Source organism: Photobacterium sp. J15, from assembly GCF_963870815.1.
Classification (GTDB): domain Bacteria; phylum Pseudomonadota; class Gammaproteobacteria; order Enterobacterales; family Vibrionaceae; genus Photobacterium; species Photobacterium marinum.
Genome location: NZ_CAWMUI010000001.1, coordinates 519,042 through 574,831, shown reverse-complemented (window position 1 = coordinate 574,831; position 55,790 = coordinate 519,042). Strand labels below are relative to the sequence as shown.

Here is a 55,790-nt window from a genome sequence, read left to right as displayed (position 1 = left end):
AATAAAAGGAAAAAACGATTCCGGATTTTAACCTGCTTAATATGCCACTTTTGCATCTGCCAGCGAATTTCACCGCCACGACTAATCACCAACCGGCCCTGCTGAGCATAACAATAAGTCAGCAAAGCCAAACTCTCATGCAGCAACAGGTCGAAGCAGAACAGTACAATGACAAAAGGAATGTCGGCACGAAACCAAAGAAAGAGGAGTAACAGTGCCGCACCGGAATAAAGAACCACCAGCGCGGCAACAGAAAATCGGGAAGGTATCAGCTCAGAATCAACGAAGCTTGCTGTTGTTGTGGGCAACGATCTTATCCACCATCGCGGCAATAGCCGGATCTTCACTGCGACCATGCTGCATTACCCAGGTAAACAGGTCCGGATCATCACAGCCCAGCATAGCGATAAAATCCTGCTGCTCCTGCTCAGACAGCTCATCAAAGCACTCTTCAAAGAACGGCATGATGATGACATCCAATTCCAGCATACCGCGGCGGCATGCCCACTTTACTCGTGCTTTTTCGTCGGCACTCAACATATACAACCTCAACGTTCAACATGGTCGTTTATCCAATTTGTCCAATACTAGCAGTCAGATATCTGACCGACCATGCGCAAGAACAAGCAAAGCGCTAAGATGAGACCTAAGATCAAAAATAACCAGTCTCACTTATCAGGTATTTGGGCTGACAAATGCCAGCCAGCGTTTTAACATAGCAAGCACAATAACTTTAACCCTAATCCGTAGCTTGCCGCGCCCCGTTTTTCAGTTCCTGATTCAGGATACTCCGGCAAGTTACCAGCAAATCATGGAATCCCTATGAGCACCTGGTCAAACGCCCTGAACTTCAAAAAAATTACCCTGAACGCGCAAGATGACCTGCCGGCGCTGGCACTGGTTGATCTTGCTGACTGGGCTCTGGTGACCCTGGTCGGTGAAGACAAAAAATCCTACCTGCACGGACAGGTAACCTGTGATGTGGTCAGCCTGAGCGCAGATGCATCCACCTTGGGTAGCCATTGTGACGCCAAAGGTAAAATGCGCACTGTTTTCCGTCTGTTCCACCACAATGACGGCTATGGCCTACTGCAACGTCAGAGCGTAATGGCAACTCAACTACCTGAACTGAAAAAGTACGCCGTTTTCTCCAAAGTAGATATTGAACAAGGTAATGACATCCTGCTTGGCCTGACTGGTGATCAAGCAAATGATGTTATCAACCGTGAACTAGGCGGTGAAGGTCATGTCCGTCCGTTCGATGGTGGCACAGCGGTAAAAATTGACGAACAGCGTTGGCTAATCGCCGTTAACCCGACACAGGCGGAAGTCCTGGCCAGCCGTCTGGCAGAAGGCGCAGAACTCTCCGACAACACACTGTGGGATCTGTACGATATCCGTAACGCAATCCCACGTGTTGATGCAGCCACCGAGCTGGAATTCATTCCTCAGGCTCTGAATCTACAGGCAGTAGACGGCATCAGCTTTACCAAAGGTTGTTATACCGGCCAGGAAACCGTTGCCCGTGCCAAATACCGCGGTATCAACAAGCGAGCTATGTACATTGTCAGCGGGATGGCCACAGCATGCCCTCAGGCGGGTGATGCCCTTGAGCGCAGTGTCGGTGAAAACTGGCGTAAAGGCGGCACAGTCATTGCGGGTTATCAGTTTGCAGATGGTCAGGCAACAGCTCTGGTCTGCCTGCCGAATGATCTGGAAGATAACACTCAGTTCCGCCTGGCTGACCAGGAAGCCCTGTGGCAAAAGCAACCTCTGCCTTACTCTCTTGAAGACAATGCTTAAGCCATGCAAACATCGGTAATTATTCATCTGGAAAAAGAAGGCGTCGACTTCCGGCTCCTTCCCCACACAAAACCGGCCAAAACGATAGAAGAAGCGGCGCAGGAACGTGGTGTCGATCCGCAGCAAATGGTGAAATCTATCCTGTTGCGTGACATGGGCGGCTTCCATGTTCTAGCTTGTGTTCCGGGCCCGTCTCAGGTTGATCCGAAAAAAGTCCGGGCCATGTTCGGCTGTCGCCGGATGACCTGTGCTGATGCCCGTGACGTGGAGAAAGTTACCGGGCTGGTGATTGGAACTGTCGCTCCGATTGGTCTGAAACACCCGCTGCCGGTCATTTTCGATCACAGCATTACCCGGCATACCCGGGTCAATATCAGCAGTGGTGATCGTATGGCCGGTATCGAACTGGATACCGACGATCTGCTATTGCTTTGTGATCCGATGTTCGCTGATATTTGCCGCTAGGACGAAGCCCGATAATGAAAGATATCAACTGGCGAGGCGTCGATCTTAACCTGCTGATCGCCTTCTCCGCCCTGATGGAAACCCGCAGTGTGACTAAAGCGGCAGCTAAGCTCTCAATTGGCCAGTCAGCCATGAGCCACAACCTATCGCGGCTGCGTACCCTGCTCAATGATCCGTTATTCGAGCGCCAAGGCCACCAGATGATAGCAACAGATCGGGCTGTTGAACTGACACCGGTTATCGAACATATACTCGGGCTGGTGACCAGCGAGATCCTGCGCCCCGGCGACTTTATTCCGGCGGATTACCGGGGAAATTTCAAGATAGGGCTGACCGACTACGCCGAACTGCTGTTTGCTCCAGCCTTGTTTGATGCAGTATCAGAACAGGCTCCGCACTGTCAGCTCAGCTTCTGCAATGTGGATCGCAACAACTATCAGGCAGCATTCGAAAACCAGAATATCGATCTGGTGATCGGCTCGATGAAAGGACTGCCAAAAGAGATCGACAGCCAACATCTTTATACCGAAGATCATGTCTGCCTGTTTGATCAAAAAGCCACCGGGCTAAGTATCCCTGTCGATATGGCCAGTTATGTTGCCACACCGCAGGCACTGGTCACCCCGGACGGCAAACTGGCCTCACAAATCGATGACCAACTAAAACAACAAGGATTTTCCCGCCATGTAGCTGTCGGCTCAGGTAACTTCCTGACCGTGCGCCACCTGTTGACCGGGCGGAATCTGCTGTGCATGGTTTCAACCCTAATGGCAAAAGTCGATATCTTTCAGGACAACCTGACCCGGTGCCCGCCTCCGGTCGAGATCCCCGACTTTGATATCAATATGCTGTGGCTGAAACGAAATGCCTCTCACCCACGAATAGAGTGGTTGAAGCAAACTGTCTGCGACACGATTACTCAACGAGTCGCCGCCCTTCGCCAAGCTCCCGATAGTTGATACCAATAAGTGCCGGACTATCAACCGATTCAGGTAAACAAGTTCTAATCACTACAGAATAAAAAGAAAAAGCAGGGAAAATCCCTGCTTCTATCTTTTTTGCCTTTCAGCTATCAGCTTTTTTGCTGTGGCTCCTGGATTTGGTAAAGCCGGTGGGTGTCACAGACCTCCTCACAGTCGCACTCTTTCTCAATGCCAACGTTCGCCAGACCGCCACAACTGCCCGAAATAGTTTTCTTCTTGATAATCCAACCAATAGCCATTGCGGTAATCACCAGCAGGAAAATCATTAGCGTGAGCAACAATGTCATAGTTTGAGCCCTCCTAGCTTAGAAAGACCTGACATCGACATTTTTCCGTTCATTCTCATCCCGATTTTTGTCGGGCGCTCTTTTTTCTTACTGCCACACCCGCAGCCACAATCACCCTTTTCTCGTTTACAAGGACGGCCCTGCTCAGGTGAAGTCAGGGCTTCACGGGGAATTTCACCACTCATGACCATGGCAACCGGGCTGCGAGACGGCACACGACTAACCGTAAAACCACTGTTCAACAGTCGCGCCAATGAACGCTGGCCGACATTACACAGAATGATCTCTGTCACCCCCAGTTCTGTTAGCTGGCGTTGAAGCACTTTTTTGTGCTTGCAGCCAATTTCACGGCGACCACTGTTTTCGAACTGATGGATCAACTGTCCATCCTGATTAAACACCAAAAAGCCCGCCGCTTTACCAAAGTGACCGGCAACCTCGTTACGAGGTGTAATTGCAATTGCTAGAGACATCATTAATTGTCCTGTTCACAGGCCGGTGTACATTCAGTTCCGGCACCGGCCGTCATTGATTGTTGCGATACAGGCTTTAACTCAAGGGCCATTCCCTTAACTAACGCCTGAGCAACCTTATGTCTTGCACTGGCAACAATATTGCCGAGTGTCTGTCGGGAAACTCCCAACTCCTGGGCCGCAGCCTGTTGGTTCAGGCCGTTCAAGTCCACCAGCCGGATTGCTTCAAGCTCATCAGGAGCCAGCGCAATACTGTCAAGCTGTGACATTGGGATACCGTTCGGCTTAAAGCAGCTATGGGCCGGACGACAACCGATCCGGCGCTCTTTCTTCGGTCTGGGCATCACATCCTCTTTTCTGGCATATGCCAATAACAGGCTTATTATTGGCATATGCCAGAAACATTTTTTTGATCCAACGCAGAAAAATTGAAATAGGCCGATAAAAAAGAGAAAAAGTCTCAGAGCTCAGACCAGAAAGGAAATTCAGCACAAAATTCTGAAATGACTACAAAGCAAAAAAATTCAATTCATAACAGGCCGACAAAAAAGAGAACTTCGTCCCAACAACAAACCGCGCCATTACAGGAAAGATGCAGATAACGTCATAATTATCCAATAATAATTCGAGGCAAAGACATTGATGCGAATAATTTCTAATTCTTATTTTTTATTTCTAATCATGAAATAAAAGAATTTTATACTCCGCCAAATAATGCTCACAAATAAATAAACCACTCAGTTAAATTTGGCGTTGAGATTGTGCTGTTACAGTCACAAAACTTTCATAGTGGCTAGCTTATAATCCCCCCTGTTCGAAAATCAGACGAGGCTGACAAAATATGCGCATGTTCAAACGCTACGTGCCCACGTTAATCGCAAAGCACGTAAGCCGTTTATTCAGTGGAAGGATCTACATCGATGGCCGAGGAGGCTATGAATTCGACAAAGGAATGTTGCTTGTGCCAGTCAAAGCCCAGCAACGGCATTTTCAGACCGTGAACGAAATCAACCGGGAAATAAAACGCCTCAGAGAATTTTAAAAATAGCGGTCAAAATAATCCGTTTATGCAAAAGCCCACATAGTGGGCTTTGCTGTATTTAAACACAACAAACCGATTAGGGTTTGCAGGACAATAGACCGAGCCTTCTCAGCTATTCTTCTGATTCATCAACCAAGTCGAGATAATTATCAGAGTCCAGCAAATCGGCAAACTCGCTTTCATCTTCTACTTTGATCTGAAACAGCCAACCGTCACCATAGGGATCACTGTTTACCAGCTCCGGTGAATTTTCCAAATCTTCATTAACAGCAACTACAAAACCGGTCAGAGGCGCATAAACATCCGATGCGGCTTTTACTGACTCAGCAACCGCGCAATCTTCGCCGGCCTCCGTTGCCGCATCCAACTCAGGCAACTCAACAAAAACCATATCTCCCAGTAACGACTGGGCATGATCGGTAATACCAACGGTAAAAACCCCATCACCTTCCGGACGTACCCACTCATGGGTATTGGTATATTTCAATTCAGTGGGAATATAGCTCATGGTGAAACTTCCTTATGAAAGCCTGCCTATCGCCTCAACACAGTGCGATGAAAGCAGAGAAAAAACACAGTGACAGCTCCTCAAACTCACATGGCTGCGATCAAGCTTTAGTCCAACGGACTAAATTTCCTGTTATTTACTGTAGGAGAAAAAATTCAAAGTGTGATCAAATAATCCCTATAAAAATCATGCGCACAAAAAAACCGCCTCCGAAGAGACGGTTTCTACCGCAAAAGTTGTAACTTTCCTAAGAGCTTATGGCTTAGCCAGATCAGGCAAGTCACCGGTCAGGCCCAGAGCTCGACGCATAAATTCATCTTTCACGCCCGGCGCTTTGTCCGCAATAAACAAACCAATATCACGCACCAGTTTCTTCGCGGGATTGCTACCGTCAAACAGATCACGGAAAGCCTGCATCGCGGTGATCATCTTCGCCGCCTCGGCCTTACGCCAGCGTTCATACTGACGCAGGTTAGCCTTCTTGCCGATATCCTGCTCTTGCTGCCACAGAATCTTCAGCTCCTGAGCCAAGCTGGCAGCGTCCAGCAAACCAAGGTTTACGCCCTGCCCGGCCAGCGGATGAATGGTATGGGCCGCGTCCCCAACCAGAACCACTCGATCCCGGACAAAGTCGCGGGCATAACGCATTCTCAACGGAAAAGCCTGACGCTCACCTTCAACCTGACAAAGACCCAGACGGTTATCAAAAGCCGCTGTCAGTTCTTTGTTGAATTCCTCGTCACTCATATCGCACAGGAGCTCAGCCTTCAGTGGCGGTACCGACCAGACAATTGAGCACAAATCCTTATCCGCCAATGGCAGGAATGCCAGCGGCCCCTGTGGGCGGAAAACCTGACGAGCTGTCTGCTGATGAGCCTCACTGCAGCGGATATTGGCAACAATGGCACTGTGGCCGTAATCCCAGTGGGTCAGCGGGATATCCAACTGGTTACGTACCCAGGAATTTGCCCCGTCAGCACCGACAACCAACTTGGCTGTCAGGCTCTTGCCGGAAGCCAGATTCAGCCAGGCTTCACTCTCGCCGAAAGCGATATTCTGGCAGTGTTCCGGTGCCAGCAAAGTCACATTCGGCAATTGCTTTATCCGCTCCAGTAACGCCAGTTGAATCACCCGGTTCTCGACAATATGACCGAGATTCGGCTGCGCCAGTCGGGCTGCATCAAATTCAATACTGGCAAAACTGTCCTGCTCCCAAACCTGCATTTTTCCGTACGGGCTCAGACGTCGCGATTCAATACCCGACCAGGCACCAACCCGACGTAGAATTCGCTCACTGGCGCGGCTGAGTGCCGACACTCGCAAATCCGGTAACGGAGCCAGTTCTTGCTCAGGCAGTTTGCCTTCAATTACAGCAACACGCAACTCGGTATCGGCAAGCGCAGCAGCCAGGGTCAGCCCCACCATACCGCCGCCGATAATGGCAACATCAACACTTTGCATCATTATTATCTTTCTACCTGTCCCATTGCCCGCCGTACCAGCGGTGCTTTTATCGTATCAAATAGGCTCATCGCCAACAGTCCGGTATTGCGGCCAGCCACCAGTGGCAGGCTGTTATTGGCAAACACTCCGACCAAACCAGAGGTCATCCCTACAGTAGCCTCACGATCCGGCATCCGACGCTGACGATAACGGCTCAGGATCTGTGCTGATCCCGGATCACCAGCTTCATCAAAACCACGAACCACTTCTTCAGCCAGCGACATGACATCACGCAGACCAAGGTTAAAGCCCTGACCGGCAATCGGATGAAGTGTCTGCGCGGCATTGCCGACCACGGCAACCCGGTGGGAAGTGATGCGCTGAGCCTGACGCAAAAACAGCGGATAAGCGCAGCGGGAACCAGCTTTCACCAGTTGCCCCAGGCGCCAGCCAAATGCCTGCTGCAACTCGGTCAGAAACTGCTCATCACTCCAGTTCAGCACTTTTTGCTGATCTTCCGGTTTAATACACCACACCAGTGAACTTCGTCCTTCTGACATCGGCAACAAGGCAACCGGCCCGTAAGGCGTAAAGCGCTCAAACGCCCGCCCCTGATGGGCTTCGGCTGTCGTCACGTTAGCTATTACCGCCACCTGGTCAAAGTCATACTCACTGCGACCGATTCCCAGCATGTCACAGCAAGACGACAAGGCACCGTCAGCCGTCACCAGCAATCTGGCACTGATCGTCTCACCCTGCTCAAGGGCCAGTGTCACCGCTTCCTGGCTACGCTGAATATCCGTGATCACTGCCGGGCAAAGCAGCTCGACAGCCTCTAGTTCATTGAGCTGTTTGTGAAGCAAGGTACCGACATCAGCCAGCTCTACCACATACCCCAAGGCATCGACACCCTGCTCGCAGGCATCAATGTGAACAATGCCTGCATGCCCCTGATCCGAAACATGAATATGGGAAATCGGGGTGGCAATATCGTCCATCTTCGACCAAATGCCTATTTGTTGCAGCAAGTTGGCAGATCCCAAAGACAAGGCAATACTCCGGGCATCATACCCCGGGTGTTGATCCAGCTTCGGTGCTACCGCCTCTACCACGGCGATCTTTAATCGGCCGCCGCTGAGATTATTGAGGGCAATAGCCAGTGTCGCACCCGCCATTGCACCACCGGCAATGACAACATCATACTGCTTCACATTCACTCCCTTACCATTGTTATTAGTGCACGTAGTTATTAGTGCAAAGTCGGCTTTTTAACCGAATCAAGCCCCGGTACAACCGGCTCTTCCACTGCGCCCGGACGCTGGCTCAGTTCTACCAGACAAGTCAGCACACACTCAGGTACATAAGCCAGCACATTTTCAAACAGTTCAGCCTGTTCATCCATATCGTCATCTTCATCGATACCCAGCTGCGAGATCTCCTCCAGTGCAGCGACAGCTTCGCTCAAATCCGGCGACATCTTGTTCTTTTCTAGTCCCATCAGGCCCAGGCCGGAGATAAAGTTTGTCGTCCACTCACTCAGTGCTTCAGCCCGCAACATCAGATCTGCGTCTTCTGTTGGCAGCAGCAGGGAAACGTTGAATTCAGCATCTGCCAATTCTGCAGCCGTTGAATTGAACAGGGTATTCGTCAGCAGGCCCAGCTCACCGGCAACAGCATCAAAAACAGAACGCACCATGGCTTTGGCACCATCCGTTAAAGGCTCACCTTCATTGGCGTAATCACATACAGGGCCGACCCAGTTATCACCATCAACAGCCAGTCCACCACAAACCATGCCGTTCAGCAGGCCGTGAAGCTCTGACGGAGAAACCGCAAGACCGTGCTCTTTCAGTGCTGCATCAACAGCGTCATACGCAGGTAATTTTACTTCGCTCATGGGCTTTTAACCTTAATTTCGTTGGTGCTCAGATTAACTATGTTATGCTATCACTTAGGTTGAAAACAGGCTAATAGCCTGAGAATCCGTAACAGAAATATCTGTTACCCAAAGAGTGCGACAGCTATGGCAACCTCGCTGAAATCCAGGGTCGATGTTTGGTGCAAAACGGTCAATATCTGATTAGTCAGCAGGCATTCACCGCAAACCGTGATTAGCGAGCTTGCATGTTGAAAAGGCTTTTTCTATATTTAGCCACCTGTCGCAAATAGCAAGCGGAATGCCAAACTAACAATCTGGCACGGAACAAGATTATAAGTTTATGAGTACTCAGGCTGTTGAAATTGAAGTATTGGGCCGCACCCTAAAGGTAAATTGTCCAACGGGTCAGGAAGACGCACTGCGTGAAGCAGCAAAAGATTTCGACCAGCGTCTAAAAGACTTGTCTGAACGCACAAAAATCAACAACGCTGAACAGCTGCTGATGTTCACCGGTCTGAATATTTGTAACGAGTTGCATCAGCAACGCCATAAACAACAAGGCAGTGATTCAAATTTATCCAACCGAATCAATGCATTAGCAGAAAGCTTGGATAAGGCATTGCAAAATCAACCAAAGCGTTGATAATGAATTGACCCTGGGGTGTACGTCAGTGAATTAACGTCCCCGAGCCGATAAGCAAATACAAAGGGTTGGCTTTTATTAGCTATTGAGCATGCTCAGCTCGTACTGAGAAGCCTACGGTTAATGTTGCCGATCCACCTTGAACGTCTGGTTCAAGGGCCACAATTCGCAACGGCACCTTGGGGCATACCTCCTATCTCTGATAAGCTAGATTGGTAACAAGAATCGAGTTACCCGGATTCAGCAACTTATCTGTCAGAAACTCGCTTCTTTATATATCTTTTATATTCCCGAACAACCTCTGTCACTGGATGACTTATGAGATCAGCTGTTCACCCGTTAGCTTCACGCCAACATATTCGTCAGGAAATCCGCCAGCGCCGTCGTGCCCTGAGCCAGGAGCAACAAAAGCATGATGCAGAAGAGCTCCTGATCCGCTTTCAGCAACTACCCTGCGTGATTAACGCCAATCACATTGCCCTTTACCTGTCTAATGACGGGGAAATTGATACCCAACCACTGATTGACTGGTTGTGGCAACAAGGTAAATCTGTCTACCTGCCGGTACTTCACCCGTTCAGCAAGGGCCATCTGCTGTTTTTGCACTACACCCCAAATACCCGAATGAAGTTGAACAAATACCAGATTCGAGAGCCGATACTAGATATCAGGCTGGTTAAACCGGTGAATGAACTCGATCTGGTCTGCACCCCGCTGGTCGCTTTTGACAATACTGGCCAACGATTGGGAATGGGCGGCGGCTACTACGACCGGACCCTGAACCGCTGGCACAATGAGCGCCTTGGTCCGCAACCTCTCGGGCTGGCCCATGACTGTCAGCAGGTTGATAGCCTGCCCTTTGAAGCCTGGGATGTTCCCCTGCCGGAAATCATTACCCCGTCATACCACTTCACCTGGCCGGTATAAGGCCAGGTTCAACACTTGCCAAACTCCCCCGACCTCAGCCGCCTCTGCCCGGTTTTCAACATTTACTTACCCGACAACCACTACCAAACTGAAAACAGAGATCTCGATCAAATAATTGACCTGACGGGCAAGGAGCCAGTTAGCTATAATCAGCGCTCCGCGCAACGTTTGTCATCACTAGGAGAAAGGCATGACACAAGATGAAATGAAGAAAGCTGCCGGCTGGGCTGCATTGGAATACGTGAAGAAAGGCAGCATCGTGGGTGTGGGCACAGGCTCAACCGTTAATCACTTCATCGACGCTCTGGAAACTCGTAAATCAGAAATCAAAGGAGCGGTATCAAGCTCAATTGCCTCGACTGAACGTCTGGAAAAAATCGGTATCCCTGTATTTGATGCCAACGAAGTTTCCAGCCTGGACATTTACGTTGATGGTGCTGACGAAATCAACGCTGAATATGACATGATCAAAGGCGGCGGTGCAGCCCTGACTCGTGAAAAGATTGTTGCCGCCATTGCCAAGCAATTTATCTGTATCGTTGATGACACCAAACAGGTGGATGTACTGGGCCAGTTCCCGCTGCCAGTTGAAGTAATCCCAATGGCTCGCTCATACATCGGCCGCGAGCTGGTAAAACTGGGTGGTGACCCTGTTTACCGTGAAGGTGTGGTAACCGATAACGGCAATGTGATCCTGGACGTTCACAGCATGGAAATCACTGACCCGAAAGCGATGGAAGACAAAATCAATGCCCTTCCGGGTGTGGTAACCGTGGGTCTGTTCGCTCACCGTGGTGCTGACGTTCTGCTTGTCGGCTCTTCTGAAGGCGTTAAAAAGTTCGAAAAATAAGTAGCTTAGCTCTATAAGCTTACTTAATTCTGTTATTTGATTACAAAACGGCATATTTTATGCCGTTTTTTCTTGCCCGTTTCGTAATTTTCTTACCCAACCTCATTTTTTTTTGTTACTTTAATATTCAGCATGTAGCAATCATTTGAGTCAGCGCCGTCGGGCGGCATCCAGGAATCCTTTCATGCACCTCCCTTCCTGCCTGCCACACCAGCTGTTCCGATGGTTCGCCGTCTCAAGTTTTTAAGGATGAGAACCAATGGCTAAAGTTTCACTGGATAAAGAAAAGATCAAAATCCTCTTATTAGAAGGCCTCCACCCTTCTTCAATTGAGGTTCTTCAACAAGCCGGTTACACCAATATCGAATACCACAAAGGCTCCCTGTCAGGCGACGAACTGCTTGAAGCCGCTAAAGATGCACATTTCATCGGTATCCGATCCCGTACCCAGCTGACAGAAGAGGTCTTTGAGTCCGCCAAGAAACTAATTGCTGTTGGTTGTTTCTGTATCGGCACCAACCAAGTTGATCTCTCTGCAGCCGCCAAACGCGGTATCCCGGTATTCAACGCTCCGTTCTCTAATACCCGAAGTGTTGCCGAACTGGTTCTGGGTGAAATCCTGTTGCTGTTGCGCGGCATTCCAGAAAAGAACGCCAAAGCTCATCGCGGTGAATGGCAGAAGTCGGCAGAACACTCTTTCGAAGCCCGTGGCAAACGCCTCGGTATTATCGGCTACGGCCACATCGGCACCCAGCTGGGTATCCTGGCTGAAAACCTCGGTATGAAAGTCTACTTCTACGATATCGAGAACAAACTGTCGCTGGGTAATGCCACTCAAGTCCGTTCGATGACAGAGCTGTTAAATAAGTGTGATGTGATCAGCCTGCACGTACCGGAAACCCCGGAAACCCAGAATATGATCGGGGCCGAAGAGTTCGCCCGTATGAAGCCCGGCGCCATCTTCATTAACGCCGCGCGTGGTACCGTTGTCGATATTGATTCACTGTGCAGCGCGCTGGAAAGCAAACATATCGCCGGAGCGGCAATTGACGTATTCCCGGTTGAACCAAAAACCAACAAAGACCCATTCGAATCACCGCTGGCTAAATTTGATAATGTCCTGCTGACACCGCACATCGGTGGCTCTACTCAGGAAGCACAGGAAAACATCGGTGTCGAAGTTGCCGGCAAGCTGGTGAAATACTCTGACAATGGTTCAACCCTGTCCGCCGTCGGCTTCCCGGAAGTATCACTGCCTGAACTGCGTGAATGTTCTCGTCTGCTTCATATCCACGAAAATCGCCCGGGTATCCTAAACCAGGTAACATCGATTTTTGCAGAAGAAGGCATCAACATCGCCGCCCAATTCCTGCAAACCGGACCAGAGATCGGTTATGTGGTCATTGACGTTGAAACTGAGCGTGCCGAAGAGGCACTGACCAAACTCAAAGCCATTGACGGCACTATTCGTGCCCGCCTGCTGCACTGATCTTCCTGCAGACCATAACTTGAGTATTAATGTGAAAAAGGAGAGCATTCGCTCTCCTTTTTACTGGTTACAGAGTATTACGGAACCTTTAGTCCTGTAATTTAAATACCACTTCTACCCGGTCTCGAATGGTAATTTCAGTATCCTGATAAGTTGCAGACACCTCAGGAGCCGCATCCATTGCCATCCGCATCATCACCGGACGTGGGCTGGCAACTTGGTAAGTAATGCGCCATACCCCATCAAGCTTTTCACCGAAACCTTTCGCCAGTGATTCCGCCTTGGCTATCGCATCTTTAATCGCCGCCTGACGAGCTTTTTCAATATACTCATCTTCATTGCTGACTTTCAGGTTGATATTGTTTATGCGGTTGATCCCGTCACCCAAAGCGTTATCCAGGTAACTATTTAGCTTATCCAAATCCCTCACGGTAACTGTCACATAACGGCTGGCACGGTAGCCAACCAATTCCGGCTTCTTATCTTTAGGGTAGTGATACTGTGGCTGCAGGCTGATATTGGCACTCTGGATATCAGAACGTTCTACACCCTGTGCCAGCAGGCGCTCAACAAATGCCGTTACGGCCTTATCGACAGCTTGCTTGGCCTCTTTGGCCGTTGCCCGATTTTCTTCAACAGCAACCGAAAATTCTGCCATATCCGGCTGAGCCGAAACCTCACCACTACCGACAGTTTCCAAATGAGGTACTGTCATCTGTGCCGATGCTGCCCCGGCAAATCCCAATGTACTAAATCCTAATAACACGGCTAACAGCTGTTTTTTCATAAGATTATCCTGTTTGGTTATAGTGGCGAAAAAGCCTGATGTCCCATTCGACAACAACAAACGTCAAAATATCCCGGTTGAGAAAAAATATATCGCACATTGTTTTATTTTATCTTCTATCAACAGCCCTCTCCTCCCTTGAGATAAAGGCTGGATCTACTAAAGACAAAGTTTACTGTGGCAATACATCCTGAGCATGACTGATCAACAGTTGTGACAATTCACTTAGCACCCCGCTTTCCAGCGCCCAGTGGTGCCAGTACATCCGTCGGGTCAGGAAAACTTCAGGGATCAGGTTAACTAATTGTCCGCTGGCAAGCTCCTCCTGGATCTGTACCCTTGGGATCAGACAATAGGCAATCCCCTCCACCGCCACCCTGACAAAAGCTTCTGATGATCTCACCGTATGTTTCATTACACTGCCGGGCGGCAAATTAAAGTGCTGATGAACAAAACGCTCATGCATATCATCATGCTGATCGAACGCAACCCCCGGCGCAGCAAGCAGGCTCTCGCGCTTCACCCCATCAGCAAAATACTTCCGGGCAAATTCAGGGCTGGCAACACACAAATAATCAACCCGGCCCAGATAGTCAGCGACACATCCCGGCAACGGTTCCGACTCCATACTGATCGCACCAACAGCTTCCCCGCTACGCAGCTTATCCAGCGTTCGAATCTCATCTTCAACCAACAAATTGAGTTCTATACGTCGTGATTTAAGCAGCGGACTGATCGCTGGCAATAACCAGGTCGCAAGGCTGTCAGCGTTGATCGCCAGGGATACAGACAGTGGCTGACTACAGTCATCCGGGATCACTTCCGGCAACAATTCCTGCTCCAGCAAACGGACCCGGCGATATAGCCCCAAGACTTTCTGGCCGGCAGGTGTTGGCCTTGGCGGCTGATCCCTAACCAGCATAGGTTGCGCCATCAGCTTTTCCAGCTGTTTAATCCGCTGGGAAACCGCTGATTGGGTAATACACAAATACTCAGCCGCCCGTTCAAACCCCCGCTGGCTGATCACAGCATCTAACGCCTCAACCCAACGATAATCCAGCCCTCGCATTCCTCCTCCCTGCTTTATTAGACAAACTTATGATAGATAAAAATTATTAGTTTTACTTAATCCTACCGTCAAAACTAAGCTTATGCCATCAGACACTTTTTAAAGTAAAAACAAGAATAAGGAACACAGCAACAATGAGTCTTTGGCCTCTATTACAAGGGTTTGGTCTTGGAGCTAGCATGATCATTCCGATCGGTGCACAAAATGCCTATGTACTGAATCAAGGGATTAAACGTCACCATCACCTAACGACAGCCACCGTCTGCAGTATCTGCGATGTTATCTTTATCAGCCTTGGTATCTTTGGCGGTGGTGCTCTGCTGTCCAGCAACGAAACCTTATTGCTATGCGTCACCCTTGGTGGCATTGCCTTCCTCACCATTTACGGGTCCATGTCACTGAAAAGCGCCCTAGCCTCAGCAAGCCACCAGGAAGAACAGAAAGAAGTCATGGCCCGGGGCCGACGAGCGGTCATTTTAGGCGCACTTGCAGTAACAGTACTTAACCCACATTTGTACTTAGATACTGTGGTTATACTGGGTTCTATCGGCGGCCAGTTCGAGGGGCACGAGCGTATCGCATTTGCCGTCGGCACTATCATGGCATCATTTGTCTGGTTTTACAGCCTATCGATTGGTGCAGCCAAGCTGGGGCCAACACTATCAAAACCTCGGGTAAAAAGGACGATTGATTGTCTTGTTGCCGCTATGATGTTCTTTATTGCAGCCCACCTGGCGCACGGTTTATGGGAGACTCACCTTGGTTAAAGCATCCACCGCTTCCTTAGAAGCTATCTATCAGCAAAATTTAACGCTGTTCAGCCAAACCGGCGTTGACTACCAGTCCTGGCAACATGAACCTATTCTCGACTTCGAGACCGATGCCCGCATCGCTAAAGAGCTGGGCTGGACAGCAGCGCCGACCAAAAGCCTGTTTATGAAAATCAAAGGAGGCGGACACAGCCTGCTGCTGACCCATCGTGACAGCCGCCTCGACAGCAAGCTGGTCAAACAGCTGCTAGGCAAACGAGTTTCAGTGTGCAGTAATGAAGAAATGATAAAGGCAATTGGCTGCGAGCCTGGTGCGGTATGTCCATTCGCCCTGCCGGAAGAAGTCAAAATCCTGGTTGATCCTATTGTTTTCAGCTACCCAGAACTGATGTTCACGCCGGGTAAACCAAATTTCACTTTTGCTTTCGCGTCTTCATCCCTGATGATGCTGCTGGAAGCCATGCCAAACACCGTTATCATGCTGCCGGAAAAAGAAGCCGAACAGGTATAAACCTCAGCATTCCTGATAAACCAGATAAAAAATGGAGCCGCATGGCTCCATTTCTTTTATGTTCAGTCAGCTTGGTTAGCCGTCGATTTTGTTGAGATGCACATCCATCTGCGGATAAGGAATGCCGATGTTTTCTTTATCCAGCTCTTCTTTAATCGCCTGCATCAAATCAAAATAAACACCCCAGTAGTCAGACGTTTTTACCCAAGGACGCACAGCAAAGTTCACAGAAGAATCAGCCAAGGCTAGTACGCCAACTGTCGGGGCCGGATCTTTCAGAATACGGTCATCCGCTTCAATCACTCGAGTCAACACTTCCTTGGTATGCTTCAGGTCGGCATCATAAGAAACCCCGATCACCAAATCGATACGACGGGTTTTATGACGAGAGTAGTTAGTAATAGGCCCGCCAATCACAGCAGCATTAGGCACCACGACCATTTTGTTATCTGGGGTATTCAGGATAGTTGAGAATACCTGAATTGACTCCACCGAACCGGACACCCCGCCAATTTCGACATAATCACCGGATTTAAACGGACGAAAGCCCACAATCAAAACACCGGCTGCAAAGTTTGACAGTGAGCCCTGTAAAGCCAGGCCGACAGCCAAACCGGCGGCACCAATCACGGCAACCACAGAAGCCGTCTGCACACCGACACGCCCTAATGCTGCAATCAATACGATAACAAACAGCAGGTAACGCACCAGCGAATGCAGGAATTCGACAACGGCATCATCTATTTGCTTTTTACGCAGCACTTTCGCGACGCCATTGGCAATGGCTTTAACCACTAAGTTACCGATAAACAGGATCAGCAAGGCTGAAATGATATTCACCCCATACTGGATCAACAACTCCTGATTGTCAGCAACCCATGCTCCGGCATTAAGAACACCAGAGGTCAACTCATTATCCTTAATGGTTTCAACCACGGTCTCCGCAACACTCTCAGTCATACTTTATTTTCTCTCTTTCCATTGTTGTTATGTTTGGCCAAGCGATGCTCGCCTTCAGCCGCAATTTATATCTGTAAAATAATACCTCTGGCTAATACAGATACCAATTAATTAGCAAACTGATGCTTTCATCCGTGAACTACAGGCAAAAAAAAAGCCCGCAAAGGCGGGCTTTTTCAAACTGTTTTCGCTTACGCGGTTAACGAACTAATTACAGTACGTCGATTGCGTTAAGGTCAGCGAATGCTTTCTCAAGACGAGCAACCATAGAAGCCTGACCAGCACGTAGCCATACGCGTGGATCGTAGTACTTCTTGTTAGGTGCGTCTTCACCAGTTGGGTTACCGATTTGACCCTGTAGGTAATCGTGGTTGTCAGCTTCGAACTGACGGATACCGTCCCAAGTAGCCCACTGAGTATCAGTATCGATGTTCATTTTGATAACACCGTAACCGATAGACTCTTGGATTTCTGCTTCAGTTGAACCAGAACCACCGTGGAATACGAAGTTCAGAGCGTTTGGTGCAATACCGAACTTCTCTGCACAGTATGCCTGAGAGTCTCGTAGGATTGTTGGAGTCAGTACAACGTTACCTGGCTTGTATACACCGTGTACGTTACCGAAAGAAGCAGCGATAGTGAAACGTGGGCTAACAGCGTTTAGTTTCTCATATGCGTAAGCAACGTCTTCTGGAGAAGTGTACAGCTCAGACTGATCCATATCAGAGTTGTCTACGCCGTCTTCTTCACCACCAGTACAACCCAGTTCGATTTCCAGAGTCATACCCATCTTAGCCATACGCTCAAGGTACTTAGCTGAGATTTCGATGTTTTCTTCCAGAGACTCTTCAGACAGATCGATCATGTGAGAAGAGAACAGAGGCTTACCAGTTTCAGCGAAGAACTTCTCGCCAGCATCCAGCAGACCGTCGATCCATGGAAGTAGTTTCTTCGCAGCGTGGTCAGTGTGAAGGATAACAGGTACACCGTAAGATTCAGCTACAGCGTGAACGTATTTAGCGCCTGCAACAGCACCTAGGATTTGAGCTTCCTGACCTTCAAGTTTTAGACCTTTACCAGCGAAGAAAGCAGCACCACCGTTAGAGAACTGAACGATAACTGGCGCTTTAACTTTAGCAGCAGCTTCTAGTACACCGTTTACAGAGTCAGTACCTACACAGTTAACTGCAGGAAGTGCGAAGTTGTTTTCTTTTGCAACTTCAAATACTTTCTGTACGTCGTCACCAGAGATAACGCCTGGTTTTACGAAATCGAAGATCTTAGACATAACAATAGTCCTATTTGCCTTGTAGTCTGTATGTAAAATGAAATCTTTTGCAATCGTTTGCTTTCGGCCAAGCATTCTATAAAAACTTGATCTGTTTAACAAACAATTAATGCACGGGAGCCTAAGCTCCCGCACTGTCAATCAATTAAGCTTTTGCACGCTCTTCAAGCATAGCAACGGCAGGAAGAACCTTGCCTTCAACGAACTCAAGGAACGCACCGCCACCTGTAGAGATGTAAGAAACGTCAGCCTTGATACCGAACTTGTCGATTGCAGCCAGAGTGTCACCACCACCAGCAACAGAGAAACCTTCAGATTCTGCGATAGCTTTAGAGATACCTGCTGTACCCGCTTCGAAGTTCTTGAATTCGAATACGCCCACAGGACCATTCCAAAGGATAGTTTTCGCATCTTTCAGGATTTTAGCCAGAGCTTCAGTTGACTCAGGACCCAGGTCGAAGATCATGTCGTCGTCCTGAACTTCAGAAACGTGCTTGATTTCTGCTTCTGCGTTTTCGTCGAATGCTTTTGCACACGCTACGTCAGTTGCAACAGGGATTGCACACTCGTCCATCAGCTTCTTAGCAGTATCTACCAGATCAGCTTCGTACAGAGATTTACCAACATTGTGGCCTGCAGCTGCGATGAATGTGTTTGCAATACCACCGCCAACTACTAGTTGGTCAGCAACTTTAGACAGAGACTCAAGAACAGTCAGCTTAGTAGAAACTTTAGAACCACCAACGATTGCAACCATTGGACGAGCAGGCTTGTCCATTGCTTTACCTAGTGCGTCCAGCTCGTTAGCCAGCAGAGGACCAGCACAAGCTACAGGTGCGTTCATACCAACACCGTGAGTAGATGCCTGAGCACGGTGAGCAGTACCGAATGCATCCATTACGAAGATGTCACACAGTGCAGCATACTTCTTAGACAGCTCTTCTTCGTTCTTCTTCTCGCCTTTGTTGAAGCGAACGTTTTCAAGAACAACCAGCTCACCAGCGTTCAGTTCGATACCGTCAAGGTAGTCTTTAGCTAGTTTAACTTCGCAATCTAGTGCATCGTTCAGGTAGTTAACAACAGGCTGTAGAGAGAACTCTTCTGCGTACTCGCCTTCAGTCGGACGACCCAGGTGAGAAGTAACCATTACTTTTGCACCAGCTTCCAGGCAGTGCTTGATAGTTGGAAGAGATGCAAGGATACGTGCATCAGAAGTTACTTTACCGTCTTTTACTGGCACGTTTAGGTCAGCACGGATAAATACGCGTTTACCTGCAAGGTCCAGATCAGTCATCTTGATTACAGACATGGTTTGTCCTCTCAACATTGATTAATTTAAAGTCAAAGTTCTTTTGTCGGCCCGGCTTCACTGCCCAGCCCCATAATTCTTACTACTGTTCTTCTGCACTGGTTTTGTGCATTGCCAACGCCGTATCTAACATTCGGTTGGCAAATCCCCATTCATTATCACACCACACCAGCATCTTGATCAGGTGCTGGTTACTAACCCGAGTCTGGGTGCCGTCAACAATCGCGCTATGGGGATCGTGATTGAAGTCGATTGAAACAAGTGGTGCATCGGTGTAATCAACTATGCCAGCTAATGTACAACGAGACGCCTCTGCCAGTGATTGATTTATGTCATTAACTTTCACATTTGTTTTAACTGTGACACTTAAATCCATTGCTGTGACATTTATTGTCGGAACACGCACAGAAATAGCTTCAAATTTGTCAGAAAATTTCGGAAAAATACGACCGATACCAAGATGAAGTTTAGTATCAACCGGAATAATTGACTGGCTAGCTGCGCGGGTGCGACGTAAATCAGTGTGGTAGGCATCAATGACCTGCTGGTCATTCATTGCTGAGTGAATTGTAGTGATAGTGCCGGATTCGATACCGAAGGTCTCATCCAAAACCTTAATAACAGGAACAATACAGTTGGTGGTACACGAACCATTCGAGACAATGCGGTGCTCAGACTTGAGCGACTCGTGGTTCACACCATAGATAATGGTGTTGTCGATATCATTGGCACCCGGATGGGAAAACAAAACCTTTCCGGCACCAGCGCTGATATGCGCTTCGCCGTCGGCCCTTGAACCGTAAATACCGGTACAGTCGAGAACAATGTCGACATCCAGGTCTTTCCACGGCAGAAGGCTAAGGTCTGGTTGATGCAGAATTCGGATAGAGTCTTTGTCACCATTTCCATGAGCGATAAAAAGGTGCTCCTGGTCATGGCTGACAGGCTTTTGGAAACGCCCGTGGCTGGTATCGTACTGCAACAGGTGAGCCATTGCTTCAGGCTCAGCCAGTTCGTTGACTGCCACGACGTTGATTTGATGATTTTTGCCGCTTTCATACAGCGCGCGAAGCACACTGCGTCCGATACGGCCGAATCCATTAATTGCGACTTTTAGTGTCATATCCGTGCTACATATTTACTAAGCCGCGTTAGTGTATACCAAGCCAAGCAGAGAATCACCTTAATTGTGACCCCTATCACCTGATTGTTAAAAATAATTACAAATCAATATGATAAATACAAAAACCGGTACTCACTTCAGCGGAGGGTTAGAGGAAAGAAGGTGATGTATATCGCATTTTCAGCAAAAAAAGGCCTCTTGCTGAGGCCTTTTTTTCATACATCGAAATAAATCGTAATAGTTATAACGGGTCAGATTCCCGATTAAGCCAGCAGCTCTTTTGCAGTTTCCACTACGTTTTCAGTTGTGAAACCGAACATCTTAAACAGCTCGCCTGCCGGTGCAGATTCACCGAAAGTAGTCATACCGATGATACGGCCGTCGAAACCAACGTACTTGTACCAGAAGTCAGCAATACCCGCTTCGATAGCTACACGTGCAGTCACGTCAGATGGCAGAACCGCTTCACGGTATGCAGCATCCTGCTTGTCGAATACGTCAGTCGCAGGCATAGAAACTACGCGAACCTTGCGGCCTTCAGCAGTCAGCTGTGCGTATGCTTCTGTTGCCAGCTCAACTTCAGAACCGGTTGCGATAAGGATCAGCTCTGGCTTGCCTTCGCAGTCTTTCAGGATGTAACCGCCTTTAGCGATGTCAGCAACCTGAGCTTCGCTACGCTCCTGCTGCGCCAGGTTCTGGCGAGAGAAGATAAGAGAAGTAGGGCCGTCTTTACGCTCGATAGCAAATTTCCATGCTACAGCTGATTCAACCTGGTCACATGGACGCCATGTGCTCATGTTTGGCGTCAGGCGCAGAGATGCGATCTGCTCGACAGGCTGGTGAGTCGGGCCATCTTCACCCAGACCGATTGAGTCGTGAGTGTAAACCTGGATGTTCTGTACTTTCATCAGCGCAGCCATACGCATTGCGTTACGTGCGTATTCCATGAACATCAGGAAGGTTGCACCGTATGGTACGAAACCGCCGTGCAGTGCGATACCGTTGATGATTGCTGTCATACCGAACTCACGTACACCGTAGTGGATGTAGTTACCGGATGTATCATCAGCAGTCAGTGACTTAGAGCCAGACCACATAGTCAGGTTCGATGGTGCCAGGTCCGCTGAGCCGCCCATAAATTCTGGCAGCAGCTTACCGAATGCTTCCAGTGAGTTCTGAGAGGCTTTACGAGACGCGATGTTCGCAGGGTTTGCCTGAAGATCTGCAATGATAGCGTTAGATGCTTCTTCCCAGTTTTCTGGCAGCTCGTTGTTTACACGACGCTTGAATTCAGCAGCCAGTTCAGGGTGAGCGGCTGCGTATGCTGCAAACTTCTCGTCCCATGCTGCTTCTTTAGCCGCACCCGCTTCTTTCGCATCCCACTCAGCGTAAACGTCTGCAGGAACTTCGAAAGGACCGTGGTTCCAGCCAAGGAATTCACGAGCCGCTGCGATTTCTTCAGCGCCCAGAGGAGCACCGTGACAGTCGTGAGAACCGGCTTTGTTTGGAGAGCCGAAGCCAATGATTGTCTTACAGCAGATCAGAGTCGGTTTGCCAGTTTCTGCTTTCGCCGTTTCGATAGCTGCGTTGATAGCGTCAGCATCGTGACCGTCAACTGCAGGGATTACGTGCCAGCCGTAAGCTTCGAAACGCTTAGCAGTGTCATCAGTGAACCAGCCTTCAACTTCACCGTCGATAGAGATGCCGTTGTCATCCCAGAAAGCGATCAATTTGCCAAGACCCAGAGTACCTGCCAGAGAACATGCCTCGTGCGAGATACCTTCCATCATACAGCCGTCGCCCATAAACGCGTATGTGAAGTGGTCAACGATGTCGTGACCGTCGCGGTTGAACTGATCTGCCATTGCTTTTTCCGCAATCGCCATACCAACAGCGTTAGTGATACCCTGACCCAGAGGACCAGTAGTCGTTTCAACGCCTGGTGCGTAACCGTATTCAGGGTGGCCTGGCGTTTTAGAGTGAAGCTGACGGAAGTTCTTCAGGTCATCGATAGACAACTCATAACCTGTTAGGTGCAGCAGAGAGTAAATCAGCATAGAACCGTGGCCGTTTGACAGAATAAAACGGTCGCGATCAGCCCACTGTGGGTTCTGTGGGTTGTGGTTCATGTGGCTGCGCCATAGTACTTCAGCGATATCAGCCATACCCATAGGTGCACCCGGGTGGCCAGAGTTTGCCTGCTGTACACCGTCCATGCTCAGGGCACGGATTGCATTAGCCAGCTCTTTATTTGAAAGATGGTTACGAGAAGACATGTCTGCTCCAAAAATTCGTAGACTTTTTTATTGCGGTTTTTTGCCTTTATATAACTAAAGCAAAGAAACCAGGAATCGGCGGGCGTGTATTGTCGCAGAGTCTGCCACCTTACTGCAAACGTTTCCCTTAATAAAATAAGTCCGATATCAAATAAGCTAACCGGAAATTGACAAAAAAATACCAATCCCAACCCCACAGACGTAAACGTTTGCCTCAAGTTTTCAACATAATCCCTAATGTTTGTAATGTTGATTTTCTGTCGTTCCAGAGTATTATAGACGTCTAGACGGAGGTAGCTCTATACTTTCAAACGTATATCCGTATATGTTTTATCAATGATTTTGCAGATTTCAGAGCACCTCAATATCAATCCGTATCTACATAAAAGTGAGACCACGCATGTCAAAACACCTGTTCACTTCTGAGTCGGTATCAGAAGGTCATCCGGATAAAATTGCAGACCAGATTTCTGATGCTGTATTGGATGCGATCCTGGAACAAGACCCTAAGGCGCGTGTTGCGTGTGAGACCTATGTAAAAACCGGTATGGTGATGGTGGGTGGTGAGATCACCACTTCTGCATGGGTTGATATCGAAGAGCTGACTCGTAACACTGTTCGTGAAATCGGCTACGTAAACTCAGACATGGGTTTTGATGCGAACTCTTGTGCGGTTCTGAGTGCAATCGGTAAGCAGTCTCCGGATATCAACCAGGGTGTTGACCGTGAAGACCCTCGTGAAATGGGTGCCGGTGACCAGGGTATCATGTTCGGTTACGCGACTAATGAAACAGAAGTTTTGATGCCAGCACCAATCACTTACGCACATCGTCTGGTTGAACGTCAGGCTAAAGTTCGTAAGAACGGCACTCTGCCATGGTTGCGTCCTGATGCGAAAAGCCAGGTAACTTTTGCATACGATCAGGGTAAAATCGTTGGTATCGATGCTGTCGTTCTGTCTACTCAGCACTGTGAAAGCATTGAACTACCTGTACTACAGGAAGCAGTTATGGAAGAAATCATCAAACCGACTCTTCCTTCTGAGTGGCTGAACAAAGACACCAAGTTCTTCATCAACCCGACAGGCCGTTTCGTAATCGGTGGTCCAATGGGTGACTGTGGTCTGACTGGCCGTAAGATCATCGTTGATACCTACGGTGGCGCTGCACGTCACGGTGGTGGTGCGTTCTCTGGTAAAGATCCATCAAAAGTTGACCGTTCAGCAGCTTACGCAGCACGTTACGTTGCTAAGAACATTGTTGCCGCTGGCATGGCGGACCGCTGTGAAATCCAGCTGTCTTACGCAATCGGTGTTGCTGATCCAACATCAATCATGGTTGAAACTTTCGGTACCGAAAAAGTAGCTCACGACATCATTGTTGAAGCGGTGCGCCAGCACTTCGACCTGCGCCCTTACGGTATGCTTGAAATGCTTGACCTTCTTCAGCCTATTTACCAGAAGACAGCAGCTTACGGTCACTTTGGCCGTGATGAATTCCCTTGGGAAAAAACTGACAAAGCTGAACTTCTGCGCGACTTCGCAAAGCTTAAGTAAGCATTGCTGCAAACAAATTGAAAAAGGAAGCTTCGGCTTCCTTTTTTGTTTTCTGGGAACTCTCATTCGAATTCCCTATACTGCCCTGCTCCGGCGATAACATCAGATCCGACTATGACATCCCTTCAAAACCAGGTTATAGAGAAAGTCAGGCAGTGTATTGACCAGGCCAACCACCGCCTCAACAAACACTTTGCCATGCCAGCAGTCAGCTTCCGCCAACGGGGAAAAATTGCAGGAAGTGCCCGTTTGCAAGGCTGGGAAGTGCGCTTCAATCCGGTACTGCTGGAGGAAAATCCGCAGGCTTTTCTGGATGAAGTGGTTCCCCACGAAGTCGCTCACCTGGTTGCGTTTAAACTGTTTGGCAAAGTGCGTCCTCACGGCCGGGAATGGCAAATCATCATGACTGAAGTATTTGGCGTACCGGCCAGAACCACTCACAGCTTTGATATCACATCAGTTCAGGGGGCCACCTTCCTCTATCGCTGCCACTGTAGTGAGCATCACCTGACTATCCGACGCCATAACAAGGTTGTACGAAAGCAGGCGATATATCACTGCCGCAAGTGCCACCAGCCGCTTGAAGCCGTCTGACAGCTCTACCACCATACATTTCGTCCCATAACCGTTACACTATGTAATTTACAAAATAAAAAAGAGTGAACTGCTTCTAAAAACCACATTCAGTGATAACCTTGTCAGAACTGTTTCCAATGATAAGGCCGCACATGCAGCGCACTTTAAAATGGCTCGCCATCGGTTTACTGTTCCCAGCAACCGTGATGGCCGCCCACCCCTCATCATTCAGCAAAGCGAAGAAAATCGCCGTCAATATCTACCAGGAGCATCCGGTCAGCTTCTATTGCGGCTGTGACATCAAGTGGCAGGGTAAAAAAGGCATTCCGGATCTGGAAAGTTGCGGCTATGAAGTTCGCAAACAGAAGCGTCGTGCCAGCCGAATTGAGTGGGAACACGTGGTGCCGGCCTGGCAGTTTGGCCATCAGCTTCAGTGCTGGCAGGACGGCGGTCGAAAGAACTGCGGTAAAGATGCCAGGTTCCGCCGTATGGAAGCGGATCTTCACAATCTGACTCCGGCTATCGGTGAGGTGAACGGTGATCGCTCCAACTTCAACTTCCGTCCGTGGACCGGCGACAAGGGAGCCTTTTACGGCCAATGTGAAATGAAAGTCGACTTTAAGCAACGCCGTGCCGATCCGCCTCCGGCAGCTCGTGGCGCTATAGCCAGAACTTATCTGTACATGAGCGACAGATACCCGTTCCGTCTCTCCCGACAGCAACGCCAGCTGATGGAGGCCTGGGACAGGCAATACCCGGTCAGCGACTGGGAATGCCGCCGCGATGGGAAAATTGCAGAAATTCAGGGTAACCATAACCCATATGTTGAGAAGGCCTGTTCTCAGCGTAAAAACTAGTAAAAACAACAGCTACAATCCGGCCGTTGCTGCCAGGAGTCACAGTAACGGCCATCTAGCCACAGTAAAATCCACCTTCCGGACTTGGTTTTTTACTCCCCCGCATCCATGTATTAGCAAACAGCACAGTATTAATTGATATACTACCGCGAGATAAAACTAACTAGGTTATTGAGATAGCCATGAGAATCCCACGAATTTACCACCCTGAAGCTCTGCCTGCTCAGGGAAAAGTTATGCTCAGCGATGATGCCGCTAATCATGTTGGTCGTGTTATGCGTATGCAGCCGGGCCAGGAGCTGATGCTGTTTGATGGCAGCGACGCCGAATTTCCGGCAGTCATAACCGACGCTAGCAAAAAAAGTGTTGAAGTAGAAATCCAGTCACGCGAGGAAAACAGCGTTGAATCCCCGCTGGATATCCACCTCGGCCAGGTGGTTTCTCGTGGTGAAAAGATGGAATTTACCATCCAGAAATCTGTTGAGCTGGGCGTAAATACTATCACCCCTCTGATCTCTGAACGCTGCGGTGTAAAGCTCAACGCAGAACGTTTCGAAAAGAAACTTGCACAATGGCAGAAGATCGCCATCAGTGCCTGCGAGCAGTGCGGACGCAATACCGTACCGACTATCCGCCCGCTCATGAAACTGGAAGACTGGTGTGCAGAAGAGTTTGACGGCCTGAAACTAAACCTGCACCCGCGAGCCAGCTATTCGATCAACACCCTGCCAGAGCCAGTGAACAAGGTTCGCCTGCTGATCGGTCCAGAAGGTGGCCTGTCAGCTGAAGAGATCGGCATGACCGAACAATATAAATTCGATGAAATCCTACTTGGCCCACGCGTACTGCGCACTGAAACGGCAGCGATGACGGCAATCACTGCCCTGCAAGTTCGCTTCGGCGATTTAGGCTAATAACCCTAGGAGAAAGTAATGATCAAACTGGGTATCGTGATGGACCCGATTGAGTCTATCAACATCAAGAAAGATTCCAGCTTTGCCATGATGATGGAAGCTCAGCGCCGTGGCTGGGAAATCCACTACATGGAAATGAACGACCTGTCACTGGAACAGGGTAAGGCTATTGCTCGTACCCGTATTGTCAGCCTGAAAGAAGATCCAAACGGCTGGTTCGAATTCCACGGTGAGCAGGAAATCGCCCTGTCTGATCTTGATGCGGTACTGATGCGTAAGGATCCACCGTTCGATACCGAGTATATCTATGCCACTTACATCCTTGAGCGTGCCGAAAACGAAGGTGCTCTGATCGTCAACGAACCTCGCAGCCTGCGTGACTGTAACGAAAAGCTGTTCACCGCATGGTTCCCGGATCTGACTCCGACAACCCTGGTTACCCGCAGCGCTGACAAAATCCGAGCTTTCCATAAAGAGCACGGTGACGTGATCCTCAAGCCGCTTGACGGCATGGGCGGCTCATCGATCTTCCGCGTGATGGACGGCGATCCGAATGTATCAGTGATCATCGAAACCCTGACCAACCACGGTAATAACTACTGCATGGCTCAGACTTTCGTTCCTGATATCAGCAACGGCGACAAGCGTATCCTGGTTGTTGACGGCGAGCCGATCCCATACTGCCTGGCTCGTATCCCGGCTAAAGGTGAAACCCGCGGCAACCTTGCAGCAGGTGGTCGTGGCGAAGCCCGTCCAATCAGCGAAACAGACCGTAAGATTGCAGAAACCGTCGCACCGGTACTGAAAGAAAAAGGTCTGATTTTTGTTGGCCTGGATGTAATCGGCGACAAGCTGACTGAAATTAACGTTACCAGCCCGACCTGTATCCGTGAAATTGAAGCTGCCTTTGATGTTTCTATCACTGGTAAGCTGATGGATGCAATCGAGCGCCGCGTTAAGGCTTAATCTCCCTATACGGATTACCAACGCAGCCCGGTTGTTCCGGGCTGCGTTTTTTATGGCAGAGGCCGCAACAGAAGTTCCTCTTAACCATGCGTTAATACCATTTCTGAAGAATAATCGGCATACTGTAAGTAACAGGATATGTTGTAGGTAGACAAAATGAATTTAACCAATCATTTTCTGGTTGCCATGCCCTCCATGCAGGATCCGCACTTTAAAGGTAGTGTTGTCTATATCTGCGAACATAATGAAGACGGTGCTATGGGCTTAGTTATCAACCTGCCTATCGATATTTCCGTCGGGAACATGCTTGAGCAAATTGATATCGAACGCGACCTGCCGCTGGAAAATCCGACAAGCCTTGAGCAACCGGTTTTTAATGGCGGACCAGTTTCCGGAGACCGTGGCTTCGTACTTCACATGAACCTGAAGCCGGAGCACAACGATTTCAGCTCCAGTATCGATATCACCGAAAAATTATCGATCACCACATCGAAAGACATTCTGGCCCTGCTAGGAACCAGTGAAGCTCCGGAAAAATTTCTTGTTGCCCTGGGGTACGCAGGCTGGGGCGCAGGCCAACTAGAACAGGAAATGGCTGAAAATACCTGGCTGACCATGGAAGCCGATCCGGATGTTGTCTTCAACACCCCGATCAGCGAGCGCTGGGATAAAGCTATTGCCCGGCTTGGCATCAGTTCAGCCCATCTATCAATTGATAAAGGACATGCATGAGTAACTCACGCAGCGTATTAGCATTTGACTACGGCACCAAAAGTATTGGTGTCGCGATTGGCCAGGAAATGACTGGCACCGCCAACCCACTGGCTGCCTTGAAAGCTAAAGACGGGATCCCAAGCTGGGAAGCAATCGAAAAAATACTGAAAGAATGGCAACCGGATCTGATTGTTGTTGGCCTTCCTCTGGATATGGATGGCGGCGAACTCGAAGCAATTACGCCTCGCGCCAAAAAGTTTGCCAACCGCCTGCACGGTCGTTTCGGCTATCAAGTTGAACTTCATGACGAGCGCCTGAGCACCGCTGAAGCCCGAGCCGAACTGTTTGAACGCGGCGGTTATCGTAACCTGAGCAAAGGCAATATCGACTCCCAATCAGCCGTTGTGATCCTGGAAAGCTGGTTCGAACAGCAGTACGGATAAATTCAGGTTCGACAACACAAAAAACACTTAAGCGAGAGTTCTAATACTCTCGCTTTTTTTCGCGTTTTACCCACCTTTCAAAACGCAGCACGACCTCGCCAAGTAAAGCTGTACAGCTTTTCTTCCATTTTTCAGCCTGAAGCTGTCACCACTTATTGTAGTTCTCAAACAACCAGCGCGATCCCGCCTCGCATAAGGGATGATCAGCTTGTACAGCTTTTGGACACCTTAAACTCAAAAGCTCCATAAGCTGATCGCCTTTTCCACACAAAAAAAATAACCCTTACAGTTCATTCGGTTAAAGATAATGATCAATAAAAAAAGCTTTAGGATCATCACAACCCTAAAGCTTCATTACTTAGTCAACAGTCAGAGCAAGAACTTAATTCATATCGATCGTCACCCCATCCAGGGCGTTATTACTCAACTGATCTTTATTGCCCACCTTAATCATCAGGCGTAAGTCATTGGCTGAATCAGCATGGTGCAGCGCATCCTGCTCAGTGATCTTACCTGCACTGAACAACTCATACAGAGACTGATCAAAGGTCATCATTCCTGATTCACCAGATTTAGCCATGACATCCTTGATCTCATGCAGTTCACCACGACGGATCAAATCTGCCACCCGAGGCGAGTTGAGCAGGAGTTCAAATGCAGCGTGACGACCGACACCGTGCGCATCCGGGATCAATTGCTGAGCCAGAATACATTTCAGGTTCAGAGACAAATCAAACAGGAACTGATCGCGCCGCTCTTTCGGCACCAGGTGCAAAATCCGCTCAAGCGCCTGATTGGCGTTATTGGCATGCAGTGTCGCCATACACAGGTGACCGGTTTCGGCGAAGTTCATCGCATACTCCATGGTTTCCCGTGTCCGGATCTCACCAATCAAGATCATATCCGGCGCCTGTCGCAGTGAGTTTTTCAATGCGACTTCATAGCTCTCTGTGTCCAGCCCCACTTCACGCTGGGTAACAATACAGCGATCATGCTTATGAACGAACTCAATCGGATCTTCAACCGTTAGGATATGACCGCTACGGTTGGCATTACGAAATCCAGTCATCGCAGCCAGTGACGTTGACTTCCCCGAACCAGTAGCCCCGACCACCAATACCAGACCGCGCTTAGCCAGAGCCATTCGCTGCATGTCCATCGGCAGGTTCAGTTCGAAAATATCCGGGATCTCAGTTTCAATTCGTCGGATCACCATTCCCGGCAATTCTCGCTGCCAGAAGGCACTGATACGAAAACGCAACTCACCACGCACCAAGGCAAAATTCGCTTCCCGGGTTGAAGTAAACTCCTGCTGCAACTTACTGTCCATCGCCTCATTCACCATGAGATCGACAGCCTGGCGATCCAAAGGCTCCCCAAGTGGATGCAGGTTGCCGTCAATTCTTAACAGGCAAGGGGCATCTACAGTAATGTACAGATCCGATGCCTTGCATCGCACCATCTCTTCGAGGATCTGCTGTAAATTCATCGCTATTCCTTAGTTACTCTTTTCACCCGGCAGCATTTATAGCTGGACGAAGGCGCTGTCCACAATCCGACGGCCTTCCTCTGCCTCAACCAATCCCTGTGCCACCAGCATTTTGACACTCTGCTCCATGGTTTGCATCCCCATTGCCGAGCCCGTCTGGATCATAGAGTACATCTGCGCCACTTTATCCTCACGGATCAAGTTACGGATCGCCGGAGTCGCCATCATCACCTCATGAGCGGCTACCCGGCCGCCACTGATGCATTTAAGCAGGTTCTGTGAAATCACTGCCCGCAATGACTCAGAGAGCATAGAGCGTACCATCGCCTTATCATTACCAGGGAACACATCAATGATCCGGTCAACAGTCTTCGCAGCTGAACTGGTGTGCAGGGTCCCCAATACCAGGTGGCCAGTTTCCGCTGCCGTCAGTGCCAGGCTGATAGTTTCCATATCTCGTAGCTCACCCACCACAATGACATCCGGGTCTTCACGCAAAGATGAGCGCAATGCATTATGGAAGCTGTGGGTGTCACGGTGTACTTCCCGCTGGTTGATCAGGCTGCGTTTGCCTTCATGGACAAACTCCACCGGATCCTCAATGGTCAGAATGTGGCGGTTGTAGTTTTCATTAATGTAGTCCACCAGTGCGGCAATGGTGGTCGACTTACCGGAACCGGTAGCCCCGGTAACCAGCACCAACCCTCGCTGGCACTGCGCAATCTGATAAAACACATCAGGGACACTGAGTGATTCCAGAGTCGGGATTTTAACCGGGATAGTCCTGAACACGGCCGCCGCCCCACGAGACTGACGGAACGCATTAACACGAAAGCGGCCAACCTGTGGCAATTCAAAAGAAAAATCCACTTCCATCTTTTCTTCGTACTCTCGGCGCTGAGCATCATTCATAATGTCAAACACCAATCGGTGTACCTCACCATGCTCCAGCGCAGGCAAACTTAGTTTCCTAACATCACCATCGACTCTAATCATCGGCGGAACACCTGCAGAAAGGTGCAGATCAGAGGCATTATGCTTTACACTAAAGTCCAGTAGTTCGGTGATATCCATAAATTTTCCCCACAGAATCAATTATGAGTAGTATCAAACAAAATATTGAACAGGTCATCTCTCAGATAACCTCAGCAAGCGAAAAATGCGGTCGAGCAGCCGATTCCGTGCAACTACTGGCGGTAAGCAAAACAAAACCGATTGCAGCGATCGAAGAGGCAATTGCTGCCGGGCAGTTCGCATTCGGTGAAAACTATGTCCAGGAAGGAGTCGAAAAGGTTCAGCATTTCGCAGCCCACCAACAGGCTGACTCATTAAGCTGGCACTTTATCGGGCCTATTCAGTCGAATAAAACCCGGCTTATTGCCGAGCACTTCGACTGGGTTCATTCTATTGACCGGGCCAAAATTGCCCGCCGCCTGAGCGAACAGCGCCCGGCAGACATGCCGCCGTTAAATGTATTGCTGCAAATAAACACCAGCGGTGAAACCAGCAAATCCGGGGTTGCTTTTGAAGACCTGGAAGCTCTGGCTGACGAAATTGCCGCGATGCCAAATCTGGTACTGCGTGGCCTGATGTCGATACCGGAAAGAGCGGGCGACTATGACAGCCAGTACGCAGCATTCAAATCACTGGCCGATGCCAAAGAGAAACTGCAGGCAAAACACCCGCAGCTAGATACCCTGTCCATGGGAATGAGTGGTGATATGGAAGCGGCTATCGCTGCTGGCAGCACAATTGTCCGTATCGGTACCGCTATTTTCGGAGCCAGAGATTACAGCAACAAACAATAAAGGATGCTCAGCGCATTTATTCCTGAACACATTTAAGGAATATGCCGACCAACTTTGCGCTTTCTACACAAGGATTTAGCATGGAACAACGTTCAATCGCTTTTATCGGAGCCGGTAACATGGCCCGTTCAATCATTGCTGGCCTGATTTCCAGTGGTTACAAACCGGATATGATCACGGCAACGGCACCAAGCTCTGCCCGCCGTGAGCCCCTGGCACGAGATTACGGCATTCACACCAGCGACGATAACCTGCATGCAGCCGAGCTGGCAGATGTCATCGTACTGGCCGTAAAGCCTCAACTGATGGAAGAAGTCTGTCGTCCGCTTCAGGTACTCGATTTCAGCGGCAAGCTGGTTATTTCTATCGCCGCTGGCATCTCAGCCCAGCGCCTGAACGAAATGCTCAACACTGAGCTAAACCTGGTCCGCGTCATGCCAAATACCCCATCTCTGATCGGTAAAGGAATGAGTGGCATGTTCGCTCCGGCTTCAGTGGGCGCTGAAGATAAAGCCTTTGCCGAACACTTAATGAAAGCTGTCGGTGAAGTCTGCTGGGTAGAGCAAGAGGCTGGAATTAACGGTATTATTGCCGCTGCTGGCAGTGCGCCGGCTTACTTCTTCCTGTTTATGGAAGCAATGGAAGCCGAGGCGGTTAAACAGGGCTTTGACCCGGCAACCGCCCGCAAATTGGTGCAACAGTCCGCCGTCGGTGCAGCCGAAATGGTGATTGCCAACCCGGAGACCAATCTGGCCACCCTGCGTGAACAGGTCACCTCCAAAGGCGGAACCACCGCAGAAGCAATAAGAACATTTAACGAACACCAACTTAGTGATACCGTAGCTAAAGCAATGCGTGCTGCAGTTATCCGCGCTGAAGAAATGGAAAAGTTATTTTAAGGTTTAGATATGAATTCAATTGGTTTTTTAGTCAGTACCCTGTTCGACCTCTACATTATGGTCGTCCTGCTGCGCATCTGGCTCCAGTGGGCCCGGGCAGACTTCTATAACCCGTTCTCCCAGTTCATTGTAAGAGCAACCCAGCCTATTGTTGGTCCGCTACGTCGTATCATCCCGTCAGTCGGTTCGCTGGACTTAGCAACCCTGATCTTCGCTTACGTGCTAAGCATTTCCAAGTTTGTCCTGCTCCAGCTGGTACTGACCGGCGGCAATATGGCATTCAGCGCTGATTTCCTTTGGGTCGGTGGCCTGTCTCTGCTTAAAGCAACCGGTAGCCTGATCTTCTGGGTACTGCTGCTTCGTGCAATCCTGAGCTGGGTAAGCCAGGGCCGCAGCCCGGTTGAATACGTGATGCACCAACTGACTGAACCAATGACAGCACCAATCCGCCGTTTTATACCCGCTATGGGCGGCTTGGATCTGAGCGTGATTGTCCTTTTCATCGGCCTGCAGTTTGCCAATATCCTGATGGGTGATCTGATTGGTCCTATCTGGTTCCAGTTATGAGCCAACAAGCTGTAACCCAAAACGGCGACGATCTGGTAATACATCTGTATATCCAGCCTAAAGCAAGCCGTGACAAAATTGTCGGCCTGCATGGCGATGAACTGAAAGTTGCCATCACCGCACCACCGGTTGATGGCAAAGCCAATGCCCATCTGAGCAAATACTTGGCCAAGCAGTTTCGCGTAGCCAAAGGACAAGTGGTTATTGAAAAAGGCGAGCTTGGCCGCCACAAGCAGGTAAGGGTTGAAAGCCCGCGTGAAATCCCACAGGTCATTTCCGAACTGCTGTAAACCTAACACCCGCAACATACGATACAGCCCGGCCATATAGCCGGGCTGATACTATTAATGGTCAGCAACCACAAAATCACAGGCAACAATTAACAACAGCCACTGGCTATACTATAAGGATGTAATAATCGCCGGATTATCAGGGTCATATTGGTACCGGTGTGTGTCCAAGAAGGATAAAATCATGACTCGTATCTTATGTTTATTATCGGCACTACTCTTTACCGCACTCCCTGTAAATGCTGAGCAACTGAAAGACATCGGCAACCTTGAAGTTCACTACTCCAGCTTCCCGTCTACATTTTTGACGCCTGAAATTGCCAGTACTTACCGCATCCAGCGCAGCCGTTACTCGGCGATCGTCAATGTCACCGTACTGGATAAAAGTCAGGAAGGAAAACCGGCCGTCACTGCCGTACTAACCGGTAAAGCAAAAAACCTGCTCGGTACCATCAAGAACCTGACATTCCGCGAAGTCCGAGAAGGTAATGCTATTTACTACCTTGCCGAACTAGGCCATGCCAACGAAGAAAGCTTCAGTTTTACCATTGATATCAATCGCAACGGCACCAACGGTCAAATCGCTTTCCAGCAGACGTTCTTCGTCGACTAACCATTCTCTTTACGGTGGAGTCAAACGGCTCCGCCCTTACATTCCCTTCCTGTGTCCCAAAACTGGTGACAGCCTGAGATTGGTATTATCATAGCGCCCGTTATTACCAGTCCTTTTGATTACCTGTCCTTTTGCGGACCCACCGAGGAACAACGATGAGCAAACTAGTACTGGCCACTGGCAACCAGGGCAAAGTAAAAGAGATGGCAAGCCTGCTTGCAGACTTTGGTTTCGATGTTGTGGCACAAAGTGATTACAACGTTTCTTCTGTTGCTGAAACCGGCACCACCTTCATTGAAAACGCCATTATCAAAGCTCGTCATGCAGCAAAAGAAACCGGCCTGCCTGCCATTGCCGATGACTCTGGCCTGGAAGTGGACTACCTGAAAGGTGCTCCGGGTATCTACTCGGCCCGCTTTGCCGGTGAAGATGCTTCAGATCAGCAAAATCTGGAAAAACTGCTGAAAGAGATGGAAGACGTACCGGCTGAACAACGTACCGCCCGTTTCCACTGTGTACTGGTGATGATGCGCCATGAAAATGATCCGACGCCGCTGGTATGTCACGGCACCTGGGAAGGCAGCATCTCGACTGAAGCGCACGGCGAGAACGGCTTCGGTTACGACCCGATTTTCTGGGTACCGGAAGATCAGTGCGCCTCTGCCGAACTGGAGCCCGAGCGCAAAAAGCAACTGTCTCACCGAGGCAAAGCACTGCAAAAACTGTTTGCTGCCCTGAAGGACGCCTGATGCTAGTTCCACCACCATTAAGCCTGTATGTCCACATCCCGTGGTGTGTTCAGAAATGCCCGTACTGTGACTTCAACTCTCATGCGCTTAAAACAGATATCCCCGAACTGGATTATATTGATGCGCTGATTGACGATCTGGAAACAGATCTGAAGGCTTACCAATTGGAAGACGGCCACCGTTCGCTGCATTCGATCTTTATTGGTGGTGGTACACCAAGCCTGATTTCACCGGAAGAGATCGGCCGCCTGTTGCAAGCCATCGAAGCTCGGATCCCGTTCAGCCCGGATATCGAGATCACCATGGAAGCCAACCCGGGTACGGTCGAGTCCGGACGCTTCACCGCCTACCGAGAGGTTGGCGTCAACCGGATCTCAATCGGTATCCAGAGCTTCCAGGATGAGAAACTCAAACGCCTGGGACGGATCCATGGCCGCAACGAGGCTATCCGTGCGGCACAGCTGGCAGAAGAAGCCGAACTTAACAGCTTCAATGTTGATTTAATGCACGGCCTGCCGGATCAGTCGATCGAAGATGCCTTGTCCGATCTGAAACAGGCGATTGCACTGAACCCGCCCCACCTGTCGTGGTACCAGCTGACAATTGAGCCAAATACCCTGTTCTACTCAAAACCACCAACACTGCCGGATGATGACGACCTGTGGGATATTTTCGAACAGGGCCACCAGTTACTGACAGAAGCCGGTTATGTGCAGTATGAAATTTCCGGCTACAGCAAGCCCGGCAAACAATGCCAACATAACCTGAACTACTGGCGTTTTGGTGACTATCTGGGCATCGGCTGCGGCTCCCACGGTAAAATCAGCTTTGCTGACGGTGCCATCACCCGCACAGTGAAGGTGAAACACCCACGCGGTTATCTCAACCCGGAAAAACCGTATCTGGGTCAGGAAACTCAGGTCGACAGTGATGAGCGCCCGTTCGAGTTCTTCATGAACCGCTTCCGCCTGCTGGAGTCCTGCCCGAAACAGGACTTTGTCGAGCGTACCGGACTTCCACTGAGTACGATTCAAGCCCCTATCGAGTGGGCATTAAGTCAGAATTACCTGGAAGATTCAGGGGACGAATGGCAGATCACCGAACACGGAAAGCTATTCCTCAACGACCTGCTGGCCGCTTTTGTTGAAGAAGAGTAAAGCCTAGAGACAGATAAAATCAGGGGCGATGGTTATCAATAACCATCGCCCCTTTCATTTAATTGAGAACCAGCGTCAAAAGTAACGTCAAACTGCAAAATCAGAAGATAGAACGGCCAATCCTGTCTGCCAGTAATTCCAGAGCCGCCGTCCCCGCCAAGGAGTTACCACTCGGATCCAGCTCAGGTGACCATACCGCAATCGTCATCTCACCCGGAACTACGGCAATAATACCGCCACCGACACCGGATTTGCCCGGCATACCGACTCGATAAGCAAACTCACCAGCACCGTCATACAGGCCACAGGTTGCCAACAAGGCATTCATCTGCTTACTCTGGGTCTGGCTGATAATCGGCTCTTTTGCCCCTAGAGGCTGGCCTTTATTGGCCAGATAACTGAATGTCCTGGCCAAATCGACACAGCTCATTTTCAGTGCGCAGTAACTGAAGTAATTGGTCAGAACCGGCATTACCTCGTTATCAAAATTGCCGAACGAGCGCATCAGGTAAGCAATGGAAGCGTTGCGATCACTGTGCTGCATTTCAGATGTCGCCACAACCTTATCGTAAACAATATGCTGATCACCGGACAAATCACGCACCAGCTCCAGCATACGGTACTGAGGTGCCGACAGACGGCTGTGGAGCAGATCAGACACAATCAGCGCCCCAGCATTAATAAACGGGTTACGCGGGATACCGTTTTCCAGCTCAAGCTGAATGAGTGAGTTGAAAGCATGGCCCGACGGCTCCTTGCCCACTCGCTGCCAGATCTCTTCCGGTTTATACAACGTCATCGCCAACGTCAGGCTCAATACCTTGGAAATAGACTGGATAGAGAAACGCTCTTCACTATCGCCGGCCTGAATAATTTCACCATCGTTGTAACACACGGCAATACCAAGCTTATTGGCCGGAACTGTTGCCAATGCAGGAATGTAATCAGCAACTTTACCTTTACCAATCAAAGGCCTGACTTCATCCAAGATCTCATTTAGCAACGCTTCTGTTGGCTTCATTCTGTTTTCTCCAAGGCTAAAAAAGCCAACACAAGGTTGGCTTCTTTTATTATTTTGACGCTACAGGGCTTAATAATCAGTTTAAGCCTGTGCCATAGGGAAAATTATTCAGTTCGTGCGAACTTCATATCCCATACGCCGTGACCCAGACGGTGGCCACGCGCTTCAAATTTAGTCAGCGGACGCTCTTCAGGACGAGGAATGTAATCACCATCAGTCGCTGTATTGCGGTAACCCGGTGCAGCATTCATAACTTCCACCATGTGCTCCGCGTAATTTTCCCAGTCTGTTGCCATGTGGAAAATACCGCCAATTTTCAGCTTCTTACGCACCATCTCAGCAAATTCTGGCTGTACGATACGGCGCTTGTGGTGACGGGCTTTGTGCCATGGGTCAGGGAAGAACAGCTGAACTGTATCCAGGCTGCCGTCCGGGATCATGTAATTAAATACTTCAACCGCATCGTGGCACATTACACGCAGGTTAGTCAGGCCGGCTTCTTCAGCACCCATCAGGCAAGCACCGACACCCGGGCTGTGTACTTCAATACCGATGAAGTTTTTCTCCGGTGCGTTCTTCGCCATCTCAACCAGAGAGGCACCCATACCGAAACCGATTTCCAGCACTACCGGCGCTTCGCGGTTGAAGACTTCTTTCCAGTCCAGCATCTGCTGAGCAAAATCGACACCCATCGCCGACCAGTTATTATCTAAAGCCGCCTGTTGTCCTTTAGTTAAACGGCCCTCACGACGAACAAAGCTACGAACTTTACGTATCAGTTTGCCGTCTTCGGTAAATTCAGACATTGTAACTTCGCCTGAGGTCTTTGAAACTTCGCTCATCGTATTACCTAAACTAGAAAATCAAAAAAACTGGGGTCTGTTTATCTTTCAACTTTGAAGCATCAAAAGATGAGCAGAACCTGAGCATCGGCATTATCCAAAGTTATGGCTCAAGTGCAAGTCTGTCGTTTGCTACAGCCGTTAGTTTGTGGTGCAATCAGCACAAAAATTATCATAAAGGCACGCTTTTAAAGCTTGTCAGTAAAGTGAGCTAATTTCTGTGACCAATACCTTCTCTGAAGCCATTTTAGCGTGGTACGACAAATTTGGTCGTAAAACGCTGCCATGGCAGCTTAACAAAACGCCGTACAAAGTATGGCTTTCCGAAATCATGTTGCAGCAAACTCAGGTTGCAACCGTGATCCCGTATTTCGAGCGTTTTATGGAACGCTTCCCTACCGTCAGGGATCTCGCCGCAGCCGAGCAGGATGAAGTCCTGCACCTGTGGACAGGGCTAGGCTATTACGCCCGCGCCCGTAACCTGCACAAAGCCGCGCAGATGATTGTCTCTGAACATGGTGGTGAATTCCCGACCGATATCGAACAGGTGATGGCCCTGCCGGGGATCGGCCGTTCAACCGCCGGAGCCGTGCTTTCCCTGTCGCTCAAGCAGCACCATCCTATCCTCGACGGTAACGTCAAACGGACCCTGTCTCGCTGTTATGCTATTGAAGGCTGGCCAGGAAAAAAGGCGGTAGAAAATGCCCTGTGGCAAATCGCTGAAACCAACACTCCGGCAAAAGGTGTTGAACGCTATAACCAGGCCATGATGGATATGGGCGCGATGATCTGCACCCGAAGCAAGCCCAAATGCGACCTATGCCCGGTTACCGACATCTGCCAGGCCAAAGCCCAGCAACGCCAGCTCGACTTTCCTGGCAAGAAGCCTAAGAAAACCATGCCAGAGAAACAGGCCTGGTTCGCAATTTTCCAGTGCGGCGCAGAAATCTGGCTGGAGCAGCGCCCACCGGCCGGAATTTGGGGCGGCCTCTGGTGTTTCCCGCAACATGACCATCACGACCTGTCCGGTATTGTCGAACAGCGCCTTGGCACAAAAGTGGAAGTCAATCAGCCAGAGCAACTTGGTGCCTTTCGCCATACATTCAGCCATTACCATCTCGACATAGTTCCAATGTTATTCAGGCTGGATGACATGCCGGACATGATCAGGGAATCAGGTAAAGGCCAATGGTATAACCTCAATAATCCGGCGAAAATAGGTCTTGCCGCACCAGTGCAGCAGATCCTCGACAGCCTGCACTATGAGCTAAAGCAAAACAGGTAGTGATAAGCCGCTTTTAACCATCATCGGTGAAATCTAGAAGCGGCCGCTGCACTCTGGTATAACTAGCAACGTATTCATGACGATTGAAATTGAAGGAGCCACTCAATGAGCCGTACAGTATTTTGTGCTCGTCTGAAAAAAGAAGCGGAAGGTTTGGATTTCCAGCTTTACCCGGGTGAACTAGGCAAACGAATTTTTGACAATATCTCCAAAGAAGCCTGGGCAGAGTGGCAGGGTAAGCAAACCATGCTGATCAATGAGAAAAAACTTAACATGATGGATCCGGAGCATCGTAAGCTACTGGAAACAGAAATGGTGAGATTCTTGTTTGAAGGTCAGGATGTCGTTATCGACGGCTATACTCCTCCGAGCGAGTAAACGTCCTGACTTCACGATTTATTCATCTTCCGGTGTAATAATCTTTACCCGGATAAAGAGAAACTGACATCATTTGCCACCAACAAGTGATGTCTTTTTTTTACTGGGAATTATGAAAAAACGCGCGCTTTTACTGTCACTGCTTCTGCTAAGCGGATGCAGCCGTGAGTTTGTCGAAAAACTCTATGATGTCGACTATGCCACGACCAACCGCTTTGCCAAAAACCTTGCACCATTACCGGGGCAGTTCACTAAAGATGCCGCCGCCCTTGACCGTTTGATCAACAGTTTCAGCGGCCAGGTAAAACGCCACTGGGGTGATCATGATTCCCTGATTGCAGGTAAACGCCAGTACGTTAAATACACCGATGGCTACCTGAGCCGGGCCCATGTCGACTTTGTCCGCGGTCTGGTGATTGTGGAAACCGTGGCAACGACAGAGCCGGAAACCCACCTCAAAAAAGCCATTGCCACCACCCTGCTGACACCGGATAACCCGGCCGGGGTCGACTTGTATTCGGATTCCGAAATTGAGCTGAACGGTAAACCGTTCCTGTACGGTCAGGTATTGGATCAGGAAGGTAAAGCCGTCGAATGGTCATGGCGCGCCAATAAATTTGCCGACTACCTGATCAGCCACAAGCTGAAAAAACGCAAGATCCGTTACCAACAGGCCTATTACGTTGAAATCCCTATGGTGGCAGACCACGTCAACAAGCGTAGTTACAAATATGCCAGCATTGTTCGTGACGCTTCCCGCCGTTACGGGATCCCGGAAGATCTGATCTACGCGATCATCAAAACCGAGAGCAGTTTCAACCCTTATGCGGTCAGCCATGCCAATGCCTACGGTCTGATGCAGGTGGTACCGAACACCGCTGGCGCAGATGTGTTTAAGCTGGTTAAGAAGAAATCCGGTAAACCGTCACCGCAATACCTGTTTGATCCGGCCAAAAACATTGATACCGGCACCGCCTACTTCTACATATTGCGAAACCGTTACCTGAAAGAAGTCCGCAATCCGCAGTCGCTTCACTACAGCATGATTTCGGCCTATAACGGCGGCACTGGCGGCGTATTGAAGACATTCGACAGTAATCGCAAACGGGCAATGAATGACATCAATCGCCTGCAGCCAAATCAGGTTTACTGGGCACTGACGAACAAGCACCCGAAAGCGGAAGCCAGACGCTATCTGCAAAAGGTGACCAAGTTCCAGAAAGAGTTCAACCAGGGGAAAATCTAAAGTAATGACAAAGGAATAGCCGCATACGGCCACAACGTTCAAAAAGCAAGCAAGTGGTCATTGTGGTGACATTTTTCTAAAAAAAGTAGTTGACGGCGAGGCCGAAAACCCGTTTAATAGCGCTCCGTTGCCTCGATAGCTCAGTTGGTAGAGCAGAGGATTGAAAATCCTCGTGTCGGTGGTTCGACTCCGCCTCGAGGCACCATCTCTTTTTTTGATGGTGCAAGCAACAGACAATTCCCCCTTAGTTCAGTTGGTAGAACGGCGGACTGTTAATCCGTATGTCGCAGGTTCGAGTCCCGCAGGGGGAGCCAAATTTCGTTTTTGAGCCGATGGCTTGAGAACAGTAAAAATTTAGTGTGCCGACTTAGCTCAGTAGGTAGAGCAACTGACTTGTAATCAGTAGGTCACCAGTTCGACTCCGGTAGTCGGCACCATTTTTTGCAAAGTAAAGATAACCTCTTTACTTCTGCCTCGATAGCTCAGTTGGTAGAGCAGAGGATTGAAAATCCTCGTGTCGGTGGTTCGACTCCGCCTCGAGGCACCATTTTTCAACTTGGTGTCAAAGACACTTGGTTAAAGAATGATTCCCCCTTAGTTCAGTTGGTAGAACGGCGGACTGTTAATCCGTATGTCGCAGGTTCGAGTCCCGCAGGGGGAGCCACTTTCGTTTTTAAGCCGATGGCTTGGAAACAGTAAAGATTTAGTGTGCCGACTTAGCTCAGTAGGTAGAGCAACTGACTTGTAATCAGTAGGTCACCAGTTCGACTCCGGTAGTCGGCACCATTTTTTGCAAAGTAAAGATAATCTCTTTACTTCTGCCTCGATAGCTCAGTTGGTAGAGCAGAGGATTGAAAATCCTCGTGTCGGTGGTTCGACTCCGCCTCGAGGCACCATTTTTCAACTTGGTGTCAAAGACACTTGGTTAAAGAATAATTCCCCCTTAGTTCAGTTGGTAGAACGGCGGACTGTTAATCCGTATGTCGCAGGTTCGAGTCCCGCAGGGGGAGCCACTTAAGAAAGCCTTGTCGCAAGACAAGGCTTTTTTTCTATCTCCTCATTCCTAATTACCCCTAAAAATTGCTCTTTTTTGCTCCCTCCCGGTTTTAGACTAAGTTTATAACCATGCTTTTTCGCGCAGGGAAGAAAAAATGATCACGCTATATGGCTACCCCAGAACACGTTCGTTGAGAGTCTCCTGGCTATTAGAAGAACTGGGAATGGACTGGCGCTACCGCTTAGTCAACTTTGCCAAAGGCGAACATAAGGCCGCCGACTATCTTGCCCTATGCCCACAAGGCAAAGTACCTACGCTCTATGATGAAGGCATTGTTATTACCGAATCTGCCGCGATCTGCATCTATCTTGCAGAGAAATATGGACACCACTGGCTACCGGAATCAGCAACAGCAGAATCAGCGAAACATCTGGAGTGGATCAGTTTTATTATCACTGAACTGGAGCAGCCACTGTGGTCGATGGGCAAACACAAATTTGCCCTCCCCGAGCAGATCCGCCTGCCGGAAATGCTTTCTGTCGCGCGCTGGGAATTCAAGAAAGCAGTGCAAACAGCAGAAGCCTGGCTGCCTGATAGCGAGTTCCTGATTGGGAATTTTCCAACCGTTGCCGACATCCTGTTGACTCATACCCTGAATTGGGCAGTAAAGTTTGAGCAAAAGCTTCCGCCCAGGCTCGAAAATTACCGCCAGAAGGTAAGCCGACGCCCTGCTCTTCTGCGAGCCCTGAACCGTGAACAGCAAGCGCTAGCCGAAAGTTAATCTCGCGTACCAGCGCACAATAAGTTCAAAATACGAACAATCAGCGTAAAAAAACAGAGATTGAGCTTTTTTTATCAAAAAACCGTTGACGCAAAGCCGGAAAACCTTTTTAATGCGCCCCGTTGCCTCGATAGCTCAGTTGGTAGAGCAGAGGATTGAAAATCCTCGTGTCGGTGGTTCGACTCCGCCTCGAGGCACCATCTCTTTATTTGATGGTGCAAGCAACAGACAATTCCCCCTTAGTTCAGTTGGTAGAACGGCGGACTGTTAATCCGTATGTCGCAGGTTCGAGTCCCGCAGGGGGAGCCAAATTTAGTTTTTAAGCCAATGGCTTGAGAACAGTAAAAATTTAGTGTGCCGACTTAGCTCAGTAGGTAGAGCAACTGACTTGTAATCAGTAGGTCACCAGTTCGACTCCGGTAGTCGGCACCATTTTTTGCAAAGTAAAGATAACCTCTTTACTTCTGCCTCGATAGCTCAGTTGGTAGAGCAGAGGATTGAAAATCCTCGTGTCGGTGGTTCGACTCCGCCTCGAGGCACCATTTTTCAACTTGGTGTCAAAGACACTTAGTTAAAGAATGATTCCCCCTTAGTTCAGTTGGTAGAACGGCGGACTGTTAATCCGTATGTCGCAGGTTCGAGTCCCGCAGGGGGAGCCACTTTCGTTTTTAAGCCGATGGCTTGGAAACAGTAAAAATTTAGTGTGCCGACTTAGCTCAGTAGGTAGAGCAACTGACTTGTAATCAGTAGGTCACCAGTTCGATTCCGGTAGTCGGCACCATTTCTTCTCTTGTAGTAGAAAACAGCAAAGTAAAGATAACCTCTTTACTTCTGCCTCGATAGCTCAGTTGGTAGAGCAGAGGATTGAAAATCCTCGTGTCGGTGGTTCGACTCCGCCTCGAGGCACCATTTTTCAACTTGGTGTCAAAGACACTTGGTTAAAGAATAATTCCCCCTTAGTTCAGTTGGTAGAACGGCGGACTGTTAATCCGTATGTCGCAGGTTCGAGTCCCGCAGGGGGAGCCACTTTTCGATTTAAGCATTAGCTTGAAAAGAATAAAAACAAAGTAGTTTTTCTCAACAGAGAATCACTGCGCACCGCCGACTTAGCTCAGTAGGTAGAGCAACTGACTTGTAATCAGTAGGTCACCAGTTCGATTCCGGTAGTCGGCACCATTCTTTAAAACCTCATCATCTGATGAGGTTTTTTTTCATCTCTCGCTTTCAAATATCATCGAATTTCATATTGGGCCACGCCAAAGATATAGTTTACAATGATAGCAATAAGCAGAATGCCTACAGTTTCATTAAATCACTGCATTTTATGCCATAGCTATGCACATGATTTTCCCACAAGCAAACTGACTCCGGCAAACTGCATATAACCCTACAGGTGTATAAATATTACGATAACAGGTTGCGCTAAAAATAATGGCAAGTATCAAACTCTCAGTAGAGCGCTTAACCGAAGGTTTATATATTAAGCTCCCCTTACAGTGGACTGATCACCCTTTTCTACTGAACCATTTTAAGATTAAAGATCACCAGCAAATCCGCCTTATCAAGAATCTGGGCGTTAAGTTTGTCTATCTGATCCCTGAAAAAAGTGACACTAAGCCACTTGACCCTGATACGCCGGTAGATGCCCTGACCGAAGATGAAAGCCACTTTCTTGATCGCCAGGCCGAGAAACTGTGGAAAGAAAAACAGGGACGCATCACCCGGCTGAAAAACTACAAACTCAAGCTACAACGCTGCGAGAAAAACTTTAACCGTTCAATGGGACAATTGCGCTCCATTGTCGGCAAAATTAAAAGTCGTCCGGTCACCGCTATTCAGGAAGCAGAAGGCCTGGTGGAAGATATGGTTGACGCTCTGCTTGAAAGCGACAGCATCGCTCTCCACCTGATGAATGATTCAAAAGAGTCGGAAGATATCTACTTTCACTCACTGAACGTCGCCATTCTATCGATGATGCTGGCCAAGTCCTGTGGCAAATCCGCAAGGGAAATCAAGACGATTGCTCTGGGTGCCTTGTTCCACGATATGGGTAAACTCAAAATTCCTTCTGCGATTCTACGTAAGACAACGCCATTGACAGAACCGGAGCAGAATTACCTTAAGCTACACACAAAATACAGTCTGGATCTGGCCAACCTTGCCGAAAGCTTCCCGGAAGCAGCCAAACCCATCCTGAGCCAGCACCATGAGCTGCTTGATGGCAGCGGCTATCCGAGTCAGCTTAAAGGTGATGAGATTGACAACAATGCCCAGTTGGTAGCCATTGTTAATGCTTATGACACGCTCTGCCACCCACAGGATCCGAACAAAGCCCGAATCCCTTACAGTGCTCTCTCCTACCTGTTTAAAAACAAGAAAGAGCAGTACAACAGCGATTACTTAGCACTCTTTATCCGCCTGATGGGGGTATATCCTCCGGGTAGTGTGGTTCAACTGTCTAATCAACAGCTTGGTCTGGTGATTTCAGTTAACACTGAAAGCCTGCTGTTTCCGAATGTGCTGCTCTATGACCCGTCAGTACCTTCCAACGAAGCACCGATCATCGATCTGGAAGAAAGCGATCTCAGGATTGAACAGGCAATCCCGCCGCACAAGCTGCCGGAAAACGTCCACACCTACCTCAATCCACGCATTCGAATGTCGTTCTACTTCGATGCCGATGACTAAGCCTAAAAAAATCGCCCGGTATAAACCGGGCGATTTGCTATCACTTCGAATGTAATTAACTGAAAATCAGTTCCAGGTGAACATCCCCTTTATCCATCCTGCCGGCTTACTGCCATCACAGCGGGAACGTAACGAGCCGTCCTTATCCCAGGCAGGCAAAGACTGATTCCCTGCGCAGTCCATCGCTAAGGTGCCGTTCGGCAGACGGTTATACTTAACCGTCGTCAACTTCTTAGGCCAAGTCAGGCGCAGTGCCTCAGGGTGACGACGCTCCAGATAATTGTTGTAGAGACGCAGAGCACCGGCAGAGCCTGTCAAGTTAATTGGCTTGTTATCGTCACGACCAAGCCAGACAGTCACCACTTCCCGACCATCAATACCGACAAACCAACTGTCCCGCGCTTTGTCTGTTGTCCCGGTTTTACCGGCCAGCGCCGCCCAACCAAACTTCGGTTTCAAAAATCTGGCCGTTCCCTGACTGACTACATTCTTCATACCGTAAGTTGTCAGCCAGGCGGCTTGCTCTGGCACCACCTGTTTGGCTTTCGGATAGCTCTGGAACAGCAGATTCCCCTGCTGATCAACCACAGCACGCAGTGCCGTCAATTCAGCCTTACGCCCGCCGCTGGTGACTGACTGGTACATCTGAGTCACCTGATACGGAGTCAGCGTAAAAGCACCTAGCAAAATTGATGGCAGTTTAGGGATTTCATTGCGATCCACGCCCAGCTGAACCATGGTATTGATCACCTGCTCCAGCCCGACCTGCATCCCCAAGTTAACAGTCGGAACATTCAACGACTTCGCCAGGGCATAATACAAAGGCACCTCACCACGGAACCGACGGTCATAGTTTCGCGGCTTCCAGGCCGTTCCGCGACTCCCTTTGAGTACGATAGGCTTATCATCCACCGTTGTTGCCAGGGTGAATTTTTCAGGCTTGCGCAATGCAGCCAGGTAAACCGCGGGCTTCACCAGAGAACCAATCTGTCGACTGGCATCAAGAGCACGGTTAAATCCGGCATAACCCGGCCGGCTGCCGCCAATCATCGCCCGGATTTCACCACTCTGGCGGTCAACCGCAACAACCGCGGTCTCAACCTTGGTTTTCGCTTTCTTATTAAGTTTCGGCACCATAGACAACACAGCCTCTTCCGCTTTCTGCTGTGACAGCGGATCTAAGGTACTGAACACCCTCAGGCCAATCCCCGGAGTAAAGTTATCCCCAACTTTCTGCTTCAGCTCACGCTGCAACTGCTGGAAATACGCCGGCTGACGACTGGCAATCTTAGGGCGAGACTGGACATCTAAAGGACGGGAAGCTGCCTGCTCATACTGTGCACCATTCAAGATACCGTTATCCATCATCAGCCTCAGAACCAGATCCCGACGCTGACGCGCCCGCTCCGGATTACGCCACGGGTTGTAATAAGATGGTCCTTTTGCCATCCCCACCAACAAGGCCTGCTGATCAATACGCAGTTCCTGCAACGGACGGCCAAAGTACAACCTCGCACCAAGTGCAAAGCCGTGAACCTCTTTCGCTCCGTCCTGCCCCAGGTAAATTTCATTTAAGTACGCTTCAAGAATCCTGTCCTTGCTGTAGCGATAATCAATAATTAGGGCAATGTAGGCTTCACTCAGCTTCCGCAGCAATGTTCGATCCCGGGACAGGAAGATATTCTTGGCCAGCTGCTGAGTCAGGGTACTGCCGCCCTGCACTGTCCTGCCCGCTTTCAAGTTCACCACCAGCGCACGTAGAATAGCCAACGGTGAGACACCTTCATGGTGGTAGAAATCGCGGTCTTCGGTAACCAGCAAGGCATCAACAAGAACCTCAGGGAACCGCTCCCGCGGCAGGAAGATACGCTGCTCACCTTCTTTGGTGCCCAACATCCCCAGCATCTTGGGTTCAATACGCAGGTAGCCAAGCTGGCGCTTGGTTCCCACCTCAGAGATGCTCTTCAGCTCGTTATCAGTAAACGTCAGCATCACATGGCGAGCGCCCTCATGGCCGTCCTCGAATTCAAAAGGACGACGGATCAGTTCAATCCGGGTTGAAGAAGACGAGTACTCACCTATCCGCTGCGGTGTCCTGACTTTATGGTACTGCAGCAAATCAAGCTCCCGGCGGATCTCATCCAGCGTCATCGCCTGATCAGGCTGTAAAGTTAGCACACGACCGTAAACAACCGCAGGCAGATTCCACAACTGACCGTCGAACTTATCGCGAACCACATTATCCAGATAGATCCCGACAACAAGCAGTACAGCAACCACTGCAATCGACACTTTCAAACCAAAGCTCAACAACCATTTGAGCCACCGTGGCATTGATGATTGCTTCTTTCTGGTACTCTTTTTCTTGCCCCGCTTTGCCGGGCGTTTTCTGGTTGTTGTTTTAGCCGACTTCGCCGCAGGTTTACGCCGGGTCGTGGCGGGTTTCTTTTCTCCGGGCTTTTTCGTGCCCGGCTTTTTGGGTGCAGGTGCGGCAAAGCGAACTGGCAACTTAATCATGGTGCTTTCTTCATTCCCGAAATCCACTTCCTTGCAACAGGCATCTACGCCAATAACAAGGAAGTAAAAATAGCAGGCCGCCCGTCCGGGGCGGCCATAGCAGATTACAGATACTTTTTAGTTTTACGTGTTGGCGCATGATTGGCAGGATCATCCGGCCACACATGCTTGGGATAACGTCCCTTCATCTCTTTTTGTACTTCACGATAAGAACCTTGCCAGAAAGCGGCCAGATCCTGAGTAATTTGTAATGGTCGCTGAGCAGGTGACAACAGCTCAAGTACCACAGGGACTTTCCCGTTGGCAATCACAGGAGAGCTCTTTTCACCGAACATCTCCTGCATCCTTACCGCCAGCGCCGGCTTTTGACCAGCCTGATAACGAATAGGGTAACGAAAACCAGTCGGCACCTGATAATGTGTCGGAAGCGCGGCATCCAGCGCCTGAGCTTTATCCCAGCCCAGGCGGGACTCCAGTGCTGCAACCAAATCCAGCTTATCAAGGGCTTTTAGAGTCTTCATCCCATGCATAAACGGCAACAGCCATTGCTCAGCTTCAGCCAGCAAGGTTGCCTCATCCATTGCAGGCAACTCCAGCTCTGGCAGCCATTCAGCAGCGCAACGGGCTCTGAGCAACAAACTTTCTGCACGATTGTTCCACGGCAGCACAGCCAAGCCTTTGCGGACAACCGCATTCAGCAGTGCTTCACTCGCCTTAGCCGGATCCGGTTCACCCATAGGGGTTCGCAGCAGAACCAGCTGACCACAACATAGGTGCTTTTCAGCGGTCAGGCGGCCTTTCTTATCATCCCAGTCCAGCCATTCCCGCTCAACAAAGAGGTGCGGCAATATATCCTGCAGTTGCTCCCCGTCAGCCGCAATAGCCGAAAATATCCGGCTGTCACCCTGACGGGTTTTCACGACATCCGCCACCACCAGCATGGCTTCATCTGCCATCGGCTCATCCGGCAACAGCATCGCGCCCTGGCCGTTGGCCAGCTGGTAACGCCCGTCACCGCCACGGGAAAGTGCTATTCGATCCGGGAAACCGGCAGCCATTAAAGGAGCAATCCATTCCGGAGCAACATTAAACGCCGATGATTTGGTGTCGGTCAGCTTAGCCAGATGTTGTTTCGCCCGCTGATGGTACTGTCCGCTTCGCGGTAATTTCCCCGCCTCCAGCAGGTTTAACTGAAAATGCAGATCCGGGTTATTCATTCCGCGCGGCGGATCTTCAAGCAGAGCCACCAGCATAGCCGCCGTTGTCATTGCTGCCGCTCCGTGCTGTTTTGCCATCAGCAATATTGCAGCATGGCGCGGTTCGGCACCAAGCAGCTGGATTTGCTGGCCTTTCTCTGTCAGCTGATAACGTTCATCCATCGCGCCAAGGCTTCGCAGCAAACACCTCGACTGCGCCAAAGACGGTGCCGGCGGCAAATCCAGCCAGCGCAACTCACCGGCATCACTGCAACCCCATTGCGCCAGCTCCATCGCAAGGCCGGTCAGATCTGCACGCATAATTTCAGGTTGCGGCACCGCTGGCTGTCTGGCAAGCATCTCTTCACTGTACAAGCGCAGGCAGATACCCGGCTCCAAACGTCCGGCTCGACCGGCTCGCTGCTCAGCAGAAGAGCTGGCTATTCGTACCGATTCCAGACGGCTGATCCCGGTTTTAGGATCCCACTGAGCGATGCGCTCCAGACCACAGTCGACAACCAGGCGGATCCCTTCAATGGTCAGGCTAGTCTCAGCGATATTGGTCGCCAGCACGACTTTGCGCTTTCCTTGCGGTGCCGGCATGATTGCCTGTTGCTGCTGTGTTGCACTAAGTTGCCCATATAAAGGAGAGACCAGCACATCCGCGCCGACTCTTTCTTCCAGCAATTCAGCCAGACGACGAATTTCCCCTGCCCCCGGCAGGAACACCAACATTGAGCCAGTTTCGCTGTTTAGCAGGTTTTGTATTTCTCGGGCGGTACTTTCAAGGAGCTGTTTGCTGTCTGCCACTGTTTTATAGAGGTGCTCAACCGGATAACAGCGACCTTCAGACTCGATATATCCGGCTTCCGGCATCAAAGTGGTCAGCGCTTCGGCATCCAGTGTCGCTGACATCACCAGCAGCTTTAGATCGTCACGCAACGCTTCCTGCACTTCCAGTGCCAGTGCCAGTGAGGTATCGGCATGGATACTGCGCTCATGGAATTCATCAAAAATCAGCAGGCCGATACCTTCCAGCTCCGGATCCTGTTGCAGCATCCGGGTCATCACCCCTTCAGTCACAATCTCCAGCCGGGTAGCAGCACTGATCCGGGTTTCCCCCCGGACACGGAAGCCAATCGTCTGGCCGACCTTCTCACCGAGCTGAGAAGCCAGGTAGGTTGCAATATTGCGGGCAGCCAGGCGACGAGGTTCCAGCATGATAATGCGCCCGTCGATACCGCCCTGCTGCAAAATAGCAAGCGGCAACCTGGTCGACTTACCGGCACCCGGTGGGGCCTTTAATATAAGCTGGGAACGAGATTGAAGCTGCTCAAGCAGCGGAGATAGAACGGCATCAATAGGCAGCTGTGACAATGTGAAAACCTTGTGTCATATTCAAATTACGCTGGACGCTATTGTACAAGAAAGTCGATTACCAGACCGAACATTTATCCGGCATATCAGCATACCGCTATCTATTGACGATACTAACGATTTCATTCGCTCATCAACCGGGTCGAGTCATAATGAACAGTAAGAACGAACGTCTATTCTTTGCCCTGGCGCTGGATCAGCCCGCCGAAAACAGACAGGCCTTCCGCCAGCTTTGTCATTTTTCCAGCCAGCTTCCTGAAGGCGGACGTAGGGTTCCCAACCGTAACCTGCACCTGACCCTGGCTTTTCTCGGCCAGGTCACGCTGGAGCAAAAAAGCCTGCTGATAAAACTGACAGAGCAGATCTCAGTTAACTCGTTTACTATCCATTGTTCACTATTGCGCTACTGGAAACGCAGCAAGATTCTCTGGCTGGGCAGCGAAGAAGCGCCACCACAGCTTTACCTGCTGGCGGATGAGCTCAAATCAGCCGCTCAGGCTGTCGGGCTGGAGCAGGATGAACGCGACTACATTCCGCATATCACCCTGAAAAAGCAGTTCCCCCGCCGTCCGGACCCGATGCCGCAAAGCCCGCAGCTTTCCTTTCACTTTCAGCATTTTGGCCTGTATATTTCAGAACCCTGCCAGACGACACACGGCTCCGGCGTCCAATACCGGTGCCTGCAGCAATGGCCGCTCAGGTGAGCTCAGACATCAACGGGATAACTTAACAGGATAAACAATGAAATTTGACCAACCGTTACAGGCTGCTAAATTGATTAAACGCTATAAGCGCTTCCTCGCCGATGTCGAGCTCCCGAATGGCGAGGTAAAAACAATGCATTGTGCCAATACTGGCGCAATGACAGGTTGTGCCGAGCCTGGCAGCACGGTCTGGTATTCCACTTCAGATAACCCGAAGCGGAAATATCCCAATAGCTGGGAGCTCACTCAAACCAAGGAAGGGCACTGGATTTGCGTCAACACAGCCCGGGCAAACCGCCTGGTAGAAGAAGCAATTAACAAGAAAGCCATCACAGAACTGCAAGGCTATTCGTCACTTCGAACAGAAGTAAAGTATGGTAGTGAAAACAGCAGGATAGACATATTACTTAGCGACGAAGACAAACCATCGTGCTACATAGAAGTTAAGAGTGTCACTTTGCTGGAAGAAAATGGTCAAGGATTTTTCCCGGATGCCGTAACCACCCGGGGGCAAAAGCACCTTCGGGAGCTGATGGAAGTGGCTCAACGCGGGGAAAGAGCTGTGCTGTTTTATGCAATTTTGCATTCAGGTATTGAAAAAGTATCCGCAGCACACCATATAGACCCGGACTATCATCAGTTGATAAAAGAAGCAGAACAGGCCGGTGTAGAGATCATCTGTTACAAAGCGGTATTGGACCAGAATGAGCTCTATTTGGACAATTGTATAGAATTCCGCCAAACCTCGTGAAAAATGATGCTTTCTTCACATTGGTATACAATAGGATATATGCAGTAATTGCCTCCAATTATCCTTTCTGCTATAGATTACCGCCCAATTTAACCAGTGACGGTTATTAGGTATATTAGGAGATGCTATATGCCAGAGAGCAAAGGTAAAAAATCGCTAGGCATCCTGGCTATTGCTGGGGTCGAGCCGTATCAGGAAAAAGCTGGCGAAGAATACATGGGAGAGGCGCAACTGGAGCACTTCCGTAAAATTCTAGAAGCTTGGCGCAATCAGCTTCGTGAAGAAGTTGACCGTACCGTAAACCACATGCAGGACGAAGCTGCAAACTTCCCTGATCCAGTTGATCGCGCGGCGCAAGAAGAAGAGTTCAGCCTGGAACTGCGTAACCGTGACCGTGAGCGTAAACTGATCAAGAAGATCGAAAAAACGCTGCAGCGCATCGAAGACGATGACTTTGGTTTCTGTGACTCTTGTGGTATCGAAATCGGTATCCGTCGCCTGGAAGCTCGTCCGACAGCCGAACTATGTATCGACTGTAAAACGCTTGCTGAAATCAAAGAAAGACAGATGGCAGGCTAATACTGCGGTATTATATTCCATCAACCATTATTAAGAGGGAGCGGCTGCTCCCTCTTTCATTTCTACTGATTTGTTTATGAGTACAGAAAACCGCTATATCGGACGTTTTGCTCCTTCCCCGTCAGGCCCATTGCACTTTGGCTCCCTAATCGCGGCCCTGGGTAGCTACCTCCAAGCCCGATCACATCAAGGATCCTGGCTGGTTCGCATGGAAGATCTGGATCCACCAAGGGAAATGCCTGGTGCTGCCGATGATATCCTGCGCACCCTGGAAGCATACGCATTACAGTGGGACGGCGGTATCATGTACCAAAGCCGACGCCATGACGCCTACCAGGCCCAGATCGATGCCTGGCTGCATGAACGGGAGGCTTACTACTGCCAATGTACCCGTAAACAAATCAAAATGGCCGGCGGTTATTACCCAGGAACCTGCCGCGAATTACACCAACAAGCCGCTAATAGTGCTGTTCGTTTAAAAGTTACTACGCCTGTTACCCATTTTTACGATAAACTCCATGGCCGAATTGAGATCCCCGAAGCTCTGGCCCAGGAAGATTTCATCATTCACCGCCGCGACGGTCTCTTTGCCTACAATCTGGCAGTCGTGCTTGATGATATTGAGCAAGGCGTGACCGAAATCGTACGCGGAGCCGATCTGATAGAACCTACCGGTCGGCAGATTAACCTTTACCGCCTGTTGCAACATCCGGAAGTCAGCTACCTGCACCTTCCGCTGGCTGTAACTGAAAACGGCAACAAGTTATCAAAGCAAAACCATGCGCCAGCTATCGACAAGGCCAACCCGAAACCGGCCTTGCTCCAGGCGATGACCTTTCTCGGGATGAACCCGCCAGCCGACCTGATGGCCTGCAGCCTGGACGATATCCTGAAATGGGGTGCTCTGCACTGGCGTGTTGACCGGCTGCCCAAGACGACAGCGATCACACTAGCATTCTAAAATTGCCTGCCGTGATATATGATATGCGGCTGTTTGTTGAACCAGATCCACGAAAATGAGGTGTATTATCTTTAATCGAGTAGCCAGCTTTTGCCGTAAGGTATTGAATCGCGACAGTAGTACTCCCGCCAATGAGGAGCAGGCTTTGCAAATTTTTCAACGCCAAGAGCACGGCATTTCACGTAAAGATATCAGCGAAAATGCGCTGAAGGTACTTTATCGCCTCAATAAGGCCGGTTATGACGCCTACCTTGTAGGCGGTGGTGTTCGTGATCTGTTACTGGACAAACAACCGAAAGACTTTGATATCGCTACCAACGCAACACCGGAAGAGATCAAAAAGCTATTTCGCAACTGCCGCTTGATCGGCCGTCGCTTCCGCCTGGCGCATATCCTGTTTGGCCGTGACGTTATTGAAGTGGCAACGTTCCGTGGTCACCATGCCGATGCCAAACCAAATATTCGCAACAAACAGAATATTTCCGCGCAGAATCAGGAAGGCATGCTGCTGCGTGATAATGTCTACGGCACCATTGATGAAGATGCCGAGCGCCGAGACTTTACCATCAACGCGCTTTACTACAGTATCAAAGACTTTACTGTCAGCGACTACGCCAACGGTGTCCACGATCTGGAAAACCGTATTGTCCGCCTGATGGGCGATCCGGAAACTCGCTACCGCGAAGATCCAGTTCGGATGCTGCGTGCTGTGCGCTTTGCAGCCAAGCTAGACATGGATATCGAAGAGAAGACAGCCGCGCCTATCCATCAGCTGTCGACACTGCTACAGGATATTCCTGCAGCCCGTCTGTTTGAAGAAAGCCTGAAGCTGCTTCAATCCGGTAACGGACTAGAAACTTACAAACTGCTGCGCCACTACAACCTGTTCCAGCAACTGTTCCCGCTGCTGTCTGAGCACTTTACCGAAGAGCAGGACAGCCAGACCGAGCAGATGATCGAGCATATCCTGGCTGCAACAGACAAGCGAATCGTTGAAGATAAGCGGGTAAACCCGGCCTTCATGTATGCAGCTATGCTGTGGTACCCGATGGTAACTCGCGCAGAAGAGATCTCCTTTACCAGCGGCCTATCCTACTATGATGCCTTTATGGTGGCATCAAACGATATCTTGGATGAGCAGGTGAAGACGATTGCGATCCCTCGCCGCTTCACTACGACTGTCCGTGATATCTGGCAGCAACAAATGCGCTTTAGCCGTCGTACCGGCAAACGTGCCTTCAAGATGCTGGAGCACCCGAAATTCCGTGCCGCTTATGATTTCATCGAGATGCGCGCCCTGTTTGAAGGTGATGACGTCAAAGAGCTGGCCGACTGGTGGAATGAATTCCAGTCAGCAGATCGTAACAAGCGCGGAAAAATGGTGCAGCTGATCAACGATGGCAACGGTGGCCAGCGTCGTCCGCGTCGCCGCCGTCCTCAGCGTCGCAGAAGACCACAAGCTAAATCATCAGTTAAATCATCATGATCCGAGCTTATATTGCAATAGGCAGTAACCTGGGTGATCCTGTCGCCCAGGCCAACAGCGCTATCGAAGCGCTGAAAACCGTACCGGGAATCAAAGTCGTTGCCGAGTCATCTCTTTACAGCAGCACTCCGATGGGACCTCAGGATCAACCTGATTACATCAATGCTGTTGTCGCCATTGACACGACTCTGTCACCACTTGAACTGCTCGACCAGACCCAGGCAATCGAACTGAAGCATGGCCGGGAACGTAAGGACGAGCGCTGGGGCCCGAGAACCCTGGATCTCGATATTATCCTGTACGGCGATCTGGTGCAGGACTCTGAGCGACTGACCATCCCGCACTACGGTATGAAAGTACGTGAATTCGTACTCTACCCGCTGGCAGAAATTGCCCCGGATTTAATCCTGCCTGACCAAACAGCACTGCAAACTCTGCTGTCTCAGGTAGATCGCAATGGCCTATCCGTCTGGAACCACTAAGGCATTGTTTTAGGGAG

The 55,790-nt window shown here is 49.8% G+C and carries 57 protein-coding genes, 17 tRNA genes and 1 other RNA gene (1 of these 75 only partly in view); 53 read left to right on the top strand and 22 right to left on the bottom strand.

Going from position 1 to position 55,790, the window contains the following annotated elements; genetic code table 11:
• Together AACQ93_RS02840 and AACQ93_RS02835 are read right to left on the bottom strand one after the other, a co-directional pair.
• Positions 1-308: the 5' portion of a protein YgfX gene (locus AACQ93_RS02840; protein WP_064602012.1), read on the bottom strand. It extends 127 nt beyond the left edge of the window; only the first 308 of its 435 coding nucleotides appear in the window; its start codon is at positions 306-308; its stop codon lies beyond the left edge, outside the window.
• Positions 280-540: an FAD assembly factor SdhE gene (locus tag AACQ93_RS02835; protein ID WP_007466368.1), complete on the bottom strand. Its 261-nt coding sequence runs from the start codon at positions 538-540 to the stop codon at positions 280-282. The genes AACQ93_RS02840 and AACQ93_RS02835 overlap by 29 nt, the downstream gene beginning before the upstream one ends.
• Positions 541-822: 282 nt before the next feature.
• On the opposite strand from AACQ93_RS02835, the gene ygfZ reads away from it, so the two are divergent.
• From ygfZ to AACQ93_RS02820, 3 genes are read left to right on the top strand one after another with little or no spacing between them, the layout of a single operon-like run.
• The gene (gene ygfZ, locus AACQ93_RS02830; RefSeq protein WP_064602010.1) at positions 823-1,803 is read left to right on the top strand and encodes a tRNA-modifying protein YgfZ; all 981 of its coding nucleotides are present in this window, start codon (positions 823-825) and stop codon (positions 1,801-1,803) included.
• A gap of 3 nt (positions 1,804-1,806) precedes the next feature.
• Positions 1,807-2,268, top strand: a complete 462-nt coding sequence (locus AACQ93_RS02825; protein ID WP_036800054.1) for an aminoacyl-tRNA deacylase — start codon at positions 1,807-1,809, stop codon at positions 2,266-2,268.
• Between the two features lie 14 nt (positions 2,269-2,282).
• Complete coding sequence (locus tag AACQ93_RS02820) at positions 2,283-3,227, top strand: LysR substrate-binding domain-containing protein (protein ID WP_064602009.1); 945 nt, start codon at positions 2,283-2,285, stop codon at positions 3,225-3,227.
• A gap of 113 nt (positions 3,228-3,340) precedes the next feature.
• Here AACQ93_RS02820 and nqrM read toward each other — a convergent pair whose 3' ends face one another.
• From nqrM to AACQ93_RS02805, 3 genes are read right to left on the bottom strand one after another with little or no spacing between them, the layout of a single operon-like run.
• Positions 3,341-3,538, bottom strand: coding sequence for a (Na+)-NQR maturation NqrM (gene nqrM / locus AACQ93_RS02815; RefSeq protein WP_064602008.1), 198 nt, complete (start codon positions 3,536-3,538; stop codon positions 3,341-3,343).
• Positions 3,535-4,014 (bottom strand): NifB/NifX family molybdenum-iron cluster-binding protein, encoded by a 480-nt coding sequence (locus tag AACQ93_RS02810; protein ID WP_339367429.1) that lies wholly within the window; start codon positions 4,012-4,014, stop codon positions 3,535-3,537. Before AACQ93_RS02810 ends, nqrM begins: the two co-directional genes overlap by 4 nt.
• Positions 4,014-4,355 carry a DUF134 domain-containing protein gene (locus tag AACQ93_RS02805; RefSeq protein ID WP_051035818.1) on the bottom strand — a complete coding sequence of 114 codons (342 nt, stop codon included), beginning with the start codon at positions 4,353-4,355 and terminating at the stop codon, positions 4,014-4,016. Before AACQ93_RS02805 ends, AACQ93_RS02810 begins: the two co-directional genes overlap by 1 nt.
• Positions 4,356-4,852: 497 nt before the next feature.
• Between AACQ93_RS02805 and AACQ93_RS02800 the strand changes: the two genes are divergently transcribed.
• On the top strand, positions 4,853-5,053 hold the full coding sequence (locus AACQ93_RS02800) for a DUF1107 domain-containing protein (protein WP_036800051.1): 201 nt from the start codon (positions 4,853-4,855) through the stop codon (positions 5,051-5,053).
• A 112-nt stretch (positions 5,054-5,165) separates the two neighbouring features.
• Here AACQ93_RS02800 and gcvH read toward each other — a convergent pair whose 3' ends face one another.
• The 4 genes from gcvH to AACQ93_RS02780 form a co-directional block, all read right to left on the bottom strand.
• Complete coding sequence (gene gcvH, locus AACQ93_RS02795; RefSeq protein ID WP_332308700.1) at positions 5,166-5,552, bottom strand: glycine cleavage system protein GcvH; 387 nt, start codon at positions 5,550-5,552, stop codon at positions 5,166-5,168.
• Positions 5,553-5,816: 264 nt separating this feature from the next.
• Positions 5,817-7,025 carry an FAD-dependent 2-octaprenylphenol hydroxylase gene (locus AACQ93_RS02790; RefSeq protein WP_064602006.1) on the bottom strand — a complete coding sequence of 403 codons (1,209 nt, stop codon included), beginning with the start codon at positions 7,023-7,025 and terminating at the stop codon, positions 5,817-5,819.
• 2 nt (positions 7,026-7,027) lie between these two features.
• Positions 7,028-8,215, bottom strand: coding sequence for a 2-octaprenyl-6-methoxyphenyl hydroxylase (gene ubiH, locus AACQ93_RS02785; protein WP_084418919.1), 1,188 nt, complete (start codon positions 8,213-8,215; stop codon positions 7,028-7,030).
• 38 nt (positions 8,216-8,253) lie between these two features.
• Positions 8,254-8,901 (bottom strand): UPF0149 family protein, encoded by a 648-nt coding sequence (locus tag AACQ93_RS02780; protein WP_064602004.1) that lies wholly within the window; start codon positions 8,899-8,901, stop codon positions 8,254-8,256.
• A 322-nt stretch (positions 8,902-9,223) separates the two neighbouring features.
• On the opposite strand from AACQ93_RS02780, the gene zapA reads away from it, so the two are divergent.
• The 5 genes from zapA (at position 9,224) to serA (ending at position 12,792) form a co-directional block, all read left to right on the top strand.
• Positions 9,224-9,526, top strand: coding sequence for a cell division protein ZapA (gene zapA / locus AACQ93_RS02775; RefSeq protein ID WP_064602002.1), 303 nt, complete (start codon positions 9,224-9,226; stop codon positions 9,524-9,526).
• A 7-nt stretch (positions 9,527-9,533) separates the two neighbouring features.
• Positions 9,534-9,716: non-coding RNA, 6S RNA (gene ssrS, locus AACQ93_RS02770), on the top strand.
• A gap of 128 nt (positions 9,717-9,844) precedes the next feature.
• The gene (locus AACQ93_RS02765) at positions 9,845-10,453 is read left to right on the top strand and encodes a 5-formyltetrahydrofolate cyclo-ligase (protein WP_064602000.1); all 609 of its coding nucleotides are present in this window, start codon (positions 9,845-9,847) and stop codon (positions 10,451-10,453) included.
• Positions 10,454-10,643: 190 nt separating this feature from the next.
• Positions 10,644-11,303, top strand: a complete 660-nt coding sequence (rpiA, locus tag AACQ93_RS02760) for a ribose-5-phosphate isomerase RpiA (RefSeq protein ID WP_007466356.1) — start codon at positions 10,644-10,646, stop codon at positions 11,301-11,303.
• A gap of 259 nt (positions 11,304-11,562) precedes the next feature.
• Positions 11,563-12,792, top strand: a complete 1,230-nt coding sequence (gene serA / locus AACQ93_RS02755) for a phosphoglycerate dehydrogenase (protein ID WP_007466355.1) — start codon at positions 11,563-11,565, stop codon at positions 12,790-12,792.
• An 88-nt stretch (positions 12,793-12,880) separates the two neighbouring features.
• On the opposite strand, the gene AACQ93_RS02750 is transcribed toward serA, so the two are convergent.
• The gene (locus AACQ93_RS02750) at positions 12,881-13,579 is read right to left on the bottom strand and encodes an oxidative stress defense protein (protein ID WP_064601998.1); all 699 of its coding nucleotides are present in this window, start codon (positions 13,577-13,579) and stop codon (positions 12,881-12,883) included.
• 172 nt (positions 13,580-13,751) lie between these two features.
• A complete protein-coding gene (locus AACQ93_RS02745) occupies positions 13,752-14,648 on the bottom strand; it encodes a LysR family transcriptional regulator ArgP (RefSeq protein ID WP_007466352.1) in 897 nt (298 codons plus the stop codon).
• A 134-nt stretch (positions 14,649-14,782) separates the two neighbouring features.
• Between AACQ93_RS02745 and AACQ93_RS02740 the strand changes: the two genes are divergently transcribed.
• Together AACQ93_RS02740 and AACQ93_RS02735 are read left to right on the top strand one after the other, a co-directional pair.
• The gene (locus AACQ93_RS02740; protein ID WP_064601996.1) at positions 14,783-15,415 is read left to right on the top strand and encodes a LysE/ArgO family amino acid transporter; all 633 of its coding nucleotides are present in this window, start codon (positions 14,783-14,785) and stop codon (positions 15,413-15,415) included.
• On the top strand, positions 15,408-15,929 hold the full coding sequence (locus AACQ93_RS02735) for a YbaK/EbsC family protein (RefSeq protein WP_064601995.1): 522 nt from the start codon (positions 15,408-15,410) through the stop codon (positions 15,927-15,929). The genes AACQ93_RS02740 and AACQ93_RS02735 overlap by 8 nt, the downstream gene beginning before the upstream one ends.
• Positions 15,930-16,004: 75 nt before the next feature.
• Here AACQ93_RS02735 and mscS read toward each other — a convergent pair whose 3' ends face one another.
• The 5 genes from mscS to tkt all read right to left on the bottom strand — a co-directional run bounded on the left by mscS (position 16,005) and on the right by tkt (position 22,885).
• Entirely contained in the window at positions 16,005-16,889 is an 885-nt protein-coding gene (gene mscS / locus AACQ93_RS02730; protein WP_064601993.1) for a small-conductance mechanosensitive channel MscS, read from the bottom strand.
• 211 nt (positions 16,890-17,100) lie between these two features.
• Positions 17,101-18,177, bottom strand: coding sequence for a class II fructose-bisphosphate aldolase (gene fbaA, locus AACQ93_RS02725; protein WP_064606456.1), 1,077 nt, complete (start codon positions 18,175-18,177; stop codon positions 17,101-17,103).
• A 145-nt stretch (positions 18,178-18,322) separates the two neighbouring features.
• Complete coding sequence (locus AACQ93_RS02720) at positions 18,323-19,486, bottom strand: phosphoglycerate kinase (RefSeq protein WP_007466345.1); 1,164 nt, start codon at positions 19,484-19,486, stop codon at positions 18,323-18,325.
• Positions 19,487-19,568: 82 nt separating this feature from the next.
• A complete protein-coding gene (gene epd, locus AACQ93_RS02715) occupies positions 19,569-20,609 on the bottom strand; it encodes an erythrose-4-phosphate dehydrogenase (RefSeq protein WP_064601991.1) in 1,041 nt (346 codons plus the stop codon).
• A 263-nt stretch (positions 20,610-20,872) separates the two neighbouring features.
• The gene (tkt, locus tag AACQ93_RS02710) at positions 20,873-22,885 is read right to left on the bottom strand and encodes a transketolase (protein WP_064601984.1); all 2,013 of its coding nucleotides are present in this window, start codon (positions 22,883-22,885) and stop codon (positions 20,873-20,875) included.
• 400 nt (positions 22,886-23,285) lie between these two features.
• Here tkt and metK point away from each other — a divergent pair, with 400 nt between their 5' ends.
• From metK to ruvX, 7 genes are all read left to right on the top strand, one after another.
• The gene (metK, locus tag AACQ93_RS02705; RefSeq protein ID WP_064601982.1) at positions 23,286-24,440 is read left to right on the top strand and encodes a methionine adenosyltransferase; all 1,155 of its coding nucleotides are present in this window, start codon (positions 23,286-23,288) and stop codon (positions 24,438-24,440) included.
• A gap of 114 nt (positions 24,441-24,554) precedes the next feature.
• On the top strand, positions 24,555-25,034 hold the full coding sequence (locus AACQ93_RS02700; protein ID WP_064601980.1) for a SprT family zinc-dependent metalloprotease: 480 nt from the start codon (positions 24,555-24,557) through the stop codon (positions 25,032-25,034).
• A gap of 134 nt (positions 25,035-25,168) precedes the next feature.
• Positions 25,169-25,873: a deoxyribonuclease I gene (gene endA / locus AACQ93_RS02695; protein ID WP_064601978.1), complete on the top strand. Its 705-nt coding sequence runs from the start codon at positions 25,169-25,171 to the stop codon at positions 25,871-25,873.
• A gap of 182 nt (positions 25,874-26,055) precedes the next feature.
• Entirely contained in the window at positions 26,056-26,787 is a 732-nt protein-coding gene (rsmE, locus tag AACQ93_RS02690; protein WP_064601975.1) for a 16S rRNA (uracil(1498)-N(3))-methyltransferase, read from the top strand.
• A gap of 18 nt (positions 26,788-26,805) precedes the next feature.
• Positions 26,806-27,753, top strand: a complete 948-nt coding sequence (gene gshB / locus AACQ93_RS02685) for a glutathione synthase (RefSeq protein WP_064601973.1) — start codon at positions 26,806-26,808, stop codon at positions 27,751-27,753.
• Between the two features lie 156 nt (positions 27,754-27,909).
• Positions 27,910-28,485: a YqgE/AlgH family protein gene (locus AACQ93_RS02680; protein WP_064601970.1), complete on the top strand. Its 576-nt coding sequence runs from the start codon at positions 27,910-27,912 to the stop codon at positions 28,483-28,485.
• A complete protein-coding gene (gene ruvX / locus AACQ93_RS02675; protein ID WP_064601968.1) occupies positions 28,482-28,910 on the top strand; it encodes a Holliday junction resolvase RuvX in 429 nt (142 codons plus the stop codon). Before AACQ93_RS02680 ends, ruvX begins: the two co-directional genes overlap by 4 nt.
• A 382-nt stretch (positions 28,911-29,292) precedes the next feature.
• On the opposite strand, the gene AACQ93_RS02670 is transcribed toward ruvX, so the two are convergent.
• Both AACQ93_RS02670 and AACQ93_RS02665 read right to left on the bottom strand, forming a co-directional pair.
• Positions 29,293-30,399 carry a PilT/PilU family type 4a pilus ATPase gene (locus AACQ93_RS02670; RefSeq protein WP_064601966.1) on the bottom strand — a complete coding sequence of 369 codons (1,107 nt, stop codon included), beginning with the start codon at positions 30,397-30,399 and terminating at the stop codon, positions 29,293-29,295.
• A 36-nt stretch (positions 30,400-30,435) separates the two neighbouring features.
• Entirely contained in the window at positions 30,436-31,473 is a 1,038-nt protein-coding gene (locus AACQ93_RS02665; protein WP_064601964.1) for a type IV pilus twitching motility protein PilT, read from the bottom strand.
• A gap of 23 nt (positions 31,474-31,496) precedes the next feature.
• Between AACQ93_RS02665 and AACQ93_RS02660 the strand changes: the two genes are divergently transcribed.
• From AACQ93_RS02660 to hemW, 7 genes are all read left to right on the top strand, one after another.
• Positions 31,497-32,207, top strand: a complete 711-nt coding sequence (locus tag AACQ93_RS02660; protein WP_064601962.1) for a YggS family pyridoxal phosphate-dependent enzyme — start codon at positions 31,497-31,499, stop codon at positions 32,205-32,207.
• A gap of 80 nt (positions 32,208-32,287) precedes the next feature.
• Complete coding sequence (proC, locus tag AACQ93_RS02655; protein ID WP_064601960.1) at positions 32,288-33,106, top strand: pyrroline-5-carboxylate reductase; 819 nt, start codon at positions 32,288-32,290, stop codon at positions 33,104-33,106.
• A gap of 9 nt (positions 33,107-33,115) precedes the next feature.
• Positions 33,116-33,673: a YggT family protein gene (locus AACQ93_RS02650; RefSeq protein ID WP_064601958.1), complete on the top strand. Its 558-nt coding sequence runs from the start codon at positions 33,116-33,118 to the stop codon at positions 33,671-33,673.
• A complete protein-coding gene (gene yggU, locus AACQ93_RS02645; RefSeq protein WP_007466316.1) occupies positions 33,670-33,963 on the top strand; it encodes a DUF167 family protein YggU in 294 nt (97 codons plus the stop codon). Before AACQ93_RS02650 ends, yggU begins: the two co-directional genes overlap by 4 nt.
• Before the next feature lie 184 nt (positions 33,964-34,147).
• Positions 34,148-34,576 carry a DUF4426 domain-containing protein gene (locus AACQ93_RS02640; protein ID WP_007466315.1) on the top strand — a complete coding sequence of 143 codons (429 nt, stop codon included), beginning with the start codon at positions 34,148-34,150 and terminating at the stop codon, positions 34,574-34,576.
• Between the two features lie 155 nt (positions 34,577-34,731).
• On the top strand, positions 34,732-35,325 hold the full coding sequence (locus AACQ93_RS02635; RefSeq protein ID WP_064601956.1) for an XTP/dITP diphosphatase: 594 nt from the start codon (positions 34,732-34,734) through the stop codon (positions 35,323-35,325).
• Positions 35,325-36,482 (top strand): radical SAM family heme chaperone HemW, encoded by a 1,158-nt coding sequence (hemW, locus tag AACQ93_RS02630; RefSeq protein WP_064601954.1) that lies wholly within the window; start codon positions 35,325-35,327, stop codon positions 36,480-36,482. The genes AACQ93_RS02635 and hemW overlap by 1 nt, the downstream gene beginning before the upstream one ends.
• A 100-nt stretch (positions 36,483-36,582) precedes the next feature.
• On the opposite strand, the gene glsB is transcribed toward hemW, so the two are convergent.
• Together glsB and trmB are read right to left on the bottom strand one after the other, a co-directional pair.
• Positions 36,583-37,503 (bottom strand): glutaminase B, encoded by a 921-nt coding sequence (gene glsB / locus AACQ93_RS02625; RefSeq protein WP_064601952.1) that lies wholly within the window; start codon positions 37,501-37,503, stop codon positions 36,583-36,585.
• 104 nt (positions 37,504-37,607) lie between these two features.
• A complete protein-coding gene (gene trmB, locus AACQ93_RS02620; protein WP_064601950.1) occupies positions 37,608-38,345 on the bottom strand; it encodes a tRNA (guanosine(46)-N7)-methyltransferase TrmB in 738 nt (245 codons plus the stop codon).
• Between the two features lie 220 nt (positions 38,346-38,565).
• On the opposite strand from trmB, the gene mutY reads away from it, so the two are divergent.
• The 22 genes from mutY to AACQ93_RS02510 all read left to right on the top strand — a co-directional run bounded on the left by mutY (position 38,566) and on the right by AACQ93_RS02510 (position 45,720).
• Positions 38,566-39,630 (top strand): A/G-specific adenine glycosylase, encoded by a 1,065-nt coding sequence (mutY, locus tag AACQ93_RS02615; RefSeq protein ID WP_064601948.1) that lies wholly within the window; start codon positions 38,566-38,568, stop codon positions 39,628-39,630.
• Between the two features lie 105 nt (positions 39,631-39,735).
• On the top strand, positions 39,736-40,008 hold the full coding sequence (locus AACQ93_RS02610) for an oxidative damage protection protein (protein ID WP_064601946.1): 273 nt from the start codon (positions 39,736-39,738) through the stop codon (positions 40,006-40,008).
• A 112-nt stretch (positions 40,009-40,120) separates the two neighbouring features.
• Positions 40,121-41,254, top strand: a complete 1,134-nt coding sequence (mltC, locus tag AACQ93_RS02605; RefSeq protein WP_007466299.1) for a membrane-bound lytic murein transglycosylase MltC — start codon at positions 40,121-40,123, stop codon at positions 41,252-41,254.
• Positions 41,255-41,383: 129 nt separating this feature from the next.
• Positions 41,384-41,459: transfer RNA gene (locus tag AACQ93_RS02600), tRNA-Phe, on the top strand.
• A gap of 33 nt (positions 41,460-41,492) precedes the next feature.
• A tRNA-Asn gene (locus AACQ93_RS02595) sits at positions 41,493-41,568 on the top strand.
• A gap of 47 nt (positions 41,569-41,615) precedes the next feature.
• A tRNA-Thr gene (locus AACQ93_RS02590) sits at positions 41,616-41,691 on the top strand.
• A gap of 34 nt (positions 41,692-41,725) precedes the next feature.
• Positions 41,726-41,801 (top strand) — tRNA-Phe (locus AACQ93_RS02585).
• 41 nt (positions 41,802-41,842) lie between these two features.
• Positions 41,843-41,918: transfer RNA gene (locus tag AACQ93_RS02580), tRNA-Asn, on the top strand.
• Between the two features lie 46 nt (positions 41,919-41,964).
• A tRNA-Thr gene (locus AACQ93_RS02575) sits at positions 41,965-42,040 on the top strand.
• A 34-nt stretch (positions 42,041-42,074) separates the two neighbouring features.
• A tRNA-Phe gene (locus AACQ93_RS02570) sits at positions 42,075-42,150 on the top strand.
• Positions 42,151-42,191: 41 nt separating this feature from the next.
• Positions 42,192-42,267, top strand: a tRNA-Asn gene (locus tag AACQ93_RS02565).
• Positions 42,268-42,405: 138 nt separating this feature from the next.
• Positions 42,406-43,032, top strand: coding sequence for a glutathione S-transferase family protein (locus AACQ93_RS02560; RefSeq protein WP_064601945.1), 627 nt, complete (start codon positions 42,406-42,408; stop codon positions 43,030-43,032).
• Positions 43,033-43,156: 124 nt separating this feature from the next.
• Positions 43,157-43,232 (top strand) — tRNA-Phe (locus AACQ93_RS02555).
• A gap of 33 nt (positions 43,233-43,265) precedes the next feature.
• Positions 43,266-43,341 (top strand) — tRNA-Asn (locus tag AACQ93_RS02550).
• Positions 43,342-43,388: 47 nt separating this feature from the next.
• Positions 43,389-43,464: transfer RNA gene (locus AACQ93_RS02545), tRNA-Thr, on the top strand.
• A 34-nt stretch (positions 43,465-43,498) separates the two neighbouring features.
• Positions 43,499-43,574 (top strand) — tRNA-Phe (locus AACQ93_RS02540).
• Positions 43,575-43,615: 41 nt separating this feature from the next.
• Positions 43,616-43,691, top strand: a tRNA-Asn gene (locus AACQ93_RS02535).
• A 46-nt stretch (positions 43,692-43,737) separates the two neighbouring features.
• A tRNA-Thr gene (locus AACQ93_RS02530) sits at positions 43,738-43,813 on the top strand.
• 52 nt (positions 43,814-43,865) lie between these two features.
• Positions 43,866-43,941 (top strand) — tRNA-Phe (locus AACQ93_RS02525).
• 41 nt (positions 43,942-43,982) lie between these two features.
• A tRNA-Asn gene (locus AACQ93_RS02520) sits at positions 43,983-44,058 on the top strand.
• 74 nt (positions 44,059-44,132) lie between these two features.
• Positions 44,133-44,208 (top strand) — tRNA-Thr (locus AACQ93_RS02515).
• Positions 44,209-44,463: 255 nt separating this feature from the next.
• Positions 44,464-45,720, top strand: coding sequence for an HD-GYP domain-containing protein (locus AACQ93_RS02510; protein ID WP_064601943.1), 1,257 nt, complete (start codon positions 44,464-44,466; stop codon positions 45,718-45,720).
• A gap of 66 nt (positions 45,721-45,786) precedes the next feature.
• Here the strand turns inward: AACQ93_RS02510 and mrcB are convergent, their stop codons facing one another.
• Positions 45,787-48,237 carry a penicillin-binding protein 1B gene (mrcB, locus tag AACQ93_RS02505; protein ID WP_084419197.1) on the bottom strand — a complete coding sequence of 817 codons (2,451 nt, stop codon included), beginning with the start codon at positions 48,235-48,237 and terminating at the stop codon, positions 45,787-45,789.
• A 104-nt stretch (positions 48,238-48,341) separates the two neighbouring features.
• The gene (gene hrpB, locus AACQ93_RS02500; protein ID WP_064601941.1) at positions 48,342-50,810 is read right to left on the bottom strand and encodes an ATP-dependent helicase HrpB; all 2,469 of its coding nucleotides are present in this window, start codon (positions 50,808-50,810) and stop codon (positions 48,342-48,344) included.
• 152 nt (positions 50,811-50,962) lie between these two features.
• Here hrpB and thpR point away from each other — a divergent pair, with 152 nt between their 5' ends.
• From thpR to folK, 6 genes are all read left to right on the top strand, one after another.
• A complete protein-coding gene (thpR, locus tag AACQ93_RS02495) occupies positions 50,963-51,514 on the top strand; it encodes an RNA 2',3'-cyclic phosphodiesterase (protein ID WP_064601940.1) in 552 nt (183 codons plus the stop codon).
• Between the two features lie 37 nt (positions 51,515-51,551).
• A complete protein-coding gene (gene sfsA / locus AACQ93_RS02490) occupies positions 51,552-52,265 on the top strand; it encodes a DNA/RNA nuclease SfsA (protein ID WP_064601938.1) in 714 nt (237 codons plus the stop codon).
• A gap of 129 nt (positions 52,266-52,394) precedes the next feature.
• A complete protein-coding gene (dksA, locus tag AACQ93_RS02485) occupies positions 52,395-52,844 on the top strand; it encodes an RNA polymerase-binding protein DksA (protein WP_007464489.1) in 450 nt (149 codons plus the stop codon).
• Between the two features lie 76 nt (positions 52,845-52,920).
• Entirely contained in the window at positions 52,921-53,805 is an 885-nt protein-coding gene (gluQRS, locus tag AACQ93_RS02480) for a tRNA glutamyl-Q(34) synthetase GluQRS (protein ID WP_064601936.1), read from the top strand.
• A gap of 103 nt (positions 53,806-53,908) precedes the next feature.
• Entirely contained in the window at positions 53,909-55,291 is a 1,383-nt protein-coding gene (gene pcnB / locus AACQ93_RS02475) for a polynucleotide adenylyltransferase PcnB (protein WP_064606454.1), read from the top strand.
• Positions 55,288-55,773 carry a 2-amino-4-hydroxy-6-hydroxymethyldihydropteridine diphosphokinase gene (gene folK / locus AACQ93_RS02470; RefSeq protein ID WP_064601934.1) on the top strand — a complete coding sequence of 162 codons (486 nt, stop codon included), beginning with the start codon at positions 55,288-55,290 and terminating at the stop codon, positions 55,771-55,773. Before pcnB ends, folK begins: the two co-directional genes overlap by 4 nt.
• The last annotated feature ends 17 nt before the right edge of the window (positions 55,774-55,790 follow it).

What these genes read in the sequence shown, in the direction of transcription:
- AACQ93_RS02835 (WP_007466368.1), bottom strand. Translation starts at nt 540, where the DNA reads ATGTTGAGTGCCGACGAAAAAGCACGAGTAAAGTGGGCATGCCGCCGC.
- ygfZ (WP_064602010.1), top strand. Translation starts at nt 823, where the DNA reads ATGAGCACCTGGTCAAACGCCCTGAACTTCAAAAAAATTACCCTGAAC.
- AACQ93_RS02825 (WP_036800054.1), top strand. Translation starts at nt 1,807, where the DNA reads ATGCAAACATCGGTAATTATTCATCTGGAAAAAGAAGGCGTCGACTTC.
- AACQ93_RS02820 (WP_064602009.1), top strand. Translation starts at nt 2,283, where the DNA reads ATGAAAGATATCAACTGGCGAGGCGTCGATCTTAACCTGCTGATCGCC.
- nqrM (WP_064602008.1), bottom strand. Translation starts at nt 3,538, where the DNA reads ATGACATTGTTGCTCACGCTAATGATTTTCCTGCTGGTGATTACCGCA.
- AACQ93_RS02810 (WP_339367429.1), bottom strand. Translation starts at nt 4,014, where the DNA reads ATGATGTCTCTAGCAATTGCAATTACACCTCGTAACGAGGTTGCCGGT.
- AACQ93_RS02805 (WP_051035818.1), bottom strand. Translation starts at nt 4,355, where the DNA reads ATGCCCAGACCGAAGAAAGAGCGCCGGATCGGTTGTCGTCCGGCCCAT.
- AACQ93_RS02800 (WP_036800051.1), top strand. Translation starts at nt 4,853, where the DNA reads ATGCGCATGTTCAAACGCTACGTGCCCACGTTAATCGCAAAGCACGTA.
- AACQ93_RS02790 (WP_064602006.1), bottom strand. Translation starts at nt 7,025, where the DNA reads ATGATGCAAAGTGTTGATGTTGCCATTATCGGCGGCGGTATGGTGGGG.
- AACQ93_RS02780 (WP_064602004.1), bottom strand. Translation starts at nt 8,901, where the DNA reads ATGAGCGAAGTAAAATTACCTGCGTATGACGCTGTTGATGCAGCACTG.
- zapA (WP_064602002.1), top strand. Translation starts at nt 9,224, where the DNA reads ATGAGTACTCAGGCTGTTGAAATTGAAGTATTGGGCCGCACCCTAAAG.
- AACQ93_RS02765 (WP_064602000.1), top strand. Translation starts at nt 9,845, where the DNA reads ATGAGATCAGCTGTTCACCCGTTAGCTTCACGCCAACATATTCGTCAG.
- rpiA (WP_007466356.1), top strand. Translation starts at nt 10,644, where the DNA reads ATGACACAAGATGAAATGAAGAAAGCTGCCGGCTGGGCTGCATTGGAA.
- serA (WP_007466355.1), top strand. Translation starts at nt 11,563, where the DNA reads ATGGCTAAAGTTTCACTGGATAAAGAAAAGATCAAAATCCTCTTATTA.
- AACQ93_RS02750 (WP_064601998.1), bottom strand. Translation starts at nt 13,579, where the DNA reads ATGAAAAAACAGCTGTTAGCCGTGTTATTAGGATTTAGTACATTGGGA.
- AACQ93_RS02745 (WP_007466352.1), bottom strand. Translation starts at nt 14,648, where the DNA reads ATGCGAGGGCTGGATTATCGTTGGGTTGAGGCGTTAGATGCTGTGATC.
- AACQ93_RS02740 (WP_064601996.1), top strand. Translation starts at nt 14,783, where the DNA reads ATGAGTCTTTGGCCTCTATTACAAGGGTTTGGTCTTGGAGCTAGCATG.
- mscS (WP_064601993.1), bottom strand. Translation starts at nt 16,889, where the DNA reads ATGACTGAGAGTGTTGCGGAGACCGTGGTTGAAACCATTAAGGATAAT.
- fbaA (WP_064606456.1), bottom strand. Translation starts at nt 18,177, where the DNA reads ATGTCTAAGATCTTCGATTTCGTAAAACCAGGCGTTATCTCTGGTGAC.
- AACQ93_RS02720 (WP_007466345.1), bottom strand. Translation starts at nt 19,486, where the DNA reads ATGTCTGTAATCAAGATGACTGATCTGGACCTTGCAGGTAAACGCGTA.
- epd (WP_064601991.1), bottom strand. Translation starts at nt 20,609, where the DNA reads ATGACACTAAAAGTCGCAATTAATGGATTCGGCCGTATCGGACGCAGT.
- tkt (WP_064601984.1), bottom strand. Translation starts at nt 22,885, where the DNA reads ATGTCTTCTCGTAACCATCTTTCAAATAAAGAGCTGGCTAATGCAATC.
- metK (WP_064601982.1), top strand. Translation starts at nt 23,286, where the DNA reads ATGTCAAAACACCTGTTCACTTCTGAGTCGGTATCAGAAGGTCATCCG.
- AACQ93_RS02700 (WP_064601980.1), top strand. Translation starts at nt 24,555, where the DNA reads ATGACATCCCTTCAAAACCAGGTTATAGAGAAAGTCAGGCAGTGTATT.
- endA (WP_064601978.1), top strand. Translation starts at nt 25,169, where the DNA reads ATGCAGCGCACTTTAAAATGGCTCGCCATCGGTTTACTGTTCCCAGCA.
- rsmE (WP_064601975.1), top strand. Translation starts at nt 26,056, where the DNA reads ATGAGAATCCCACGAATTTACCACCCTGAAGCTCTGCCTGCTCAGGGA.
- gshB (WP_064601973.1), top strand. Translation starts at nt 26,806, where the DNA reads ATGATCAAACTGGGTATCGTGATGGACCCGATTGAGTCTATCAACATC.
- AACQ93_RS02680 (WP_064601970.1), top strand. Translation starts at nt 27,910, where the DNA reads ATGAATTTAACCAATCATTTTCTGGTTGCCATGCCCTCCATGCAGGAT.
- ruvX (WP_064601968.1), top strand. Translation starts at nt 28,482, where the DNA reads ATGAGTAACTCACGCAGCGTATTAGCATTTGACTACGGCACCAAAAGT.
- AACQ93_RS02670 (WP_064601966.1), bottom strand. Translation starts at nt 30,399, where the DNA reads ATGAATTTACAGCAGATCCTCGAAGAGATGGTGCGATGCAAGGCATCG.
- AACQ93_RS02665 (WP_064601964.1), bottom strand. Translation starts at nt 31,473, where the DNA reads ATGGATATCACCGAACTACTGGACTTTAGTGTAAAGCATAATGCCTCT.
- AACQ93_RS02660 (WP_064601962.1), top strand. Translation starts at nt 31,497, where the DNA reads ATGAGTAGTATCAAACAAAATATTGAACAGGTCATCTCTCAGATAACC.
- proC (WP_064601960.1), top strand. Translation starts at nt 32,288, where the DNA reads ATGGAACAACGTTCAATCGCTTTTATCGGAGCCGGTAACATGGCCCGT.
- AACQ93_RS02650 (WP_064601958.1), top strand. Translation starts at nt 33,116, where the DNA reads ATGAATTCAATTGGTTTTTTAGTCAGTACCCTGTTCGACCTCTACATT.
- yggU (WP_007466316.1), top strand. Translation starts at nt 33,670, where the DNA reads ATGAGCCAACAAGCTGTAACCCAAAACGGCGACGATCTGGTAATACAT.
- AACQ93_RS02640 (WP_007466315.1), top strand. Translation starts at nt 34,148, where the DNA reads ATGACTCGTATCTTATGTTTATTATCGGCACTACTCTTTACCGCACTC.
- AACQ93_RS02635 (WP_064601956.1), top strand. Translation starts at nt 34,732, where the DNA reads ATGAGCAAACTAGTACTGGCCACTGGCAACCAGGGCAAAGTAAAAGAG.
- hemW (WP_064601954.1), top strand. Translation starts at nt 35,325, where the DNA reads ATGCTAGTTCCACCACCATTAAGCCTGTATGTCCACATCCCGTGGTGT.
- glsB (WP_064601952.1), bottom strand. Translation starts at nt 37,503, where the DNA reads ATGAAGCCAACAGAAGCGTTGCTAAATGAGATCTTGGATGAAGTCAGG.
- trmB (WP_064601950.1), bottom strand. Translation starts at nt 38,345, where the DNA reads ATGAGCGAAGTTTCAAAGACCTCAGGCGAAGTTACAATGTCTGAATTT.
- AACQ93_RS02610 (WP_064601946.1), top strand. Translation starts at nt 39,736, where the DNA reads ATGAGCCGTACAGTATTTTGTGCTCGTCTGAAAAAAGAAGCGGAAGGT.
- mltC (WP_007466299.1), top strand. Translation starts at nt 40,121, where the DNA reads ATGAAAAAACGCGCGCTTTTACTGTCACTGCTTCTGCTAAGCGGATGC.
- AACQ93_RS02560 (WP_064601945.1), top strand. Translation starts at nt 42,406, where the DNA reads ATGATCACGCTATATGGCTACCCCAGAACACGTTCGTTGAGAGTCTCC.
- AACQ93_RS02510 (WP_064601943.1), top strand. Translation starts at nt 44,464, where the DNA reads ATGGCAAGTATCAAACTCTCAGTAGAGCGCTTAACCGAAGGTTTATAT.
- mrcB (WP_084419197.1), bottom strand. Translation starts at nt 48,237, where the DNA reads ATGATTAAGTTGCCAGTTCGCTTTGCCGCACCTGCACCCAAAAAGCCG.
- thpR (WP_064601940.1), top strand. Translation starts at nt 50,963, where the DNA reads ATGAACAGTAAGAACGAACGTCTATTCTTTGCCCTGGCGCTGGATCAG.
- sfsA (WP_064601938.1), top strand. Translation starts at nt 51,552, where the DNA reads ATGAAATTTGACCAACCGTTACAGGCTGCTAAATTGATTAAACGCTAT.
- dksA (WP_007464489.1), top strand. Translation starts at nt 52,395, where the DNA reads ATGCCAGAGAGCAAAGGTAAAAAATCGCTAGGCATCCTGGCTATTGCT.
- gluQRS (WP_064601936.1), top strand. Translation starts at nt 52,921, where the DNA reads ATGAGTACAGAAAACCGCTATATCGGACGTTTTGCTCCTTCCCCGTCA.
- folK (WP_064601934.1), top strand. Translation starts at nt 55,288, where the DNA reads ATGATCCGAGCTTATATTGCAATAGGCAGTAACCTGGGTGATCCTGTC.